The sequence below is a fragment of the Neobacillus sp. GCM10027624 genome (genome assembly GCF_042675345.1).
Lineage (GTDB): Bacteria > Bacillota > Bacilli > Bacillales > Cytobacillaceae > Neobacillus > Neobacillus cucumis_D.
Genome location: NZ_JBHTHD010000032.1, coordinates 1 through 56,147, shown reverse-complemented (window position 1 = coordinate 56,147; position 56,147 = coordinate 1). Strand labels below are relative to the sequence as shown.

The window sequence follows — 56,147 nt, the reverse complement described above, 5'->3', positions numbered from 1 at the left end:
TTTCCAAACGTATCAATCATAAAATGCCTAAGTATATAGTTGACCAGATTAAATTTATTCTGGCCCCTAACCGCCCGATAAAGCAGGCAGATATTTTACTTTATGGGGTAGCTTACAAACCTAATATCGGTGATATAAGAGAATCAAGTGCACTGCAGATTATGAACTTGCTGCTAAAAGAAGGGGCGAATGTTTCCTATCATGATCCGATAGTTCCTGACCTTCATTTTGATAACTTGAAGTTGACTAGCGTCGATCTGACCGATGACAGACTTCAAAGGTCCGATTGTATTATTATCCTTACTGATCATGATATCATCCCATTGCAACGCATTTTGGATCATGCATCTTTGGTTATGGATACCCGTAATGCAACAAAAGGAATTACAGGGAAAGCACGGGTTTATCTTCTTGGTGGAGGACAGTTTTAGCCTTCGAATAATGAGACAAAGGTGAAATAGAGTGAAAAAAAATCTAAAGGTAATGTTAACCGGTGCTGGGTCTCCAGGCGCCCCAGGAGTAATAAAATCATTGAGATCGGCATCGGAAACGAACATCGAAATTATTGGGGTGGATGCATCTGTAAATGCGATAGGGGCCTCATTGTCAGATTACTTCTACACGATTCCAAAGGCTGCAGATGATAATTTTATTAGCGAAATATTAAATATTTGTAAAAGTGAAAAGATCGACGTGATTCTTCCATTAGTAACAAAGGAATTACTGAAACTTTCTATCAAGAAGCAGCGTTTTTTAGACATCGGAACCATTGTGTCCGTATCTGACTATTCTAATTTGGTCGTTGCAAACAATAAAGGGAAATTGCTCCAAATGCTAGAAAAAAAGGGGATCAGCATTCCTAAATATGAAATTGCAGGAACGGCGGAAACATTAAAGAAAGCCATCTATCAACTTGGTTATCCTGAACAGCCAGTATGTTTTAAGCCCACGGTATCAAATGGAAGCAGAGGGTTTAGAATTTTAGATCCAAATATTAATAGGGTGCAAATGCTTTTCAACGAGAAGCCTAACTCAACTTATATAATCATGAATGATTTAATTTCGATTCTCGAACATGCCAATGAAATACCGGAAATCATCGTAATGGAATACTTGCCTGGAAAGGAATACAGTGTTGATGTGCTAGCTGACAACGGAAAAGTCATAACAGCTATACCAAGACTTCGTGAAGCAACAGTTAGCGGAATAACTACACGTGGTGTAGTAGTGAAAGAATCCGACGTCATTGAATATGCTTCTAAAGTCGTTTTTGAGCTTGGATTACATGGTAATATTGGTGTTCAAATTCGTAGAAATATCAATAATGAGCCTAATATTTTAGAAATCAACCCGCGAATTCAAGGAACCATTGTCCATTGTCTGGGGGCGGGAGTAAATTTGCCATATTTGGCTATTAAACTCGGATTGGGTATGCCAATCGAACCACATGAACTCGTTATCAATTGGGGAACTCGTATGAGCAGGTATTGGGAGGAAATATATTATGATCCTAATGGATCTCCATACTCACTCTAATTATTCGGACGGAAAAAATAGCATTGAACAAATGGTCACGACCGCAATTGAACTAGGGTACAAAGCAATCGCTATTACGGATCACGTATGGATCACGAGTGATTGGATTGATGATTTTTCGAGACATATAAATCAGGTAAAAGAAGCATTTAAAAATGAGATTTTAGTATTTAGCGGTTTGGAGGCAAAAGTGATCAATTTACAGGGTGACATTGATGCATCGGCCAATGTTGAATCCAAGGTGAATTTTCTTTTAGGTTCCATTCATCGAATCCCCTTTTCCGGAGGATATTACAGTGTTTCAAAAGGCATTTTGGATTCAAAAGAGGAGATTTTTAAAAAGTGGCTGACTTCCTTTGAAAATTTGTTGTGGAATCCCAGGGTTACAATCATAGCCCACCCACTATCGGAACTTAATCGTTTTAATATACAATTAAGTAAAAAGCAAAAGAAAGAGATAGCCGAATTAATGATTGCGAGCGGAAAAGTTGTGGAAATTAATGTGAAACACAATGCACCGGATCCCGATATTATTGAGCTTCTTGGCCGAAGTAGGACCAAGGTAGTTGTATCCTCCGACAGTCATTCAGTTGCGGACTTGAAAATGTTTTATCCACATTTAAAAACGATGTATAGTTTACCTTTAAATTTTATAACGCTCTCTGAATTACAAAATATTTAATTTGCGGAGGGTTTATATATGGAAAAACTAAAGATTCTCATACTAATTAAACCATTTGGAATCCTATATCCAAAGCATAGAATTAAGTTCGATATCATTGAGGCAATAGCAGAATACGCCGAGGTTACATGGTGGTTTGAAGACGGGGACATCCGCGATATCTTGAAAAGGACAAAGGCAAAGCCCGATTTTATTTTCCACTATGATGTCGCCTATGGCTATAAAACAGCACCGCGAATCACTGGACTGGACCAGGTGGATATTCCAAAAGGATGTTTTATTTCCGATTTGCATTATCATCCTTCTGAAAAGGCACAGATTAAAAATCACGAACAAACAAGAATCGATTATGTAACCAAGAATAATATCGACCTTATATTTGCAGTGTCGAAACATTCATTTTTTCAAGTCTACCCTCAGTTTAAAGATAAACACAGATGGTTTCCATGGTCAATGAATCCAAACGTAATCAAAAATTGGAACCGCAAAAAGGACATAAGATTTCTTTTAATGGGCCAACTGCATATTGACTCTCCAAACCCTCCTAAAAGGAATCCTCCAAAGGGGGATTATAAATTCAGAGAGGTTGTATTGGAAAAAATGCAAAGGGTTGAAGGTTTTGTATTTCACCCACATCCAGGGCATTTAGTAGGTGCATCGGAGAATGCTTTCGTCTACGATAAATATGCAAAGGAACTCAATCGGGCCAATATGTTTTTTACATGCGGAGGGCAATTTAAGTTTGCTGTACTAAAGTATTTTGAAGCACCAGGATGTAAAACCTTATTGCTTGCTGAACCGAATAAAGATGTGTTGGATTTAGGATTTAAAGACGGGGTTAATTTCGTTGCATGTAATGAAGATAATGTGTATGAAAAAGCCATGTACTATGATCAAAAAGTTGAAGAAAGAAACCAAATAACTAACAATGGCTATGAATTTATTCATAAGTATCATGTAAATAGTGTTCGGGCCCAGCAATTTATCAGGTACATTGAGGATTTTCTTAATAAAAGAGAGACCCCGGACAATCTCATCTTCGGCGATTAATTAAAAATTTATTAAGCCCCCTTCCACTATAGGGGGCTTCTGTTTAGTTACTTTGCCTCTTTAATATACTTAATAAACATGGAGAAAAACTGAAATAAAACAAATCCTGCGAAAGCCTATTAACATTGGTTTTGTTTACGAAATAGAAATAGACCTTTTTAAATGTTTCGTGGCAAAAGTAGTTTTCATAAATAAAAAGACCCTTTCCACCGAAGTGAAAAGAGCCTTCCAAACGTTGATAATTAACGTTTTGAGAACTGAGGTGCACGACGAGCGCCTTTAAGACCGTATTTTTTACGTTCTTTCATACGAGCGTCACGAGTTAATAGACCTGCGCGTTTTAATGTTGGACGGTATTCTGGATCAGCTTGAAGTAATGCACGAGCAATACCGTGGCGGATTGCGCCAGCTTGACCAGTGTAGCCACCGCCTTTTACGTTTACAAGAACATCGTAGCTGCCTACAGTTTCAGTCGCTACTAATGGTTGTCTTACAACAACACGTAAAGCTTCAAATGGAATATAGTTTTCGATGTCACGATTGTTAATAACAATTTTACCTGTACCTGGAACTAAGCGCACGCGTGCAACGGAGCTCTTACGACGACCAGTACCAATATATTGAACCTGTGCCAAGTTAATTCCCTCCCTTTAAATTATCCGCGAAGTTCGTAAACTTCTGGTTGTTGTGCTTGGTGCTTGTGCTCAGCCCCAGCATATACGTGTAATTTTTTGAACATTTGACGGCCAAGAGAATTCTTTGGAAGCATGCCTTTAACAGCAAGCTCGATCATTTTCTCAGCATAGTTAGTACGCATTTCAAGAGCAGTTCTTTGTTTTAAACCACCTGGGTGTAAGCTGTGACGGTAGTAGATCTTGTCAGTTAATTTCTTACCAGTTAGTTCAACTTTAGAAGCGTTGATAATGATCACATGGTCACCAGTGTCAACATGTGGAGTAAAAGTTGGTTTGTTTTTACCACGTAGAATTGATGCTACTTCAGAAGCAAGACGACCAAGAGTTTTGCCTTCTGCATCAATTACGTACCATTTACGCTCGATATTGTTGGCATTTGCCATAAATGTTGTACGCATGAGTTTCCCTCCTAATTAAATCCGTAAAAGATTATTCTTTCGCACCTTCAAAGCCTTAACGTCCATTCTGTTCCGGGAATGAACCTTTAAGACAGGCGTGCGGCTATTTTTTAAATCATATATTTTCAATCACGATGAAGACTTTCCGGGGCTTTATCGTGGGATTAAAAACACACACATATAATATAATAAATACTATGGAGCCATATGTCAAGAAAATGTTACACCAGGATGGGTTGTTACTCGAACTTTTATTTGTAAAATACCTTCCATAAGTACAAACCATGCGCTGGAGCTGTTTTTCCGGCAAACTTTCTATCCTTCGCCTGTAAAACTTGGGGTAGATCTGATGGCTTCCTATCTCCAGAGCCGACCTCTAACAATGTTCCAACTAAAATTCTCACCATATTATATAAAAAGCCATTTCCTACAAAACGAAAGATAAGCATATCTTGATCAACTGTTATCTCAATCGATTCAATCGTACGAATCTTATCTTCTACCTCCGTCTTTGCGGAACAGAAGCTTGTAAAATCATGTGTCCCAAGTAAATAGTGAACAGCCTCACTCATCGCATCCACATTTAATTTATAGGGAAACTGGTAGGCATATTTTCGCTGAAATGGGTCTCTCTTAGTGGACAGCCGCAGAACATAGCGATATTCCTTTCCAACAGCATCAAAACGCGCATGAAACGAATCATGCACCTTCTCAACCGATAGCACGGCAAGATCCCCCGGTAATAAGGAATTTAGGGCTGCTACCCACTTCTCCTCTGGAATTTGAAGCGGCGAATCAAAATGAATCACCTGGCCCTTTGCATGAACACCAGCATCTGTTCTACCTGAGGCAGCAACCCTCACAACATTTCCCTTATGGATTTTTGTTAAAACATTTTCCAGTACCAATTGGACTGTGCGTTTATTCAGCTGAATCTGATAACCGGAAAAATCAGAACCATCATATGAAATTATGCATTTATAGCGGTTCATTTCGTTTCGCCCCATTACGAACGTAATAAAATTAAAAGAATACAAAGTATAACAAGTATCACGATTTGGATGGAATCACGATTATTCCAGCTCAATTGCCGGTATTTCGTTCTACCCTCACCGCCACGGTACCCTCTTGCCTCCATCGCGACAGCCAACTCTTCTGCTCGTTTAAAAGAACTAACGAATAACGGAATAAGTAAAGGAATAACAGCTTTCATACGTTCCTTAATGGGCCCGCTTGAAAACTCAACTCCTCTGGCAATTTGCGCTTTCATGATTTTATCCGTTTCCTGCATGAGAGTAGGGATGAATCGTAGTGCGATGGACATCATTAGAGCCATTTCGTGAACTGGAAAGCGGACCTTTTTTAAAGGATGCAACAGTGTTTCAAGTCCATCTGTTATTTCAATTGGTGTCGTCGTTAACGTTAATAAGGATGTCATTAATATTAACAAAAAGAATCTTAATGAAATGAAAATCCCCATCCTAAGTCCTTCATCATAAACCTTCACTGGACCTACATGAAAAAGAAGGTTCCCTTCTTTCGTAAATAAAAGCTGCATGACAAAGGTAAATAAAACAAGCCAAATGATGGGTTTTAAACCGGTATATAAAAAGCGAACGGGAATTTTTGATAAACCAATCATAAAAAAAGTATAAATTCCAATAAGTGCATAGGTCATCCAATTGTTTGCCAGAAAAATAATGCAGACAAATAAAAATATAATGATTAACTTAGAACGTGGATCCATCCTGTGAACAGCGGAGTCTGCAGGTACAAATCGCCCAAAAATCATTTTATCCATCATACCCGTTCACCTCTGCTTATTAGGGCTGTTACAGCAGAAGATAGCTGTTCAATGGTTAAATAAGTTTTCCCAAGCTTTTTACCCATAGCTTTTTCAAGCTTAAGTTGAAAACGGACCACTTCTGGAACATCTAATCCCATTTGGAGTAACTCTTCTGTAGCGGTAAAAATCTCCTCAGGTGTTCCCTTTTTAACAACCTTTCCTTGTTGCATAATCACGATTTGTTCTGCATACTGAGCGGCATCCTCCATACTATGAGTAACCAAAATCGTTGAGAGTCCTCTTTCCTTATGCAAACGATAAAACATATCCATAATTTCCTTGCGGCCCCTTGGATCTAAACCAGCGGTGGGCTCATCCAAGACAATTACGTCAGGTTCCATGGCAAGGACGCCTGCAATGGCTACCCGACGCATTTGGCCTCCTGATAGGTCAAATGGTGACTTTTCTAATATTTCCTCTGATAGTCCAACATGTTTAAGTGCAGTCCTAGCTCTCTCTTTTGCCTCTTGTTCAGAAACCCCAAAATTCATGGGGCCAAAAATAATATCCTTTTCGACGGTTTCTTCGAATAATTGATGTTCCGGGAACTGAAAGACAATTCCCACCTTTTGCCGAATTGGTTTAAGATTTTTATTTTTCTGCTTGGCTTTTATTTCATGGCTTCCTATTACTACCAAACCTGCAGTCGGTTGTAAAAGAGCATTTAAATGCTGTAATACGGTCGACTTTCCAGAGCCGGTATGTCCAATAACAGCCAGGTAGGTTCCCGTTTTAATATCGATTGAAACATCTTCAATGGCCAGCCGCTCGAAAGGGGTATTCACTTGATAACGATATTCTACATTCTGCAGTGAGATGTCCATATCTCTGTCACCAACTCTTCTTCCGTTAAATAATGTTTCGATAATTCAATTCCTTTTTGGCGGAAAGCTTTACTCATTTTCACGGAAAAAGGGATATCTAGACCCAATTGAATTAACTCTTCATCCATCGAAAAAATTTCCTCAGGAGTCCCCTCACGGTATACCTCCCCACGATTCATGACAATCATCCGGTCAGCTTTAGCTGCCTCTTCTAAGTCATGTGTGATGGATATAACAGTCAGCTGTTTTTCGTCCTTCAACGTTCGGACGGTCTCTAACACTTCTTCTCTACCTCTAGGGTCAAGCATGGATGTCGCTTCATCTAAGATAATAATAGAAGGTCTAAGAGCTAGTACACCCGCAATGGCCACACGTTGTTTCTGGCCGCCTGAAAGATGGTGGGGCTCTTGATTAAGAAATTGATCCATTTTGACTTTTCGTAAAGAATCTTCAACCCTCTGGACCATTTCATCCCTAGGTATTCCATGATTTTCTAAACCAAAAGCCACATCATCCTGAACAGTTGTCCCCACAAATTGATTATCTGGGTTCTGAAATACCATTCCTAATTTTTCCCGAATATCCCAAACAGATTCTTCCGTTAATTTCAAACCACAAACAGTAATCTCACCTTGCTGCGGAAATTGGAGACCATTTAAAAGTTTTGCAGTAGTAGACTTCCCAGAGCCATTATGGCCCACAATGGCCAGCCACTCCCCTTCGAAAATATCAAAGCTTACATTTTCGAGAGCATAGCGGTCCTGCGAATCATATTTAAAAGATACATTGTCAAGGGATACAATTGGTTTTTTCATGAGTGATTTCCCCCTACTCAACTAAAACAGAACTAAACTCAACTCATATTTTACTACATACAAAAAAAGCCTGCACCTCTTCCCTGGCAGGAACGAAATTTCATCTGCCGATTTAACAGGAATTCCAAAATGGAAATGGGAGAGGTGCATGAGCTAGACAAGACGTGAAAAGAATAATCTAATAAGGCCAATAGATATTCCTCCAGAGAGGCATTACTGCTTCATATGTGCTCCTAAAAAATATAGGGGTCACGCTCATCGTAACGCTCTTTTTGGCTTGGTTCGTACGTATATAAGATATTGATACAGCAAAAGGGCAAAGAACAAGTTTCATTATAAACTGTCCAGCGCCCTTGTTGTCTGATAAGGAATTAAACTAACTCGATAATTACCATTGGCGCACCGTCACCGCGGCGAGGTCCAAGTTTCATAATGCGAGTGTATCCACCTTGGCGCTCTTGGTAACGAGGAGCGATATCAGTGAAAAGTTTTTGTAATGCGCTTGTATTGTTCTCAACATCAGCAACCTCATTACGAACGTATGAAGCAGCTTGACGGCGAGCATGTAAATCACCACGTTTACCTAAAGTGATCATTTTTTCAACAGTTGAACGAATTTCTTTCGCACGAGTTTCTGTTGTTTCAATACGCTCATTGATAATTAAATCAGTTGTTAAATCACGAAGCATAGCTTTACGCTGTGCACTTGTGCGTCCTAACTTTCTGTATGCCATGAAGGGTTCCCTCCTTTGTTGAAGTCATTAAAAAAATCATCGCAATCAGACGAATGCTTGAATGAACTAGTCGTCTTTACGCAAGCCTAATCCTAGTTCTTCTAGTTTCGCTTTTACCTCTTCTAGAGATTTGCGACCTAGGTTTCGTACTTTCATCATATCTTCTTCAGTCTTATTAGCTAATTCCTGAACAGTATTAATGCCAGCACGCTTTAAGCAGTTATAAGAACGAACGGATAGATCAAGTTCTTCTATTGTCATCTCTAGAACTTTTTCTTTCTGATCTTCTTCTTTTTCAATCATAATTTCAGCATTTTGAGCCTCGTCAGTTAACCCAACGAATATATTCAAATGCTCGGTCAAAATCTTCGAACCAAGAGCAATCGCTTCTTTTGGCCCAGTGCTTCCATCTGTCCAAACATCAAGCGTTAGCTTATCATAATTTGTCATTTGACCTACACGAGTGTTTTCTACCTGATAGGACACTCTTGCTACCGGAGTATAAATAGAATCAATTGGAATCACACCAATCGGTTGATCCTCACGCTTATTTTGTTCTGCCGGTGTATAGCCGCGTCCGCGTCTAGCAGTTAAACGCATGCGAAGATGACCGCTTGAAGCTAATGTTGCGATATGAAGATCAGGATTTAAAATCTCAACATCACTGTCATGCGTAATATGACTACCCTTGACAGGACCTTCACCTTGAACATCGATTTCAAGTGTTTTCTCTTCATCAGAGTAGATTTTAATAGCTAATTTTTTAATGTTTAAAATGATGGATGTTACATCCTCTACGACGCCTTCAATTGTTGAGAACTCATGAAGTACCCCATCGACCTGAATCGATGTAACAGCGGCACCTGGGAGTGAAGATAATAGGATACGACGTAAGGAGTTACCCAAAGTGGTACCATATCCACGCTCAAGTGGCTCTACGACGAACTTCCCGTACTTGGCATCATCGCTGATCTCAACCGTTTCGATTTTTGGTTTTTCTATTTCGATCATCAATTAACCCTCCTTCAAAACGTCGAAAACCTCGATTAGGTAAATGATCTAACCGAAATTCCCCCATGTATACGTTCCCGTTTTGTGCACAACAACTGGAATAAATCTTCTGTATGAACGGAAAAATTAGTATCATATCCCATTATAGACAGGGATACGAAAGTCTATACAGAAAAATTAAACACGACGACGTTTTGGTGGACGGCATCCATTATGAGGAACAGGAGTAACATCTTTAATTGCTGTTACTTCAAGACCAGCAGCTTGAAGAGCACGAATTGCAGCTTCACGTCCTGCACCTGGTCCTTTAACCGTTACTTCTAGCGTTTTCATACCGTGTTCGATAGAAGTTTTTGCTGCTGTTTCAGCTGCCATTTGCGCTGCGAATGGAGTAGATTTACGAGAACCTTTAAATCCAAGCGCACCTGCACTTGACCATGAAATTGCATTACCATGAACATCAGTAATTGTTACAATTGTGTTGTTAAATGTTGAACGGATATGTGCAATACCTGATTCAATATTCTTTTTAACACGACGTTTACGTGTATTCGTCTTACGTGCCATTTAAATAACCTCCTTTGCCGATTACTTCTTCTTGTTCGCAACAGTCTTACGAGGACCTTTGCGTGTACGAGCGTTGTTTTTAGTATTTTGTCCACGAACCGGTAAACCACGACGATGACGTAATCCGCGGTAGCAGCCGATTTCCATTAAACGCTTAATGTTAAGAGAAATTTCACGGCGAAGATCACCTTCAACTTTTAATTTGTCGATGATATCACGGATTTTGTTTAATTCGTCTTCAGTTAGATCACGCACACGTGTATCTTCAGAAACACCAGCTTCTGCTAAGATTTTTTGTGCTGTATTTTTACCAATACCATAAATGTAAGTTAACGAGATAACTACACGCTTTTCACGTGGAATATCTACACCAGCAATACGTGCCATATTTTAGCGCACCTCCTTCAAAAATTAACCTTGTTTTTGTTTATGTTTAGGGTTTTCACAGATAACCATAACTTTTCCGCGTCTACGGATAACTTTGCACTTTTCGCAGATCGGTTTAACAGATGGTCTTACTTTCATTATCCTAACCTCCTTAGTAGTACGGAGTGCAAGCAATTATTTAAAGCGGTAAGTAATTCTTCCGCGTGTCAAGTCATATGGAGAAAGCTCAACAGTCACTTTGTCACCCGGAAGGATTCGAATGAAGTGCATTCGAATTTTACCCGAAACATGAGCTAGCACAGTATGACCATTTTCTAATTCTACCTTAAACATTGCATTTGGCAAAGTTTCAAGGACCTTACCTTCAATTTCAATAACATCATCTTTGGCCATTGGACACGTCTCCCTTCTCTTTTCAGATTGTCATTTATTTAAAAACTAGTGCAAGTGCAAATCAAAGCTCAACTATACGATTATAGCATAATGACCTGTACCACGTCTTCTAGTAACAATTAGAAATTAAAATTTCTATGCCAGGCTTTTGACGCGGTTTCTTTTAACTTCCATCATCATGTAAGTTTTGCCAAACACTGAGTCCGGCATACTCATATAATTGAAAACCGCTTGCATCCACAAAAGTTAGAATCTTTTCGGAGATGTTCGAGAGACATTTAGCCTGGTTATGCATTTGATCATTAGATTAAATTCCCTAGCAATCGCTCAATGTCAGCAAATACTACATTAATATCCTGCTGCCCGTTGATCGTACGTAAATATCCCTTAGTTTCATAGAAATCTAATAATGGCTGGGATTGTTTAATATTTACATCCAAACGATTTTGTACAGTTTCTGCATTATCATCTGCCCGTTGGTACAATTCTCCGCCGCAGCGATCGCATTTCCCTTCATGAGCTGGTGGGTTAAACACAAGATGATAAGTAGCGCCACAATCCTTACAGATACGGCGCCCTGTTAAGCGCTCCATTAGGATATTCTTGTCAACATCAATGTTAATACAATAGTCAATTGACCTGTTTAGTTCAACAAGAAGTGTTTCCAATGCTTCAGCTTGAGGTACTGTTCTAGGAAAGCCGTCGAGTAAGAATCCTTTTTGACAGTCTTCTTTACTTAATCGCTCACGAACAATTCCGATTGTTACTTCGTCCGGAACAAGTTCACCTTTATCCATGAAGGATTTAGCTTTTAAACCTAGATCTGTTCCTTCTTTCATCGCTGCACGGAACATATCTCCAGTAGAGATATGAGGGATGCCGTATTTTTCAACTATTCTTTCGGCCTGTGTGCCTTTACCGGCACCCGGAAGCCCCATTAATACTAAATTCACACGTATTCCCCCTCGTGCTATTGATAGGTTTTAAGGGGACTCGAGCCCCCAAACCTTTATTTTATAAAACCTTTATAATGACGCTTAACCAGTTGAGCCTCAAGCTGTTTCATCGTATCAAGAGCGACCCCGATAACGATTAGCAGGCTTGTTCCTCCAATTTGTGCTGATTGCGGAAGATTCCCTATCTTAATAAAGATAACAGGAAGGACCGAAATCGCAGCTAAGAAAAGCGCACCAACAAAAGTTAAACGATATAATACGCGCGTTAGGTATTCTTGTGTACTTTTTCCAGGACGAATACCAGGAATATAGCCGCTTTGCTTTTGTAAGTTTTCTGCAGCTTGTTCAGGATTCACTTGGATAAAAGCATAGAAGTAAGTAAACGCGATAATTAAAGCAGCATATATGATCATCCCAATTGGATGAGAGTAATCAAATATTTTGTTAATCCAAATTGTTACATCGTTTTGCGGGAAGAAAGAAGCAACCGTCCTTGGTGTTACAATAAAGGAAATCGCAAAGATAACAGGAATAACTCCTGCTGCGTTAACCTTTAAAGGCATATGAGTCGATTGTCCTCCTACAGGATTTCGGCCTGCCACAACACGCTTAGCATATTGGATTGGAATTTTACGATTTGCTTGTTGGATAAAAATAACACCCACAACAATAGCAATAACAGCAATCGCAATGATCACAACAGTTACAATTCGTAAAAATAACGCCTCACCGGCATTTTCAAACTGTTGAACAAAAATTTGTTTCACAGTGGTTGGGATCCCGGCAACAATACCTGCAAAGATGATAATGGAAATTCCATTTCCAACACCTTTTTCAGTAATTTGCTCACCGAGCCACATTAAGAATGATGTACCTGCAGTAAGAACAACTGCAATTAATAAATAGGTACCAATTCCAGGGTTTTCAATCAATTGGCCATTAGCAAGATTATTGAAACCGTAGGACATACCTAATGCTTGGATAAATCCAAGCACGACAGTAGCATAACGGGTAAACTGAGCAGTTTTCCGGCGACCGGCTTCTCCCTGCTTGGACCATTCTGTGAATTTTGGAACAACATCCATTTGTAAAAGCTGGATAATAATTGATGCAGTAATATACGGCATAATACCCATTGCAAAGATGGAGAATTGTTTTAACGCTCCACCACCAAAAGTATTTAAAACACCGAATACACTAAGTTTATCCTGCGCGCTAAGTACATCAGCATTTACATTAGGCACAGGAATAAATGTACCTAGACGAAAGACTACTAACATTAAAAGGGTGAATAGGATCTTTCGTCTTATATCACCCACGCGCATAAAATTGGAGATTGTTCGGAACATTAGATCACCTCAACGTTTCCACCGGCAGCTTCAATTGCTTCTTTGGCGGCAGAGGAGAATTTATGAGCTTTTACAGTCAATTTTTTCTCAACGTTCCCTTTTGCAAGAATTTTAATTCCTGCTCTTTCGTTCTTAACAACGCCTGATTCGATAAGAAGTTCTGGAGTAACTTCTGTACCTTCTTCAAAGCGGTTTAGAGCATCAAGGTTTACAACCGCAAATTCTTTACGGCTGAAATTCGTAAAACCACGTTTTGGTAAACGACGGAATAAAGGTGTTTGACCACCCTCGAATCCTAGGCGAACACCGCCGCCAGAACGAGCGTTTTGTCCTTTATGACCTTTACCAGCAGTTTTACCTTGACCAGAACCGATACCACGTCCTAAACGTTTACGCTCTTTACGTGAACCCTCTGCAGGTTTTAATTCATGAAGTTTCATATTGGCACCTCCTTATGAAAGAAAACAATTAATTATTGTTCTTTTACTGTTACAAGGTGAGCAACTTTATTAATCATACCGCGAATAGCAGCGTTATCTTGATGCTCAACTGTTTGATTTAATTTACGTAATCCAAGCGCAGTAACTGTCGCACGTTGGTCTTCAGGGCGACCAATTAGGCTACGGTTGAGGGTAATTAATAGTTTCGCCATTTGAATTCCCCCCTTATCCTAACAGTTCTTCTACTGATTTACCACGTAACTTTGCTACGTCCTCAGCACGTTTTAATTGTTTTAAACCATCTACAGTTGCACGAACCATATTAATTGGTGTATTTGTTCCTAAAGATTTTGAAAGGATATCAGCAACACCAGCTAATTCAAGAACCGCACGAACTGGTCCACCAGCGATAACTCCAGTACCTTCAGAAGCAGGTTTTAAAAGGATTTCGCCAGCACCGAAACGACCAATTACTTGGTGAGGAACAGTAGTTCCAACCATAGGTACTTCGACTAAGTTTTTCTTCGCATCTTCGATAGCTTTACGAATCGCATCCGGTACCTCTTGTGCTTTACCAGTACCGAATCCGACATGACCGTTTTTATCTCCAACTACTACAAGAGCAGTGAAACGGAAACGACGTCCACCTTTAACAACTTTCGCAACACGGTTAACCGTAACTACGCGTTCTTCTAGTTCAAGTTTGTTTGGATCAATACGACGCATCTTTTTGTGTCCCTCCTTTGTCTATTAAAATTGTAAGCCGTTTTCGCGAGCAGCATCAGCTAATGCTTGAATACGTCCATGATAAAGGTATCCTCCACGGTCAAAGACAACGTTTGAAATACCCTTTTCAGCTGCACGTTTCGCAACTAATTCTCCGACCTTTTGCGCCGCATCAACATTGCTTGAAGACTCAAGATTTAATTCCTTATCTAAAGTTGAAGCACTTGCTAAAGTAACTCCATTCATGTCATCGATAATTTGAGCATAAATATGTTTATTAGAACGAAACACATTTAGACGTGGACGAGCTGAAGTTCCGCTAAGTTTCGCACGTACTCGAGCATGTCTTTTACGGCGAACAGCGTTTTTATCAAGCTTCGTAATCATTTACGTCACTCCTTTCGTTTACCCATAAGGCGATTACTTACCAGTTTTACCTTCTTTACGACGAACGAATTCACCTTCGTAGCGAATACCTTTGCCTTTATATGGCTCTGGCGGGCGAACTTGGCGAATGTTAGCAGCTAACGCACCAACGCGTTCTTTGTCAGTTCCCTTTACAATAACTTTTGTATTGGAAGGAACTTCAATTTCAAGTCCTTTTTCAGGTTCAATTTCTACAGGATGAGAATAACCAACGTTTAAAACAAGCTTAGTACCTTGTTTTTGCGCACGGTATCCAACCCCGATTAATTCTAAACCTCTTTCGAAACCTTTAGAAACACCTTCAACCATGTTGGCAATAACAGCACGAGTTGTACCATGTAATGCGCGGTGTTCTTTTACGTCTGATGGACGAGAAATGTTGATCACATTCTCTTCAACGTTAATTGTAATATCAGGATTAAAAGTACGAGTTAATTCGCCTTTAGGACCTTTTACAGTAACGGTTTGATTATTTAAAGTAATTGTAACTCCAGCTGGAATTTCAATTGGTTTTTTTCCTACGCGAGACATTTAGTGCACCTCCATTCTTTCAGAAACTCTATTACCAAACGTAAGCTAATACTTCTCCGCCAACTTGTTTTGCACGAGCTTCTTTATCAGTAATAACACCTGTTGAAGTTGAGACTAGTGCAATACCAAGACCATTAAGTACACGAGGTACCTCAGTAGATTTAGCGTAAACGCGAAGACCAGGCTTACTAATACGTTTAAGACCAGTAATAACACGTTCGTTATTTGTACCGTACTTAAGGAAGATACGGATAATACCTTGTTTGTTGTCATCGATAAATTCAACGTCACGTACGAAACCTTCGCGCTTTAGAATTTCAGCGATTTCTTTTTTGATATTAGAAGCAGGTACTTCTAACTTTTCGTGACGTACCATATTCGCATTTCGAATGCGAGTAAGCATATCAGCAATTGGATCTGTCATGACCATTATTTTTACCTCCTTCCCAAACCTTTAGTTTTACCAGCTGGCTTTTTTAACACCAGGAATTTGTCCTTTGTATGCTAATTCACGGAAACAAATACGGCAAAGCTTAAATTTACGATATACAGAGTGTGGACGTCCGCAACGTTCGCAACGTGTGTACTCTTGTACTTTGTATTTAGGCGTGCGCTTTTGTTTCGCAATCATTGACTTTTTAGCCACGTTTTCGCCTCCCTTATTTAGCGATTACTTTTGGAATGGCATTCCAACTTGAGTTAACAACTCACGAGCTTCTTCATCGGTGTTAGCAGTGGTAACGATAACGATATCCATACCACGAACCTTAGTTACTTTATCGTAATCAATTTCTGGGAAGATTAATTGTTCCTTAATACCTAAAGTATAGTTACCACGACCATCGAATGCCTTCTTAGAAACACCACGGAAGTCACGTACACGAGGTAATGATACAGAAACTAATTTATCCAAGAATTGGTACATGCGCTCTCCACGAAGAGTAACCTTTGCGCCGATTGGCATACCTTCACGAAGGCGGAAACCAGCGATTGATTTTTTCGCACGAGTTACGACAGGTTTTTGACCAGTAATTGTAGCAAGTTCTTCTACAGCATTATCAAGTGCTTTAGCATTTTGAACTGCGTCACCAACACCCATGTTAATAACGATCTTCTCAATTTTTGGTACTTGCATTACTGATTTATAATTAAATTTGCTCATTAGAGCAGGAGAAATTTCTTTTACAAATTTATCTTTTAGGCGGTTCACTTATTGTACCTCCCTTCTTAATTTAAACTATTTATCTAAAACTTCACCGGATTTTGCTACGCGTACTTTTTTGCCATCAACCGTTTTGTAACCTACACGAGTTGGGTTACCTGATTTAGGATCGATAGGCATAACGTTTGATACATGAATTGGAGCTTCTTGGCTAATGATTCCACCTTGTGGATTCACTTGAGAAGGCTTAGTGTGTTTTTTAACGATGTTTACACCTTCTACAAGCACACGGGCTTCTTTAGGGTAAGCAGCTAGAATAACACCAGTTTTTCCTTTATCCTTACCAGAGAGAACTCTTACTTTGTCACCTTTTTTCACATGCATCATTAAGCACCTCCTTAAAGGCATATTAATTTAAAATTATAATACTTCTGGAGCTAAAGAAACAATTTTCATAAAGTTGTTTTCGCGAAGTTCGCGGGCAACTGGTCCGAAGATACGAGTACCGCGTGGGCTCTTATCATCTTTGATAATTACACATGCGTTTTCGTCAAATTTAATGTAGGTACCATCAGTGCGACGTGCACCGCTTTTTGTACGTACAATAACAGCTTTAACCACATCACCTTTTTTAACAACGCCACCTGGTGTTGCTTGTTTTACTGTACAAACGATAACATCACCGATACCAGCAGTTTTGCGACCAGAACCACCGAGAACTTTAATAGTAAGTACTTCACGAGCACCAGAGTTGTCAGCAACTTTTAAACGTGATTCTTGTTGAATCATGCGTGTAACCTCCCTTCGGAATGAACATAATCCGAACAATTAAATGATAACTGCTTTTTCTACTACTTCTACTAGGCGGAAGCGCTTTGTAGCTGAAAGCGGACGAGTTTCCATGATACGTACGATGTCGCCAACTTTTGCCTGATTTTGCTCATCATGAGCTTTATACTTTTTAGAGTACTTAACGCGTTTACCGTATAATGGATGCTTTTTGTATGTTTCGACTAAAACAGTAATAGTTTTATCCATTTTGTCAGAAACAACGCGTCCAGTGTAAACTTTGCGTTGGTTACGTTCACTCATTATGTGAACCTCCTCTCACTATTACTTGTTTACGCTGATTTCTCTTTCACGAATCACAGTCTTCATGCGAGCAATCGCTTTGCGTACTTCACGGATACGAGCCGTATTTTCAAGTTGTCCTGTCGCCAATTGAAAGCGAAGGTTGAAAAGTTCTTCTTTTAAAGATTTAACTTTTTGTTCAATTTCAGCAGTGGTTAGGTCACGAAGTTCATTAGCTTTCATTTGATTCACCACCAATTTCTTCACGTTTTACAAACTTACATTTTACTGGAAGTTTGTGCATTGCAAGACGAAGTGCTTCACGAGCGATTTCTTCAGAAACGCCAGCGATTTCAAACATAATTTTTCCTGGTTTAACTACGGCTACCCATCCTTCAGGTGCCCCTTTACCAGAACCCATCCGCACCTCTAGAGGCTTAGCAGTATAAGGCTTGTGAGGGAAAATTTTAATCCAAACTTTACCGCCACGTTTCATGTAACGAGTCATTGCAATACGAGCCGCTTCGATTTGACGGTTTGTAATCCAAGATGCTTCTAATGCTTGAAGACCGTATTCACCGAAAGTTACTTCAGTGCCGCCTTTTGCGTTTCCACGCATTTTTCCGCGGTGTTGACGGCGATATTTTACGCGTTTTGGCAATAACATATTATTTGCCTCCTTCCTCAGTTTTCTTCTTAGTAGGAAGGACTTCTCCACGATAGATCCATACTTTTACGCCAAGCTTACCATAGGTAGTATCTGCTTCAGCTGTTGCATAGTCGATGTCGGCGCGAAGTGTATGAAGTGGAACTGTTCCTTCGCTGTAGTGTTCTGAACGAGCAATATCTGCACCGCCTAAACGACCGGATACCATTGTTTTAATACCTTTCGCTCCAGCACGCATTGCACGTTGAATCGCTTGCTTTTGTGCACGACGGAAAGATACACGGTTTTCTAATTGACGAGCAATATTTTCAGCAACTAATTTAGCATCAACATCAGCTTTCTTGATTTCAAGAATGTTGATGTGTACACGTTTGCCAGTTAATGCATTTAATGCTTTACGAAGTGCTTCAACTTCAGTACCGCCTTTACCGATAACCATACCTGGCTTAGCAGTATGAACAGTTACGTTTACACGGTTTGCAGCACGTTCGATTTCTACTTTAGAAACAGAAGCATCTTTTAAACGTTTTGTGATGTACTCACGAACCTTAAGGTCTTCGTGTAAAAGATCAGCAAAGTCTTTACCTGCGTACCACTTAGATTCCCAATCACGGATGATTCCGATACGCAAACCGACTGGATTTACTTTTTGACCCACTGATTATCCCTCCTTCTTTTCTGATAGAACGATTGTAATATGGCTGGTGCGTTTGTTAATTTGGCTTGCACGGCCCATTGCGCGAGGACGGAAACGTTTTAAAGTTGGTCCTTCGTCAACAAATGCTTGTGCAACTACCAAGTTATTTACGTCCATTTCATAGTTATGCTCGGCATTTGCCATAGCAGATTTTAAAACTTTCTCAACGATTGGAGAAGCAGCCTTAGGAGTGAGATTTAAGATCGCCACTGCTTCACCAACTTGCTTACCTCGAATTAAATCGACGACTAAACGTGCTTTACGAGGAGCAATACGAACTGTTCTTGCAACAGCTTTAGCTTGCATTTGGATGCCCTCCTCTCTTAACGTCTGGTTTTCTTATCATCATTACCATGGCCTTTGTAAGCACGAGTTGGAGCGAATTCTCCAAGCTTGTGTCCAACCATGTCTTCAGTTACATATACAGGCACATGTTTACGACCATCATAAACTGCGATAGTGTGTCCGATAAATTGTGGGAAGATCGTAGAACGGCGTGACCAAGTTTTAACAACTTGTTTACCTTCAGTTTCATTTAACTTTTCGATCTTTACCATTAAATGATCATCAACGAATGGTCCTTTTTTTAAGCTGCGACCCATGAATGAACCTCCCTTCGTGACAGTTCTACGGTTCTTCCTTTGAACCGTAGTTCAATCACGTTATTTTTTACGACGACGAACAATAAATTTGTCCGATTTATTTTTCTTCTTACGAGTTTTGTATCCAAGAGTTGGTTTACCCCATGGAGACATTGGTGATTTACGTCCGATAGGAGCGCGGCCTTCACCACCACCGTGTGGGTGATCGTTAGGGTTCATAACAGATCCACGAACAGTTGGACGCTTGCCTAACCAGCGAGAACGACCTGCTTTACCAATGTTAATTAATTCATGTTGTTCGTTTCCTACTTGACCGATTGAAGCACGGCATTCAGAAAGAATCATACGAACTTCACCAGAATTCAAACGTACAAGTACGTATTTGCCTTCTTTACCAAGAACTTGTGCAGATGTACCGGCAGCACGTACCAATTGTCCACCTTTTCCTGGTTTTAATTCGATGTTGTGTACCACAGTACCAACTGGAATATTTGCTAACGGAAGAGCATTACCTACTTTAATATCAGCCTCAGGGCCAGACATTACTTCCATGCCAACCTGTAGGTTTTTAGGAGCTAAGATATAACGCTTTTCTCCATCTGCATAGTTGATTAATGCAATATTTGCAGAACGGTTTGGATCATACTCAATTGTGGCAACGCGTCCAGGAATGCCATCTTTTGTACGTTTAAAGTCAATTAAACGATATTGACGCTTATGGCCGCCACCTTGATGACGAACAGTTAACTTACCTTGGTTATTACGGCCGCCTTTTCTCTTTAACGGAGCTAATAGAGATTTTTCTGGTGTGCTAGTTGTGATTTCTGCGAAATCAGAAGTAGTCATACCGCGACGACCATTGGAGGTAGGTTTGTACTTTTTAATCGCCATTTTGTTTCCCTCCTCTTCTAGATAGATTCTTATGCTTCAAAGAATTCGATTTCTTTGCTGTCAGCTGTTAATTTAACAATTGCCTTACGGCGTTTATTTGTGTAACCACCGAATTTACCCATACGCTTGAATTTACCTTTGTAGTTCATGATGTTTACTTTTTCAACATCAACGCCAAAGATAGTTTCAACAGCATCTTTAACCTGAGTTTTATTCGCTCTAACATCAACTTCAAATGTATATTTCTTTTCAGCCATTAGGTCAGTAGAACGTTCAGTGATAACGGGGCGCTTAATGATATCGCGTGCATCCATTATGCAAGCACCTCCTCTACTTTTTCAACCGCTGCTTTAGTCATGATCAACTTATCATGATTTACAACGTCTAATACGTTGATTCCATCAGCTGTTACAACAGTTACACCAGGGATGTTACGAGCAGATAATGCTACGTTTTCATCTAGGTCAGCAGTAACAATAAGCGCCTTTTTCTCAACAGAAAGACCACCTAATACTGATTTGAATTCTTTAGTTTTTGGTGCGTCGAAAATTAAGTTTTCAAGTACCAAAATGTTTTCTTCTACTACTTTAGATGAAAGTGCTGATTTGATCGCTAAGCGACGCACTTTTTTCGGTAATTTATAGCTATAGCTGCGTGGTGTTGGACCAAATACAGTACCACCTCCGCGCCATTGTGGAGATCGGATAGACCCTTGACGAGCACGACCAGTTCCTTTTTGACGCCATGGTTTACGTCCACCACCGCGTACTTCAGAACGCCCTTTTACTTTATGAGTTCCTTGACGTAATGAAGCGCGTTGCATAACAATTGCTTCAAATAAAACGTGTTGGTTTACCTCAATACCAAATACTGATTCATTAAGTTCGATTTCACCAACTTGTGATCCAGTTTGGTTTAACAATGCTACTTTAGGCATGCTTTTGTTCCTCCTTTCTTATGAAGTAATTATGCTTTTACCGCACTTTTAATTTTTAATAATGATTTTTTAGCTCCTGGAACATTACCTTTGATCAATAATAAGTTGCGTTCAACATCAACTTTTACAATTTCAAGGTTTTGTACAGTTACTTGTTCTCCACCCATACGTCCAGGTAATGCTTTACCTTTAAATACACGGTTTGGAGCAACAGGTCCCATTGAACCAGGACGACGATGATAACGGGAACCGTGAGCCATAGGGCCGCGAGATTGTCCGTGGCGCTTAATTGAGCCTTGGAAACCTTTACCTTTTGAAATTCCTGTTACATCTACAGTTTCACCTGCAGCGAAAATATCAACCTTGACTTCTTGACCAACTTCATACCCTGCAACATCAACTCCGCGAATTTCGCGAACGAAGCGCTTAGGAGCAGTATTAGCTTTTGCAGCATGGCCCTTTTCTGGTTTGTTAGCTAATTTCTCACGTTTGTCATCAAATCCGATTTGGATTGCTTCGTAGCCATCAGTTTCAACTGATTTCTTTTGAAGAACAACGTTTGCAGCAGCTTCAACAACAGTAACTGGGATTAAATTGCCGTTTTCAACAAATACTTGAGTCATACCAATCTTTCTTCCTAAGATTCCTTTGGTCATTTAGTCACACCTCCTATAATTTATGTTCATTTATTTTTATTAAAGTTTAATTTCGATATCAACACCAGATGGTAAATCTAAACGCATTAACGCATCAACTGTTTGTGGAGTTGGATTAACGATGTCGATTAGACGCTTATGTGTCCGCATTTCGAATTGCTCACGAGAATCTTTGTACTTATGAACCGCACGAAGAATTGTGTAAACAGATTTTTCAGTTGGTAGTGGAATTGGACCCGATACTGCCGCACCTGAACGTTTTGCTGTTTCTACGATTTTCTCTGCAGATTGATCAAGAATTCTGTGATCATACGCTTTTAAACGGATACGAATTTTTTGTTTTGCCATTATTTTCCCTCCTTTATCGCCTATTTTCTTAAATAGACATACTCAGTGAAAATTTCCCACACACTCGCCATGGCAAAGCGGCCGGGTGTGTCAGCAACCTTCCACATCATCGCAGTCAAAGACCAACATTGTCTATTATACATAAAACATAAAGTAAACGCAACATTTATTACGAATTTCTTTAATGTTTCTTGTGCTTAGCACACTTTTAATATTATAACTGCACATATCATTAATTTCAATAGTAAAAATGAATCTCCAATAATATCCTATGTGGATTTCACGATTACCTTTGAAGTTGCAAAATTCGTAAAAGTAACTATATCTTATATAATAGAAGAAACTCGTTTTTTGGTATGATTAACGGTTTCAACACCTGGGTCTTTTCCATAAAAAAAGCAGATGGATCGTCACCCATCTGCTTTTTACTATTTACTTATTAAGCTTGGATTGTAGTAATAGAACCAGATCCTACAGTACGTCCGCCTTCACGGATTGAGAATTTAGTTCCTTCTTCGATTGCAACTGGAGCGATTAGCTCAACAGTCATTTCGATGTGGTCGCCAGGCATAACCATTTCAGTACCTTCTGGTAGGTTAACAACACCAGTGATATCAGAAGTACGGAAATAGAATTGTGGACGATAGTTTGAGAAGAATGGAGTATGACGTCCACCTTCTTCTTTTGTTAATACGTATACTTGAGCTAAGAATTTAGTGTGTGGAGTGATGGACTTTGGTTTAGCCAATACTTGTCCACGCTCGATTTCTTCACGTGCAACACCACGAAGAAGAGCACCGATATTGTCTCCAGCTTCTGCGAAATCAAGAAGCTTACGGAACATTTCTACACCTGTTACAGTAGTAGATTTTGGTTCTTCAGTGAAACCTACGATTTCAACTACGTCACCAACTTTAACTACACCACGCTCAACACGACCTGTAGCAACTGTACCACGGCCAGTGATAGAGAATACATCCTCAACTGGCATCATGAATGGCTTATCAGTGTCACGAGTTGGAGTTGGGATAAATTCGTCAACTGCGTTCATAAGTTCAAAGATTTTTTCTTCCCATGCAGCTTCGCCTTCTAATGCTTTAAGAGCAGAACCTTTGATAACTGGAGTGTCATCGCCAGGGAAGTCGTATTCAGAAAGAAGATCACGAATTTCCATTTCTACTAATTCAAGAAGTTCTTCATCGTCAACCATGTCACACTTGTTCATGAATACAACAAGGTAAGGTACACCAACCTGACGAGATAATAGAATGTGCTCACGAGTTTGTGGCATTGGACCATCAGTTGCAGATACAACTAGGATACCGCCGTCCATTTGCGCAGCGCCAGTGATCATGTTTTTAACATAGTCAGCGTGTCCTGGGCAGTCAACGTGTGCGTAGTGACGAGCATCAGTTTCATACTCAACGTGTGCAGTAGAGATAGTGATTCCACGTTCTTTTTCTTCAGGAGCACCATCAATTTGATCATATGCACGTGCTTCTGCTTTACCAGACTTAGCAAGTACAGAAGTGATTGCAGCAGTTAATGTAGTTTTACCATGGTCAACGTGTCCGATTGTACCAATGTTAACGTGTGGCTTTGAACGGTCGAATTTAGCTTTTGCCATTTTGGAAAATCCTCCTTTGGATTATAAAAGTTTAAGTATATTTAAGTGGAAACTGTAAATTGGTTGTCCTGAATTACAGTTTCCATTCTTACATAAGTAGTTATACTTTAAATAAAGGTGAAAATCAATTATTCACCTTTATTTTTTTTGATGATCTCTTCAGAAACAGATTTTGGAACTTCTTCATAGTGGTCAAAGTGCATAGAGAATACTCCACGACCTTGTGTACTTGAACGAAGTGCTGTTGCGTATCCAAACATTTCTGAAAGTGGAACCATTGCACGAACTACTTGTGCGTTACCGCGAGCTTCCATACCTTCAACACGGCCGCGACGAGCAGTGATTTGACCCATGATATCCCCTAAGTATTCTTCAGGGATAACAACTTCTACTCTCATCATCGGTTCAAGGATAACCGGTTGACACTTAGAAGCAGCATTTTTAAGAGCCATTGAAGCGGCAATTTTAAACGCCATTTCAGAGGAGTCAACATCATGGTAGGATCCATCGAACAATCTTGCTTTTATATCCACTAATGGATAACCAGCAAGAACACCGCGATCTAGTGCATCTTCAAGACCAGCTTGAACTGCAGGGATGTATTCACGAGGAACAACACCACCGACAATACCGTTTTCGAATTCGAATCCTTTTCCTTCTTCGTTAGGTGAGAATTCAATCCAAACGTGTCCATATTGTCCGCGACCACCAGATTGACGAGCAAACTTACCTTCTACTTGCGCTGAAGCACGGAAAGTTTCACGGTATGCAACCTGAGGTGCACCTACATTTGCTTCGACCTTAAATTCACGACGCATACGGTCAACGATGATATCAAGGTGAAGTTCACCCATACCAGCGATGATAACTTGTCCAGTTTCCTGGTCAGTATGTGCACGGAACGTTGGATCTTCTTCTTGAAGCTTTTGTAAAGCAGTTGTCATTTTATCTTGGTCTGCTTTAGATTTAGGTTCAACAGAAAGTTGGATTACTGGCTCAGGGAATTGCATAGACTCCAGGATAACAAGGTTTTTATCATCACATAGAGTATCACCAGTTGTTGTATCTTTAAGACCTACAGCAGCAGCAATGTCGCCGGCATAAACCTTAGAGATCTCTTGACGGCTGTTTGCGTGCATTTGCAGGATACGTCCGATACGTTCGCGCTTTCCTTTAGTAGAGTTTTGGACATATGATCCAGACTCTAAAGTACCAGAGTATACACGGAAGAACGTTAATTTACCAACATAAGGGTCAGTCATAACTTTAAATGCAAGAGCAGCAAATGGCTCTTCATCACTTGAATGACGCTCAAGAACCTCATCTTCATCATCCACTGCATGACCTTTGATTGCAGGTACATCTAATGGTGATGGAAGGTAATCGATAACAGCATCAAGCATTAACTGAACACCTTTGTTTTTGAAGGCAGATCCACAGATTACTGGATAGAATTCAACATTAACAGTACCTTTACGAATTGCTGCTTTGAGCTCTTCTTTAGTGATTTCTTCACCGCCAAGGTATTTTTCCATTAATTCTTCATCTAGTTCAGCAACTGCTTCAACTAATTTTTCACGATATTCTTCAGCTTGAGCACGATGTTCTTCTGGAATTTCACGAACTTCGATATCTGTACCTAAGTCGTTTCCGTAGAATACTGCATTCATTTCCACAAGGTCAATGATGGCTTCAAACTGATCTTCAGCGCCAATTGGCAACTGAATTGCATGTGCATTCGCTTGTAAACGGTCATGAAGTGTTCCTAGTGAATAAAGGAAGTCAGCTCCGATTTTGTCCATCTTGTTTACGAATACTACACGTGGTACACCATAGGTTGTTGCTTGACGCCAAACTGTTTCAGTTTGCGGTTCAACACCTGATTGTGCATCAAGGACGGCTACTGCACCATCAAGTACACGAAGAGAACGTTCAACTTCAACAGTGAAGTCTACGTGTCCTGGTGTGTCGATGATGTTTACACGGTGACCGTGCCATTGAGCAGTTGTTGCAGCGGATGTAATGGTAATTCCGCGCTCCTGTTCTTGCTCCATCCAGTCCATCTGTGACGCGCCTTCATGTGTTTCACCGATTTTATGAATCTTACCAGTGTAGTAAAGTACACGCTCAGTGGTGGTTGTTTTACCGGCATCGATGTGAGCCATGATGCCGATATTGCGAGTGTTTTCTAAGGAGAACTCTCTTGCCATTGGGTCTTTCTCCTTCCTAGTATGAAAGTTTTTATATTGAAGGTTAAATTACCAACGATAGTGAGCAAACGCTTTGTTTGCTTCAGCCATTTTGTGTGTATCTTCACGCTTCTTAACAGATGCACCAGTGTTGTTAGCTGCATCCATGATTTCGTTAGCTAAACGCTCTTCCATCGTTTTTTCACCGCGAAGACGTGAATAGTTAACTAACCAACGAAGACCTAAAGTAGTACGGCGGTCAGGGCGCACCTCAACTGGTACTTGGTAGTTGGCACCACCTACACGGCGTGCTCTTACTTCAAGTACAGGCATGATGTTTTTCATTGCTGCATCGAAAATTTCCATTGGTTCCTTACCAGTGCGTTCACGAATTGTATCAAACGCAGAGTAAAGAATTTCTTGGGATTTACCTCTTTTACCGTCAACCATCATTTTGTTGATTAGACGAGTAACTAATTTAGAATTGTAAAGTGGATCTGGTAACACGTCTCTTTTTGCTACAGGACCTTTACGTGGCATTTTATTTCCTCCTTTCGAAAAAGCTGTTATTTAATGTGATTATTTTTTAGCTGCTTTTGGTCTCTTAGTACCATATTTAGAACGACCTTGCATACGGTTGTTAACACCCGCAGTATCAAGCGCTCCACGTACGATGTGATAACGTACCCCTGGTAAGTCCTTTACACGTCCTCCACGGATAAGAACAACACTGTGCTCTTGAAGGTTGTGACCGATACCAGGAATGTATGCTGTCACCTCAATACCGTTTGTCAAGCGTACACGAGCATATTTACGTAACGCTGAGTTCGGTTTCTTTGGAGTCATTGTACCAACACGAGTACATACTCCGCGTTTTTGTGGTGAAGATACATTTGTTTGTGATTTTTTGAAGCTATTGTAACCTTTGTTTAGCGCAGGAGATTTTGACTTCTCAGTAATAGCCTGACGAGGCTTGCGCACTAATTGGTTAATAGTAGGCATGTTATGTTTCCTCCCTTCATTATTTGTAAGCCCACACATCCAGGTGGTTCATTTTTTTGCAAAAACAAAGTTTTTGCAGACTACTCTATCTACAAAAACAAGTTTTAACGGATAATCGCAACAGCTGAGGCTCCCACATCAACCCTGCATGCTTTTCCAAGCTTTTTGTTTGAATCAACATATAGGATTGGTACGTTCATTTGCAAGGCTTGATTTATCACAGAATCTGTTATCCTAGGATCGGCATCCCGTGCTATAACGAGCTCTTGTACTTGACCGTTATTAAGTGCTTTCGCTGTTTGTTTTGTTCCTATAACAATTTTGTTTGCCCGTAATACTTTTTCATAAGACATTTTCATATCCTCCAAAGTACTAGGTGAATAGGAGCACCTTTGATATATTAACATCTTAATAATGGGATGTCAACAAATCTTTAAAAAAAGTATTTTTCTTTAAAATGCGGTACCTGTAATTTGATAACAGGTACCGCTTGTCATGTTAGTCAATCGTAACGATTTCGTCAGATTCAGCTTCTGCAAAAACAGGTTCTGCCTTGCGATATCGCTGCATTCCTGTTCCAGCTGGAACTAGCTTACCAATGATAACATTTTCCTTAAGACCAAGTAATTCATCGCGTTTGCCTTTAATTGCAGCATCCGTAAGAACCCTTGTTGTTTCTTGGAATGATGCAGCGGACAAGAATGAATCCGTTTCAAGGGATGCCTTGGTAATACCAAGTAATACAGGTCGTCCTGTTGCAGGTAATTTACCAGATAACAATGCCTTTTCATTGGCATCCGTAAACTGGTGTATATCGAGTAATGTACCAGGAAGCACTTCTGTTTCACCGGCATCTACAACGCGCACCTTACGAAGCATTTGACGAACCATTACCTCAACGTGTTTATCACCGATTTCTACCCCTTGCATACGGTAAACCTTTTGTACCTCACGCAATAAGTATTCCTGAACGGCATTTACGTCTTTTACTTTGATTAATTCTTTCGGGTCGATTGAACCTTCGGTTAATTCTTCACCACGTTCTACACGATCATCGATTGCTACCTTTAAGCGGGCAGTATACGGTGCATTGTAAGTACGTGATTCCACTTCACCTTGAACAACAATTTCATGTTGACGGTCTCGTCCCTCATTAATGCCGACAACAACACCATCAATTTCCGAAATAACGGCTTGACCTTTAGGGTTACGTGCTTCAAAAATCTCTTGAATACGCGGAAGACCCTGTGTGATATCGTCTCCGGCAACACCGCCTGTATGGAATGTACGCATGGTTAATTGTGTACCCGGCTCACCAATGGATTGGGCTGCGATAATACCAACTGCTTCGCCCACTTCCACTTCCTGACCAGTAGCCAAGTTACGGCCATAACACTTCTTACATACTCCATGGCGGGTATTACATGTAAATACAGAACGAATTTTTACCTCTTCAACTCCGGCACCGACAATGACCTCAGCTAGGTCTTCAGTAATTAGTCCGTTTTCAGGAACAAGAACTTCCTTCGTTTCCGGATGTTTAATTGGGTTGCGGGCATAACGGCCAATTAGACGTTCTTCTAATGACTCAATGGTTTCATTTCCGTCTTTTAATGCACGAATGAGCAATCCACGGTCCGTTCCACAATCATCATCACGAACGATAACATCCTGTGCAACGTCAACAAGACGACGTGTTAAATAACCAGAGTCCGCTGTTTTAAGCGCCGTATCAGCAAGACCTTTACGGGCACCATGAGTGGAAATAAAGTATTCCAACACGGTTAAACCTTCACGGAAACTTGATTTAATCGGTAACTCAATGATCCGTCCAGCCGGGTTGGCCATCAATCCGCGCATACCAGCAAGCTGTGTAAAGTTCGATGCGTTACCACGCGCTCCAGAATCAGACATCATGAAGATTGGATTGGTTTTATTCAAGGATTTCATCAGTTTACCTTGAATCGTATCTTTAGCCGCACTCCAAATCGCAATGACACGATCGTAACGCTCATCTTCCGTAATTAAACCGCGTCTAAATTGTTTCATGACATTATCAACTTTTTCCTGTGCTTCGTGAAGGATTTGCTGTTTCTCACCTAATACGACGATATCAGCAACACCAACCGTAATGCCGGCCTTCGTTGAATGTTTAAATCCTAAATCCTTCATCCGGTCAAGCATTTTTGAGGTTTCAGTAATTTTGAAACGTTTGAATACTTCCGCAATGATATTTCCAAGGATTTTCTTTTTAAATGGATCGACGATTGGCATTTCTTTGATTCTTGCTCGGACATCATCACCCTTTTCAACAAAATACTTCTCAGGGGTTTTAACCTCTAAGTTATCTCTTGTTGGTTCATTTATATAAGGGAATGATTTAGGCAAAATTTCGTTAAAAATTAATTTACCCACTGTTGAAATCAATAGCATATTGTTTTGTTGCTCAGTAAAGGTTTCATTGCGAAGTGAACCTGCATGAACAGCCACACGAGTATGGTAATGAACAAAGCCATTTTGATAAGCAAGCAGCGCCTCATTGGTGTCTTTGAAAATCATTCCTTCTCCGACGGAACCTTCTCTTTCCAGTGTTAAGTAATAGTTACCAAGCACCATGTCCTGAGAAGGTGTAACAACAGGCTTACCATCTTTTGGATTCAAGATGTTTTGGGCTGCGAGCATTAACAATCTTGCTTCTGCTTGTGCTTCTGAAGAAAGCGGAACGTGAACAGCCATTTGGTCCCCGTCAAAGTCAGCGTTATATGCTGTACATACAAGCGGGTGCAATCGAATTGCCCGGCCTTCAACAAGGGTAGGTTCAAATGCCTGAATTCCCAGTCTGTGTAACGTAGGGGCACGGTTTAATAAAACCGGGTGCTCTCTAATTACATCTTCTAAAACATCCCAAACTTCAGGAGAAACTCGTTCAATTTTCCGTTTTGCAGATTTAATGTTATGTGCTAAACCTTTTTCAACAAGCTCTTTCATAACAAATGGCTTGAACAATTCAAGCGCCATTTCTTTAGGAAGACCACATTGATACATTTTCAAATTCGGACCAACGACAATAACGGAACGGCCAGAATAGTCAACACGCTTTCCAAGCAAGTTTTGACGGAAGCGGCCTTGTTTCCCTTTTAACATGTGGGAAAGTGACTTTAATGGACGATTTCCCGGTCCAGTTACCGGACGGCCGCGGCGGCCGTTATCGATTAATGCATCTACTGCCTCTTGAAGCATACGCTTTTCGTTTTGTACGATAATGCTTGGTGCTCCAAGGTCCAATAAACGCTTTAAACGGTTATTACGGTTAATCACACGGCGATATAGATCATTCAAGTCAGAAGTCGCAAATCTTCCTCCATCCAATTGCACCATTGGTCGTAATTCAGGTGGAATAACAGGAAGAACGTCAAGAATCATCCAGGATGGTTCATTACCAGAACCACGGAAGGCTTCTAGCACTTCAAGGCGTTTGATTGCACGTGTACGGCGCTGGCCTTGTGCTGTTTTCAACTCTTCCTTTAAGCTATCTACTTCTTTATTTAAATCAATATCTGAGAGTAACTTTTTAATGGCTTCAGCACCCATGGCAGCTTGAAACTTATTGCCAAACTTTTCACGGTATGCACGGTATTCCTTTTCAGATAAAAGCTGCTTCTTATCAAGCGCAGTGTCACCAGAATCTGTCACAACATAAGAGGCAAAATAAATCACTTCCTCCAATGCACGTGGAGACATATCTAAAACAAGTCCCATTCTGCTTGGAATCCCTTTAAAATACCAAATATGTGAAACAGGTGCCGCAAGCTCAATATGCCCCATTCTTTCACGGCGAACTTTTGCGCGCGTTACTTCAACACCGCATCGGTCACAGACAACACCTTTATAACGGACACGCTTATACTTTCCGCAATGACATTCCCAGTCCTTAGTTGGACCAAAAATCCTTTCACAGAACAAGCCGTCCTTTTCAGGTTTTAATGTACGATAGTTAATGGTTTCTGGCTTCTTCACTTCTCCGAATGACCATGAACGGATCTTATCCGGTGAAGCAAGGCCGATTTTCATATACTCAAAATTATTAACGTCCAGCAAGGGGCCTACCTCCCTTTTGATCTCCAGGTTTTACCCTAATTGCTCAGAAAAACTAAAAGCGCATAGAGGAACAAGTGTGACTTGTTCCTATTTTGCGTTTAAATGCACAGTGCGCTTTAGCAGCTAATTACTCTTTTGAACCAACTTTTTCAGATTCAAGGTTCTGGGCTTCAGGAACTATATTTAATGTATCGACCTGCTGCAAGTCGTCCTCATCTTCCAAATCACGCATTTCAATTTCTTCTTCATCACCGGAAAGGATTTTCACGTCCATACCAAGACTTTGAAGCTCTTTTATTAAAACCTTGAATGATTCTGGAACGCCTGGCTCCGGAACATTTTCACCTTTTACAATCGCTTCGTATGTTTTCACACGACCGACAACGTCGTCTGATTTAACAGTAAGGATTTCTTGAAGCGTATAAGCAGCACCATAGGCTTCAAGAGCCCAAACCTCCATCTCACCAAAACGCTGTCCGCCAAATTGCGCTTTACCGCCAAGTGGCTGCTGAGTAACAAGTGAGTAAGGTCCCGTTGAACGGGCATGCAATTTATCGTCAACCATGTGGGCAAGTTTAATCATATACATGACACCAACTGAAACCCGGTTGTCAAATGGTTCACCTGTACGGCCATCGTAAAGAACGGTTTTCGCATCTCGTGCCATTCCTGCCTCTTCAATCGTTGACCATACATCTTCTTCACGCGCTCCGTCAAATACTGGAGTTGCAACATGAATATCTAAATATCTGGCAGCCATTCCCAGATGGAGCTCAAGCACCTGCCCGATATTCATACGAGAAGGTACCCCTAATGGGTTTAACATGATATCAACCGGTGTGCCATCTGGTAAATAAGGCATGTCTTCTTCAGGTAAAATCCTTGAGATAACCCCTTTATTTCCGTGGCGTCCCGCCATTTTATCACCTTGGTGAATCTTACGCTTCTGTACGATATAAACACGAACAAGCTGGTTTACTCCCGGTGGAAGTTCGTCTCCGTCTTCACGGTTAAAGACTTTAACATCGTGGACGATTCCTCCGCCGCCATGTGGTACTCGTAATGAAGTATCGCGGACTTCACGGGCCTTTTCACCAAAAATAGCATGTAAGAGTCTTTCTTCAGCCGTTAGTTCGGTAACCCCTTTTGGTGTAACTTTACCAACAAGAAGATCACCATCTTTTACCTCTGCACCTGTACGGATAATACCGCGCTCATCCAGATTACGAAGGGCATCTTCCCCAACATTCGGAATATCACGGGTAATTTCCTCTGGTCCAAGCTTTGTATCACGAGATTCAGATTCATACTCTTCAATATGAATAGACGTATAAACATCATCTTTTACAAGACGTTCACTCATGATAATCGCATCTTCATAGTTATAACCATCCCACGTCATAAACGCAACGAGAACGTTACGTCCAAGAGCTAATTCCCCTAATTCCATTGAAGGACCATCAGCAAGAATTTCTCCCTTTTTCACACGGTTGCCTACTGCAACAATTGGACGCTGGTTGTAGCAAGTACCTTGGTTAGAACGTATAAACTTTAATAATCTGTATTTTTTTAGATCGCCTTTTACCTCTTGGCCATCTACTTCTTTAATTTCACGAACCCAAACTTCGCGGGCTTCTACATGTTCGACAATTCCATCCTGCTTACAAATAACCGCTGCACCTGAGTCTTTACCTGATACATATTCCATACCGGTTCCAACACGAGGAGCTTCCGGCTGCATAAGCGGTACTGCTTGACGTTGCATGTTCGCACCCATTAAGGCACGGTTTGAGTCATCATTTTCAAGGAATGGAATACACGCAGTTGCTGCAGATACAACCTGTTTTGGTGATACATCCATATAATCAATACGGTCACGATTTACAACCGTGTTCTCACCACGGAAACGAGCTACGATATCCGTATCAAGGAATGAACCATCGTCGCCTAAACGTGAATTCGCTTGTGCAACTACATAGTTATCTTCTTCATCTGCAGTAAGATAGTCAATTCGGCTTGTTACCTTTCCTGTGTCAGGATCAACACGGCGGTAAGGTGTTTCAATAAATCCGAAACGGTTCACTTTTGCATAAGATGATAATGAGTTAATCAAACCAATGTTCGGACCCTCTGGTGTTTCAATCGGACACATACGGCCATAGTGGGAGTAGTGAACGTCACGCACTTCCATTCCAGCACGTTCACGCGTTAATCCACCAGGTCCTAAGGCTGATAAACGGCGTTTATGTGTTAACTCTGCCAGCGGGTTCGTTTGATCCATGAATTGCGATAATTGCGAACTTCCGAAGAACTCTTTAATCGACGCAATAACAGGACGAATATTAATCAGCTGCTGCGGTGTGATTGTTGCTGTATCTTGAATAGACATTCTTTCGCGAACAACGCGCTCCATCCGGGATAATCCAATTCGGAATTGGTTTTGCAATAATTCACCAACAGAGCGTAAACGTCTGTTTCCTAGATGATCAATATCATCTGTATCTCCCACACCATGTAGCAAATCAAAGAAATAGCTGATGGACGCAATAATATCCGCAGGAGTGATATTCTTAATCGGTTCAGCAACATAGGCATTACCTAATACGTTGATGACTTTTTCATTTTCATCATTAGGGGCATAAATTTTAATTCCCTGAAGAATGATATCATCCTCTACTACGCCGCCCGATGGATTATAGCTGTTAAAGTTAATATTTTTTTCAAGCGCAGGAATAATCCGATCAAGATTTCTGCGGTCAAGTAACGTCCCTTTTTCTGCAATAATTTCACCAGTTTCAGGATCCACAAGGGATTCTGCTAAACGTTGATTGAATAAGCGGTTTTTAATATGAAGCTTTTTATTGATCTTATAACGACCAACATTAGCTAAATCGTATCGCTTAGGGTCAAAGAAACGGGAAACTAATAAACTTTTTGCATTTTCAACTGTCGGTGGTTCACCTGGACGCAGACGTTCATAAATTTCCAAAAGGGCTTTATCTACGCCCTCGGTATTGTCCTTCTCCAGCGTATTGCGAATATACTCGTTGTCCCCAATCAATTCAATGATTTCTTGATCAGAGCCGAAGCCAAGTGCACGCAAAAGAACCGTAACGGGCAGTTTCCGAGTACGATCTATTCTTACATATACGACATCTTTGGCATCTGTTTCATACTCAAGCCAAGCGCCGCGGTTCGGAATTACCGTTGCTGTAAATCCTCTTTTTCCGTTTTTATCAACTTTCCCACTGAAATATACGCTCGGTGAACGTACTAACTGAGAAACAATAACACGTTCAGCACCATTGATGACAAACGTACCTGTTTCTGTCATGAGCGGGAAATCGCCCATAAAAACATCTTGGTCTTTTACTTCGCCTGTTTCTTTGTTCACAAGACGTACTTTTACACGTAATGGCGCTGAATATGTAACGTCCCGTTCTTTTGATTCTTCAACAGAATACTTTGGATCGCCAAGGCTGTAATCAATAAATTCTAGAGATAGGTTACCAGTAAAGTCTTCAATCGGTGAAATATCCTGGAACATTTCACGCAACCCCTCATCAAGAAACCATTGATATGAAGAGGTTTGGATTTCAATAAGATTTGGTAATTCTAAAACTTCACTGATTCGCGCGTAACTCCTCCGCTTCCGGTGTCGTCCATACTGAACTAGTTGACCTGTCAACTGATTCACCCCTCAAATCAAGCGTTATAATAAAAATGTATTAACGTCTTTTAAGAAGAAATAAACTCCTTCTCATCAGACAAAAAGAAAAAGGGTTTTACATAAAAACCACATTTTCACATTTTGACTATTATTTTGTCATCATTTCCGTCTTTATCCATTTTTATACAGTAAAATCAATTGTTTTCAGGAATAATTCGGAAAATATTATGATGGCATTTTATAATGCTAACATAGTGGCATATTAGAGTCAACTACTTTTTAGCCTTAATAACAAAATAACCTTTTGATTTGTCAACCGTCTCTACCTCAGAAAATAGTTCTTTTAATTTTTCTATCGCTGACGGTGCTCCTTGTTTCTTTTGTATCACTACCCAGAGCTCGCCGCCAGATGCGAGGTACTCGTGGCTCTGTTCAAAAATGTCGTGAACAACCTGTTTTCCGGCTCGAATCGGAGGATTCGTTAAAACAACAGCAAAATCACTTGTCTTAACCCCCATCAACCGATCACTTTCAAAAATTACAACATTTTCAATTCGATTAAGCACGGCATTTTCTTTTGCTAATTCAATTGCCCGCTCATTTACATCAACCATATGAACCATTCGCTCAGGGTAAGTTAGTGCCATAGTGAGACCGATCGGCCCATAGCCACAGCCAACATCTAAAATGGAGCCTTCGACATCAGGCATTTCAAACGCCTCAATTAATATACGCGAGCCAAAGTCCACTTCCCGCTTTGAAAAAACACCATTATCCGTTTTAAAGCGAAATCGGTGATTTTTTAATGTAAAATCCCAGTACTTCGGATCACTTTCAACTTTTTGGGTACGAGAATAGTAGTGCTCAGACAAAAGACAATTCCTCCCTGGAGAATGATATTGAAGAAAAACGAGGATTTTAAAAATAAGCCAAAAAAAGCCCGCTATACAGCGAGCTTTTTTATAGAAAAATTACTTAACTTCAACGTTCGCTCCAACTTCATCAAGCTTAGCTTTGATTGCTTCAGCATCTTCTTTAGATACGCCTTCTTTAACTGGCTTTGGAGTGTTATCAACAAGGTCTTTTGCTTCTTTAAGACCAAGACCAGTGATTTCACGAACAACTTTAATAACTTTGATTTTTTGATCGCCAGCGCTAGCTAGGATTACATCAAATTCAGTTTTTTCTTCAACAGCAGCAGCACCAGCTCCGCCAACCATAGCTACAGGAGCAGCAGCAGTTACGCCGAATTCTTCTTCGATTGCTTTTACTAGATCGTTAAGTTCTAAAACAGTCATAGATTTAACTGCTTCAATGATTTGTTCTTTAGTCATTTTAAATTTCCTCCTTAGTTTTCATTCAATTTATTAATTACGCTTTTAGATTAACTTACGCGCCTTGTTCTTCTTTTTGATCTGCAACTGCTTTTGCAGCAAGAGCAAGATTGCGGATTGGAGCTTGTAGTACGGAAAGTAGCATAGAAAGTAAGCCTTCGCGTGAAGGTAGTTCAGCAAGAGCTTTAACCTCTTCAACTGTAGCGATGCTTCCTTCAATTACACCTGCTTTAATTTCAAGAGCCTCATGTTTTTTTGCAAAATCATTAAGGATTTTAGCAGGAGCTACAACATCTTCGGTACTGAACGCAATTGCGTTTGGACCTGTTAGAGCTTCGTTTAAACCTGAAAGTTCAACAGCATCAGCCGCACGGCGAGCCATTGAGTTTTTGTAAACTTTGAAATCGACACCAGCTTCGCGAAGTTGCTTACGAAGTTCAGTTACTTCAGCAACAGTAAGACCACGGTAGTCAACAACAATCGTAGATTTGCTGGCTTTTAATTTATCAGCGATTTCATCAACGATTAATTTCTTTGATTCGATTGCACTGCTCATCTTTACACCTCCTGTAGTTATCTACATTTATACCAGGCAGATAAAAACCTCCATATCAGACAAAGACATGGAGGCAGCATAAAGCTGAAGCGTTTCAGCCAATTTATCGCATTACCTCGGCAGGATTATTAAACGCATATTGCGTCCCTGCTGTCTACAGTACAAATGTTTTTAATTTAAACAACAAAATATATTATATTAAACCTATAATTATTTGTCAACAAAAATTATTTTGCTGCAACTGAAGAAGGATCAACCTTTACGCCAGGTCCCATTGTTGAAGTAACAGTTACGTTCTTCATGTAAGTACCTTTTGCAGCAGCAGGCTTAACTTTCATCATTGTGTCGAAAATAGTTTTGAAGTTTTCAACAAGTTTTCCATCTTCAAAAGAAGCTTTACCGATTGGCACGTGGATATTACCAGCTTTGTCAACACGGTATTCAACTTTACCTGCTTTAATTTCATTAATTGCTTTTGTTACATCAAATGTAACTGTACCAGTTTTAGGGTTTGGCATTAAACCTTTAGGTCCTAATACACGACCAAGTTTACCAACTTCACCCATCATGTCTGGAGTTGCGACGATTACATCAAATTCAAACCAACCTTGTTGGATTTTGTTGATGTATTCTGAATCGCCAACATAATCAGCGCCAGCTGCTTCTGCTTCTTTCACTTTTTCACCCTTCGCGAATACTAAAACGCGTTGAGTTTTACCAGTACCGTTTGGAAGTACAACTGCGCCACGGATTTGTTGGTCAGCTTTCTTAGGATCAACGCCTAAGCGGAATGCAACTTCAAGAGTTGCGTCAAATTTTGCAGTGTTTGTCTTCTTTGCAAGTTCAATTGCTTCTGCAACTGGGTAAGCTTTTGTGCGATCTACAAGCTTCACAGCTTCTAGATACTTTTTACCTTTTTTAGCCATTTTGTTTTTCCTCCTAAATTGTGGTTTTAACGTTGAATAACTCCCACGAAAAAGGTTGCGAATATTTTAGAACTTCGCAACCCCCTCATTACATCATCAACAGTTTACATGGATTAATCTTCGATAACGATTCCCATGCTGCGTGCAGTACCTTCAACCATGCGCATTGCTGCTTCAACGCTAGCTGCGTTAAGGTCAGGCATTTTCTGTTCCGCAATCTCGCGTACTGTGTTACGCTTAACTGTTGCTACTTTATTACGGTTTGGTTCACCAGAACCAGACTGGATTCCAGCTGCTACTTTCAAAAGAACGGCAGCAGGAGGAGTTTTCGTAATAAATGTAAATGAACGGTCTTCAAACACCGTAATTTCAACAGGAATAATTAATCCAGCTTGATCAGCTGTACGAGCGTTAAATTCCTTACAGAATCCCATGATATTAACACCGGCTTGACCTAGTGCAGGACCAACTGGTGGTGCAGGATTCGCTTTACCAGCAGGGATTTGCAATTTAACAACTTTAATTACTTTTTTAGCCACGAGACACACCTCCTTAAAGTCCGTGATGTGGTAATAGGGTATTTACCCTCCCACTCAAGGCATCTGTCTTTATATAAAGATAAAGAACTTGACAAAGTCTTGTCTCAAAAATCGAGACATACTGACCTATGAAATATTAACATTTTTTATAATTGATTTCAAGTTTTTTTACAATATCAATCAATTTTTCTTTTTAGAGCTTATCAATTTGCGTAAAATCTAACTCTACAGGCGTATCACGGCCAAACATATTAACAAGTACTTTAAGCTTAGCTTTATCCTTGTCCATTTCTTCTACAGTACCGGTAAAGTTAGCAAATGGGCCTTCTTTTACGCGTACGGTTTCACCAATTTCAAAATCCACATCCAAACGTTTTTCTTCTACTCCCATGCGTTTCAGTAATACCGTCACCTCTTCCGGAAGAAGCGGTGTCGGTTTTGAACCTGAACCGGCAGAGCCAACGAATCCAGTTACTCCAGGAGTATTCCGTACGACGTACCAAGAATCATCTGTCATAACAATTTCAACTAGTACATATCCAGGGAAAACTTTTCGTTTTACGACTTTCTTTTTACCATTTTTAATTTCGGTTTCTTCTTCCTCAGGTACAACTACTCGGAAAATTTTATCCGCCATCCCCATTGATTCAACGCGTTTTTCCAGATTGGCTTTTACTTTATTTTCATAGCCTGAGTAAGTATGAACAACATACCAATTCTTTTCCATTTAAGAGGACTAGTGTCCGTCCCTCCCTGTATTTTTATCAAAATAAAAAACCCGTTAAACGGGCTTTGCATAAAAATTTCCTGTATTAATCACCATTATACCATGAAATAACATCTATTATTCAAGAATTAAACGAATCAATTTAGAAATTCCTAAATCTATTACTTCAAAGAAAAGCGCAACAAACACAACGGTAGATAAAACAGTAACTGTGTATCTCGTTAATTCACCGCGTTTTGGCCAGCTAACCTTTCTCATCTCGCGGACAACATCACTGAAGAACTTCTTTATGCGCTGCATTCTGTAACCTCCAAAATCGGGATTGCCTACTAACTATATTAAAATTACTTTGTCTCACGGTGTAATGTATGCGAATTACAAGTTTTGCAGAATTTTTTCAATTCTAATCTCTCGGATTTTTCCTGCTTGCCGATTGTCGAATAATTCCTTGAACCACAGTCAACACAGGCTAGGATAACCTTTTTACTCATGTTTGACACCTTCAATTGTCCTACTATTATATCCTTAAAAATGTAACATGGTACATACTATATGTCAATAACAGTTGGGAACGCATTCACATAAATTCCATATTTATACTAGTTATAAATTACAAGGAAAACTCCCGGATTTCAAGGTATCTTTCAAGCTTTCGCTTTACACGCTGCAACGCATTATCGATTGATTTAACATGGCGGTTGAGTTCCTCAGATATCTCCTGATAGGATTGTCCATCAAGGTAGAGCGCCAGAACCTTCCTTTCTAAATCACTCAATAATTCTGTCATTTTTACCTCAATATGATCAAATTCTTCTTGATTAATGATTAACTCCTCCGGATCAAGCACTTTTGCCCCAGATAGAATATCCATTAATGTTCGGTCTGATTCTTCATCATAAATAGGCTTGTCCAATGAGACATATGAATTTAGCGGAATATGCTTTTGTCTTGTCGCTGTTTTTATTGCCGTAATAATTTGCCGGGTAATACAAAGCTCTGCAAACGCTTTAAATGAAGTGAGCTTGTCCTCCCGAAAATCACGTATCGCCTTATACAGCCCGATCATACCCTCCTGGACAATATCTTCCTTATCTGCCCCAATTAAAAAGTAGGATCTTGCTTTTGCCCGTACAAAATTTCGATACTTGTGGATTAAATAATCCAACGCTTCACTTTCACCCTGGTGCACTAGATCCACAATTCCCTCATCTTCCATTGAAAAAAATTGTTCGTTGATTTTTATCCCGAAGTCTGTACTCACTAGATCCCCCTCCACCGAACAAGCATAGATAATTTAAGTATACATGATGGTTTTTTCGACCGTCAATTCTTACTTTTCTCCCCTGCGCCATTTTTCAAAAATTTCTGCCATTTCGTCACTGATTTGAATCTTTGCAGCAGGCCGTTTCTCTTGAATTTTCTTTACCCTCTTTTCTATGCCTTTTTCAATAGAAGACATCTCAATCAATAATTCCCTAGCAGATTTCCTTAGTGCCCCTTGTCCAAAGATCGCCCATTGTTCTGTAAAATCAGATGTGGCCACGTGAATTTGCGTTTTTCGATTATTTAGGCTAATCGCTAATTTCTCAATCCGTTCATCCGCTGTTTCATTTTTCTTTGTAAAAATCACTTCAACTTTATGATTTTTATATTTTTTCTCGGTGCCTTGAACATACTGGGCATCAAAAACCACGACCACACGGTAACCGGAAAAGGCTTGGTATTCTGCCATTTTTTCCACCAAACGATCCCGTGCGGCAGGTAAATCACGTTCCTTTAGATCCCTTAAATCGGGCCAGGCACCGATAATGTTATAGCCATCGACAAGCAGGATATCCATTTCTATCCCTCAAGCGGGTGCCTTTTTCGGAATACCTCATACATGAGCAATGACGCTGCAACGGATGCATTCAAGGATGTAACCTTTCCAGCCATTGGCAAATGAATTAAAAAGTCACATTTATCGCGCACAAGCCTGCCCATACCTTTTCCCTCACTACCAATCACGAGGCCAAGTGGAAGCGTCCCATCAAATTGGCGGTAATCCTCTTTCCCTTTAGCATCTGTTCCGGCAATCCATACGCCCCGTTCCTTTAATTCATCAATGGTACGAGCCATATTTGTCACACGGACAACAGGTATATATTCAATCGCTCCAGTCGAGGCTTTTGCCACTGTCGCGGTTAATCCAACGGCTCTTCGCTTTGGAATAATAATGCCATGAGCCCCTACCGCATCAGCCGTTCTCATAATGGAACCAAGGTTATGCGGGTCTTCAATTTCATCTAATAATAAAAAGAAAGGAGGTTCATTTTTCTTTTCTGCGGCAGCAAATAAATCATCCATTTCTGCATATTGGTAGGCTGCCACATACGCAAGGACCCCCTGATGATTCTGATCTGTAATTTGATCAATTTTTTTCTTTGGGACAAATTGAACAATCACATTTCCCTCTTTAGCAAGCTGGGTAATTTGCTGCATTTGCCCTCGCTGGGAACCCTCGGCAATGAGAATCTTATTGATATCGCGCTCTGACTTTAATGCTTCAATGACTGGATTTTTTCCGATGATATATTCTTGGGTCATCCTGTTGTTCCTCCTTTCTTTTCGTCTACATAGGTAAATGCTTTTTGAATAAGTTCCTCTAACCGGTTTAGTTCTCCGGTTAAATATAGATGTCCCATCAATGCTTCAAACGCCGTGCTGTAACGGTACGTTTGGACATCTGTATTTTTGGGGACGGTTCCTGACTTTGCATTTCGTCCCCGCATGATGACAGTTGTTTCTTCTTCCGTAAGAAGGTGGTCATCCATCATTTGAAACAAAATTTGGCATTGTGCTTTTGCGGAAACATATTTCGTCCCGGCATGATGTAACTGGTTAGGCCTTACTTTCCCGCTTTGCAGCAGGTGACGCCGTACATAAATTTCAAATACTGCATCACCCATGTAAGCAAGTGCCAAACTATTTAATTGTTTTGCATCCACATGATTCTCATAATCAAGCATCAATTATCCTCTTTTCCAGCGTGTACCCTGAGGTGTATCTTCTAAAATAATATTCATTGCTTTTAGCTGATCCCGAATTTGGTCTGCTAATTGGAAATTACGATCCTTGCGGGCTTGAATTCGTTTTTCAAGTAAGGCATCAATTTCTTCGTCCAACATTTCTTCTTTTTCAAGTGTTAAACCTAAAACATGGAACAATTGCTCAAATTCGTTGATAAATTCATCGATTACAATCTTGGCTGTATTTTTTTCGAGTAAATAATAGTTCGCCAATTTTGAAAGCTCGAAAAGAACTGAAATGGCATTGGCCGTGTTAAAATCATCATCCATGTCCTTTATAAATTGGCCGCGTAATTCTTCTATTTTTTCAAGCCATTCCTGATTATTATTGGTTAAGTCTGTACTTGCCTCTTTGCGATGCTTTAAATTTTGGTAGGAGGTGGTCAACCTTTCGAATGCCGCCTTCGTACTTTCTAATAATTCCTCGCTATAATTGATTGGATTGCGGTAATGAACAGACAACATAAAGAATCGTAATACCTGCGGGTTATGCTTTTTAATGATGTCATGGACTAACACAAAATTGCCAAGTGATTTTGACATTTTTTCATTATCAATATTAATATAGCCATTATGCATCCAGTAATTTGCAAATGTTTTTCCGGAAAGTGCTTCCGATTGGGCAATTTCATTTTCATGATGTGGGAAGGTTAAATCCTGTCCGCCGGCATGGATGTCAATGGTTTCTCCCAAATACTTTTTCGCCATTGCCGAGCACTCAATATGCCAGCCTGGTCTGCCGATTCCCCACGGACTTTCCCAGAAGATTTCTCCTTCCTTTGCTGCTTTCCATAGAGCAAAGTCAAGATCATCCTGTTTCTTTTCGCCAACCTCAATTCTTGCTCCTACCCGAAGCTCATCAATTGATTGATGTGATAGTTTACCATATTCATCAAACTTTCTTGTCCGGAAGTAAACATCCCCCTCTGACTCATAGGCATAACCTTTTTCAATTAATTGGCTGATAAAGTCGATAATAATATCCATATTTTCCATTACACGCGGATGAACATCGGCTTTTTGGCAGCCTAATGCAGATACATCCTCAAAATAGGCATGGATGAAGCGATTGGCAATTGTCGGAACATCTTCACCTAATTGATTGGCTGCACGAATCAGCTTATCATCAACATCAGTAAAGTTTGATACGTATTTCACCTCAAAGCCCCGGTATTCCAAATAACGGCGGACGGTATCAAATACAATAGCCGGACGTGCATTGCCTATATGAATATAATTATAGACCGTTGGACCGCAGACATACATTTTTACCTTTCCTTCTTCTAACGGAACGAACATTTCCTTTTTTCGTGTAAGTGTATTATATAACTGAATGGTCATTAAGCTTGCTCCCTTCATCTTCTAGCTCATCTAGATGGTGCTGTAACCGATTGATCTCGTTTTGCATTTCCGATAACCGATCCGCAATTGGATCTGGCAGATCGCAGTGGTTGAAGTCCTTATTAATTCGTTTTCCGTTCTGAATCACTACCCTGCCTGGAACACCTACAACGGTAGAATTGGGCGGCACCTCTTTTAAAACAACAGAGCCGGCGCCAATTTTTGAATTTTCCCCAACTGTAATCGATCCAAGTACCTTAGCCCCTGTAGCGATCAAGGCGTTGTCCTTAATAGTTGGATGACGTTTTCCCTTTTCTTTCCCTGTTCCGCCAAGCGTTACCCCTTGGAAAACTGTTACGTTATCCCCTATTTCACAGGTTTCCCCAATGACGACACCCATGCCATGGTCAATAAAAAATCTTCTGCCTATTTTTGCCCCCGGGTGAATTTCAATTCCGGTAAAAAAACGGCTGACCTGAGAAATCACCCTCGCGATAAAATAAAATTTCCGCTTATAGAAGGCATGAGCAATTCGATGTGCCCAAATGGCATGTAAACCGGAATACGTTAATACCACTTCAAAATAACTTCGTGCCGCAGGATCCTGTTCAAATATAACCTCAACGTCCTCTTTAAATGTTTTAAACATGATGGTTTCCCCCCTTTTTTGAAAACACAGCCCAAAATTCCCCATTAATATAAAAAAGCGTCCCTGTCTATACGACAGAGACGCTTAAGCGCGGTTCCACTCTGATTAGACCAAAACTATATATTGGTCTCACTCTACCTGTTAACGGATAGGTTCCGCCCATATCTACTCTGGAGTCATCCTTTTCGAAATGGGGCTCAGAGGTGCATTTCAAAAAATGAGCGGCCTGAACCACTTTCAGCCGGTGATGGTTCTCTCTTTAAAACATCATTTTTTTACTTATCCTCTTCTTCACTTTAATACATATGGAATTTATTTAATTTTACTATATTATTTTTTTATTTCAATTGTTAACTGATAATTTTATTAATTCTTGCTTGAACTTTTTCTTTTCCTAAAAGTTCAATCGCCTGCGGCAAATCCGGTCCATGTGTTTGACCCGTTACGGCCGCACGAATCGGCATAAAAAGATTTTTCCCTTTTTGCCCTGTTGACTTTTGAACAGCTTTCATTGCAGCTTTAATTCCATTTGCTTCAAAGCTTGGAAGCTGGTCAAGTTCATGGGAAAATGCCTTCAACACTTCCGGAACCGATTCACCGGAAAGAATCTCTTTTGCCTCTTCTTCATATTCTGCCTCATCCTTGAAAAATAACTCGGTTAGCTCGACGATTTCTGCACCAAAGCTCATTTTTTCTTGGAAAAGAGCAACGAGACTTTTAGCCCATTGCTGCTCGGCCTCCGTCATTTTTTCTGGCAAACGTCCTGCTTTGATTAAATGTGGAACCGCAAGTTGATAAACGCGGTCAAGCTCCACCTTTTTCATGTACTGATTGTTCATCCAAGCAAGTTTTTGCTTGTCAAATAATGCAGGTGATTTGGAAAGACGTTCTGCATCAAACAATTCAATAAATTCCGCTTTCGAATAAATTTCTTCTTCCCCTGCAGGTGACCAGCCGAGCAATGTAATAAAATTAAATAATGCCTCCGGCAAATAACCTAAATCCTCATATTGCTCAATAAATTGAATAATCGATTCATCGCGCTTACTTAATTTTCTTCGACTCTCATTGACGATTAAAGTCATATGTCCGAATATTGGCGGCTCCCAGCCTAATGCTTCATACACTACGAGCTGTTTCGGGGTATTTGAAATATGGTCATCCCCACGTAAAACATGAGAGATTTCCATTAAATGATCATCTACCGCAACGGCAAAATTATAGGTTGGAGTTCCGTCCTTTTTCACGATTACATAGTCGCTGATTCCTTCGGATTCGAAAGATACAACCCCTTTTACCATATCATCAAATGTATAGGTTTTTCCTTGGGGAACCGCAATACGGATGCTTGGCTGACGGCCTTCGCCCTCAAGCTGGCTGCGCTGTTCCGCTGTTAAATGGCGGCACTTTCCTGAATATTGAGGATTTTCTCCTCTAGCAATCTGTCCTTCACGTTCAGCCTCTAACTCTTCTTCGGTGCAGTAGCATTTATAAGCTTTACCGCTTTCTAATAATTGCTTGTAATAGACTTCATAAATATCATTTCGTTCCGATTGACGGTATGGACCATATTCACCGCCAATATCAACACTTTCGTCCCAATCCATTCCGAGCCATTTTAAATATTTTAATTGGCTTTCTTCTCCACCAGCAATGTTCCGCTTTTTATCAGTATCCTCAATCCGGATAATAAATTTCCCGCCCTTATTGCGTGCAAACAAATAATTAAATAACGCAGTACGAGCATTTCCAATATGTAAATGTCCGGTTGGACTTGGAGCATACCTTACACGAACTTCATTTGACATGATATATAGTGCCCTCCACTTTTGGAATTGTTTTCACCTGATATTTTACCACTGTAAAGTATAAAGATTAAGCATTTATTTTCTTTAATAACACAACTGCCTGCGCTGCTATTCCCTCTTCTCTTCCGGTAAAGCCGAGTTTTTCTGTAGTGGTAGCTTTTACATTGACCTGGTCCGGTGCTGCTTCAAGTAATTCAGCAATCCGCCCTTTCATCTGCTCAATATAAGGAGCCATTTTTGGCTTTTGCGCAATAATAGTGCAATCGGCATTCACGAGCTCATAGCCTTTTTCTTTCACGAGCTTCCATACGTGCTCCATCAACTTAGCAGAATCAGCATCCTTAAAATTTGGATCGGTATCCGGAAAGTGCCTTCCGATGTCCCCTTCTCCAATTGCGCCAAGACAGGCATCCGAAACGGTATGTAATAATACATCGGCATCAGAATGGCCCAACAGCCCTTTTTCGTAAGGGATTTTTATACCTCCGATAATAAGCGGGCGTCCTTCCGTTAATTGGTGAACATCAAAGCCTTGTCCAATTCGAAACATCTTTAAAAACTCCCTTTTCTTTTTTTCAATATTGCTTCAGCAAAAAATAAATCCTCCGGTGTTGTCAGCTTAATATTATCATAATCTCCTTCCACCACTGTAACGGGGTGGGGGATTCGCTCCACTAAGCTTGCATCATCAGTCCCTAGAAAGTTTTCCCTTTCTGCATTTTCATATGCCTCAAGCAAAATGGACATGCGAAAAGCTTGTGGGGTTTGTACTGCCCACAAGCTAGATCGTTCGACTGTTCCCAGCACCGTTTGATTGCGTACTGTTTTCATCGTGTCTTTTGCCGGTACGCCAATAATCGCCGCACCAGTTTCTTCCGCTGCCTCTATCAGACGGTGAATATGTTCTTTTCTGATAAAGGGGCGGGCGGCATCATGAACAAGAATCATTTCGCCGTCCTTCACTGTTTTCAATGCATGATGGATACTGTGCTGACGCTCTTTTCCACCCGGTACCAGGCCTTTTACTTTCTCAATCTGATATTGTTTAAGCAAGAAATTAAATTCAGCTTCATCATGGGGATGAATCGCTAATATCATGCCATCACATTTTTCGTCCTCTTCGAACACCCTTAATGTATGGATCAACACAGGAATAGCGTTTAACTCAAGCAACAGCTTATTTTTCCCTGCACCCATTCTTTTTCCCTGACCTGCTGCCGGGAGAATGACCTGGTAGCCCATCTTATAACCCCAATTCTCTCTAACTTACTCCGCTTTTTTTAGCGATAATTCAAGCGCCTGACCAAAGTACTTTGGCTTTTCTTGTTACAAAGCCTTTTCTAATAATTTCGGTTTCGCAAAAATCATCCTGCCCGCAGATGTTTGCAGTACACTAGTAACAAGAACCTCAATTCTTTTTCCGATATACTCTCTTCCTTCTTCGACCACAATCATGGTCCCGTCATCAAGGTAGGCAACTCCCTGATGGTATTCTTTTCCGTCCTTAATAACCTGCACCGTTAATTCCTCACCCGGAAGAACAACTGGTTTGACCGCATTCGCCAAATCATTGATATTTAACACCGTTACGTTCTGTAATTCACAAACCTTGTTTAGATTAAAATCATTAGTCACAAGGATGCCGTTAGTCAGCTTGGCAAGCTTGACCAATTTGCTGTCTACCTCTTGAATTTCTTCAAAGTCTCCCTCGTAAATCTCAACCTTTATCGCAAGCTCTTTTTGAATACGATTGAGAATATCCAAGCCTCTCCGGCCGCGATTGCGTTTTAAAACATCGGATGAATCAGCAATATGCTGGAGCTCTTCAAGCACAAATTGGGGAATGACAATTGTTCCTTCCAAAAATCCTGTCTGGCAAATATCAGCAACCCGTCCATCAATAATAACGCTAGTATCGAGAATTTTTAATTGCTGGATCGCTGCCTTTTCGGGTTCTTCTTCACCTGATTTTTTCTTTCCAATTCGGTTTGTAAAAAGATTTAGTAACTCATCTCTTTTCTTAAACCCAACTTGAAAGCCGAGATAACCAAATAATAAGGTAAGTAGAATGGGAGCGACAGCATTCAAAATTGGTACCTTTACTGCATTTAGGGCAAAGCCAATTAAAAAGGCCACCAATAATCCAAAAATTAAACCAATACTGCCGAAAAGTACATCCGTTACCGGGATTTTAATTAAAGAATCCTCAGTCCATTTAATAAATTCATGTACGTAATCAACTGCCCAAAAGGTAATAAGATAAAAAATAATTGCACCTATAATAGCAGTGACATATGAGTTACCGACAATCGGAATGTCATTCATATTAATTAATTTAAGTAATTCAGGGATTAATAAGATTCCAAGCGTACCTCCGGTAATGAGGAAGCAAGCTTGAACAATTCGTTTTAACATTCCTTCACCTCCTCTATTTCATTATAAACATTTTCATCAATTTGAAACCTTCGTTTCATGATTATTTTTCCAAATTGTAACCATTTTGAAATATATTCCTTTTAAAGCTGTCTCTCTGTATACAAACGTTCTTTTAACAATCTCAGACCCTCTTTAATCTTCTTGGCACGTACTTCTCCAATTCCCTCCACATCATCGAGCTCCTCTACTGTTGCAAAAATAATTTTAGGGAGCGTACCAAAACGAGTTACAAGATTTTCTACAATTACTGCCGGCAGCCGCGGAATTTTATTTAGGATCCGGTATCCCCTTGGGTTTTTATTTTCATCAAGGTGTACATATCCTTGATAGCCCATCATTTTTAATAATACCATATCTTCCATGATTTCATGATTCGCCAAGACCTGCAATCGGCCGAGGACCTCCTGCGCTTTCATCTCCCGGTCAAATGCATAATCCTTAAGGATTAACATCATTTCCTCTTCTAGCTCCGTTAAAATTTCATTGATTTGCAGACGGATCAGCCTTCCCTCTGTTCCGAGTTCATTTAAATAAGTCAGTAATTCATTTTTTATTTTTAACACCATCTCAAACCGATGAAGAACCAGTAAAAAGTCAGTATAGGTAACAGATTCCTCAAACTCTAAAATGCTTAAGTTTGTAATACTTTCTTCTAAGACAGCCTTATATTTTTCAAGCGTTTGTACTGCTTGATTGGCCTTCGTTAAAATCACACCGATATCCCTAAGGGCATAGCGGAAATTCCCTTGATAAAGAGTAATGACATTTCTTCTTTGGGAAATTGCAATCACAAGTGCTTTTGTTTGTTTGGCTACCCGTTCAGCAGTCCGGTGGCGCATCCCTGTTTCTGAGGAGGGCACCGTAGAGTCTGGAGTAAGGTGGGCATTCGCAAAGAGTATTTTCGTGCCCAATTCATTTAGAATAATCGCGCCATCCATCTTTGCAAGTTCATATAAAAAGCTTGGTGAAAATGGACAGTTCACTTGAAAACCGCCATCCACAAGACCTTTCACCTTATCATTATAACCAACTACAATCAGTCCCCCGGTGTTAGCCCGAAGCACATTATCGATTCCTTCACGAAGGGGTGTTCCTGGTGCAATAAATGGTAATATTTCACTTACAGATTGCTCACCAAGCCTTTTAATTTCCATCTACTACCCTCCCAACGCTGCTTTAAGGGCTTCACTTACAGATGAAACCCCAATTAATTGAATCTCTTTTGGTCCTGTCCATCCGCTTAAATTATTTGCAGGTAAAATCACTCGTTCAAATCCAAGCTTTGCTGCCTCTTGAACACGCTGCTCAATTCTTGATACCCTTCTGACCTCACCGGTTAACCCTACTTCCCCAATAATACAGTCCGTTGGTCTTGTCGGTTGATCACGAAAACTTGAAGCAATGCTGACCGCAATCGCTAAGTCGATCGCCGGTTCATCCAGCTTCACTCCGCCAGCCACCTTTAAATAGGCATCCTGATTGGCGAGCAGCATGCCGACACGCTTTTCCAATACAGCCATTAAAAGCGGAACCCGGTTATGGTCGATTCCAGTGGCCATTCTTCTTGGATTCCCAAAGCTTGTAGGAGAAATAAGTGCTTGGATTTCCACTAATACTGGCCGTGTCCCCTCCATAGAAGCGACAACCGTTGAACCGGCCGCGCCCCTTGAACGCTCTTCTAGAAAAATTTCCGAAGGGTTCGCTACTTCCTCAAGGCCAGCCTCTTTCATTTCAAAAATTCCCATTTCATTCGTGGAGCCAAACCGGTTTTTTACGGCTCGCAAAATCCGGTACGTATGATGCCGTTCCCCTTCAAAATATAAAACGGTGTCAACCATGTGCTCTAATAATCTTGGACCGGCAATCGAGCCTTCTTTTGTTACATGCCCGACAATAAAAATCGCAATTCCCTTCGTCTTTCCAATCCTCATTAACTCGGCAGTACATTCACGGACCTGTGAAACGCTGCCCGGGGCTGAAGTAACCTCGGGATGGTAGATGGTTTGAATCGAATCAATAATGACAAAGGCCGGATTCGCAGCTTCAATCGTACGGTTAATTTCCTCTAGGCTGGTTTCCGAATACACAAATAAATTTTCAGAGGTTACCCCTAATCGCTCGGCACGAAGCTTGGTCTGCCTTAGCGATTCTTCACCGGATATGTATAAAACTTTATTCCCATTATGGGCAAGCTGCGATGATACCTGCAAAAGAAGTGTGGATTTACCAATACCTGGATCACCGCCAATCAGGACCAGGGAACCCCTGACAATTCCACCGCCGAGTACTCGGTTAAGCTCACTCAAATTGGTTAAAATTCTTGGTTCACTGCCTGTTTCAATGGAAGTAATCGGCGTAGCTTTCGATAGAATCGCAGCACCGCCTTGGGCATGTGCAAAGGCTCCTCTTCGATTTCCACCAGTTACCTCTACCTCTTCGACCATCTTATTCCACTGACCGCATCCCGGGCATTTCCCCATCCATTTGGGAGATTCATATCCACATTCCTGACACATGAACTTAGTTTTTCGCTTTACCATAACTTCTTACCTCTTTTGCCTTTAAGTGATCTACACTTTTATTGTACAACAAATGAACGATTGGATAAATATGTAAAAATAAAGAGGCACACGATCAACGATATTCACGTGTACCTCTACTTGTGTTTTTAGATTGTACTCTTTTATGAATTTATTTTGCCAGACTAGTTTTTTCCGCCGTCCTTACAATAAATTCACCGTCAGCTACATCAATGATAACATTTTGTCCTGTTAACAATGTACCTCTTAGCAACTCTTCAGATAGACGATCTTCAATATGCTTCTGAATGGCACGGCGCAGTGGTCTTGCCCCATATTCCGGATCATACCCTTCCAAGCATATCTTATCCTTTGCTGCCTCTGTTAACTCAAGCTCGATATTTTGCTCTTTTAAACGTTTTGTCAGCTGCTCAGATAATAATGTAACAATTTCCTGCAGATGCTTTCTTTCTAAAGCATGGAAGACAATGATTTCATCAATCCGGTTCAAGAACTCTGGACGGAAGGCCTTTTTCAACTCTTCCATGACTTTCCCTTTCATGTCTTTGTAATCCTGCTCACCATCCTGGATATTAAAGCCGACATATTTATTACGTTTCAATGCCTCGGCACCCACGTTTGAGGTCATGATCAAGACGGTATTACGGAAATCAACCGTTCTTCCTTTTGAGTCGGTTAAGCGTCCATCTTCAAGAACCTGCAAGAGGATATTGAAAACATCAGGATGTGCCTTTTCGATTTCATCCAGCAAAATAACCGAATAAGGTTTTCTTCTTACTTTTTCCGTTAATTGTCCGCCTTCCTCATAGCCGACATATCCTGGAGGGGAACCGACAAGGCGGGAAGTGGAGTGCTTCTCCATGTATTCGGACATATCAATCCGAATCATTGCCTCTTCATCACCAAACATTGCTTCTGCAAGCGCTCGTGCCAACTCCGTTTTCCCGACACCAGTAGGTCCAAGGAAAACAAAGGAGCCGATTGGGCGTTTTGGATCTTTTAATCCTGCCCGTGCACGACGGACTGCTTTCGAAACTGCCTTAACAGCTTCTTCCTGGCCAATTACGCGAGAATGTAAAATTTCCTCTAAATTAAGAAGCTTTTCTGTTTCAGTTTGAGCCAGTCTTGAGACCGGAACTCCCGTCCAGCTGGAAACGACGTTCGCGATATCTTCAACAGTAACCTCATTATTTTCTTTTCCTTGCTTTTCTTTCCATGTTTTTTTCGTTTCCTCGAGCTGTTCACGCAAACGCTGCTCTGTATCCCTTAAAGATGCCGCTTTTTCAAATTCTTGGCTTTGTACTGCAGCATCTTTTTCCTTTCGGACATCCTCAAGCTTTACTTCTAGTTCTTTTAAGTTTGGAGGAGTCGTATAGGAACGTAAGCGTACTTTCGAACCCGCTTCATCAATCAAGTCAATCGCCTTATCCGGCAGGAAGCGATCAGAAATATAACGATCCGATAATTTTACAGCTGCTTCAATTGCTTCATCTGTAATTGATACACGATGATGTGCCTCGTAGCGATCACGCAATCCTTGTAAAATTTGAATCGATTCTTCTGCTGTCGGTTCATCGACACGAATCGGTTGGAAACGTCGCTCTAAGGCTGCATCCTTTTCAATGTATTTACGGTACTCATCAAGAGTCGTTGCACCGATACACTGAAGCTCTCCGCGTGCAAGGGAAGGTTTTAAAATATTGGAGGCGTCAATAGCGCCTTCAGCACCACCGGCTCCAATTAATGTGTGTAGTTCATCAATAAATAGAATGATATTTCCTGCTTGGCGAATTTCATCCATTACCTTTTTCAAACGGTCCTCAAATTCACCGCGATACTTTGTACCGGCAACAACCGTTCCCATATCTAACGTCATGACCCGTTTATCCCGAAGAATCTCAGGAACTTCATTATTAACAATTTGCTGGGCAAGCCCTTCCGCTATTGCGGTTTTACCAACACCAGGTTCCCCGATTAAAACTGGGTTATTTTTTGTCCGGCGGCTTAATACCTCAATAACACGCTGGATTTCTTTACTTCGGCCAATCACTGGGTCAAGGCTTCCTTCCCTTGCGATTGCCGTTAAATCTCTAGCAAGACTGTCTAATGTTGGGGTATTGGCGCTGGCAGAAGCACCACCCTGATGACCGCCTGACTCATTGCTGCCCAGTAATTGCAACACTTGCTGGCGTGCTTTATTTAGGCTGACACCTAAATTATTAAGAACCCGTGCCGCAACTCCTTCACCTTCACGAATGAGACCAAGAAGAATATGTTCCGTTCCAACGTATGAATGGCCAAGCTTTCTCGCCTCATCCATTGATAATTCAATTACTTTTTTTGCTCTTGGTGTATAGTGAATGGTTTGAGGAACTTCCTGCCCTTTGCCAATTAAGTTTTCAACTTCTTTTTGAATTTTATCAGAGCCTAATCCAAGTCCATAAAGAGCTTTTGCTGCAATCCCTTCCCCTTCACGAACCAGACCTAATAAAATATGCTCTGTCCCAATATTATTATGGCCAAGACGGATTGCTTCCTCTTGGGCTAACGCTAATACCTTTTGAGCTCTTTCTGTAAAACGTCCGAACATCATATTCTCTTCCTCCTCACCTTTTATCGGTTTCCATTTTTATTCGTTCCCGAATTAAAGCTGCACGCCTTATATCCCTTTCATGCGGCCTTAGTGGCCCGCCAGCATATTGCTGCAAGAATCCCGGCTGGGTTGAAATCATTAATTCTGTTAACATATTTTTTGGCATATTCGTGATATATCCCATATCAATTCCAAGCTGTACGTCGGATAAACATTTCGCAGCTTCCTTCGATTCGATAATTCGGCTATTGGATAATACGCCGAACGATCTGAATACCCTGTCTTCTAATTGTATGTTTGAAGTTTTGCGTAATGCTTCACGAGCCGACCTTTCTTGTGAAATTAACTGACTAACAACCCCCTTTAAATCACGGCAGATATCTTCTTCTGATTTCCCAAGAGTAATTTGATTGGATATTTGAAAAATATTTCCTAATGCTTCACTGCCCTCTCCATAAATCCCTCTAACGACAAGACCTAATTGATTAATCGCCGGGATAATCCGATTCATTTGCTGCGTTAGGATTAGTCCTGGCAAATGCATCATGACGGAAGCACGGAGACCGGTTCCCACATTTGTGGGACAGCTTGTTAAATAACCATGTTTTTCATCAAATGCATATTGAATCCGGCTTTCAAGCCAGTCATCAATTTCATTCGCTGCTTCAAGCGCTTCTTTTAGCTGCAAACCGGGGAACAGGCATTGAATACGAATATGATCCTCTTCATTAACCATAATACTAACTTCTTCATTTTCGGTTAAAAGAACAGCTCCATAGGGTGAATCTTCCGCAAGAAGAGGACTGATTAAATGTTTTTCAACTAAAACTAATTTTTGAAGTGGCTGAAGGTCATTGATCTTTATTAATTCCATTTGCCCAAACTTTGTGATATCTGCCTTATTTAAAACTTCCTCTATATTGGCAATAATCTCTTTTGCCTCTTCATGCGAAAATAATGTCGGAAATTTATATTCCTCAAAGTTTCGAGCTAACCGAATTCGCGAACTAAGTACTATATCTGAATCAGGCACTTCCTGCCTCATCCATGAACTAAGGGCTTGGTTAATAAATCGTTCAAGCGGCATTTTATTCCCCTCCCCCCTGACTGCCCGTTAACTGTTTTTCAAGTTTACGAATCTCATCACGTACCTCTGCTGCTTTTTCAAACTCTTCATGAGTAATCAAATCTCTTAATTCATTTTTTAATTCGTCGATTTGCTTTCGAAGATGAATGCCACCACCGATTCTTTTTGGGATCTTTCCACTATGGGACCAGTTTCCGCTGTGAAGACGTTTTAAAACAGGCTTTAGCTGGTCCTTAAAGGTTTCATAACAATGCGCACATCCGAAGCGCCCAATTTTTAAGAATTGTGGAAACGTCATAGAGCAATGGCTGCATTGAAGAATTTCCTCCTGATGAAATGGGCTCTTTTCCTGTTTTTGATAGGAAGGATCAATATTCAGCAATCCCGCTAATAAATTATTAAAGGCAAAACTTGAGCCTCCATTTAACATAAACATATTTCCTTTTTCCTGTGCACATTTCTCACAAAGATGAACCTCTGTTTTTTCACCATTAATAATTTTTGTGAAGTGGAGTGCTGCAGGCCTTTGATTACATTCCTGGCAAATCATACTCATCACCCCTCCAGCTAGTATCATTATTTATATTTTAAGGTAGTTAGCATTGCCTTTAACATTCTTGCCCGCAACTCGTCACGGTACGGAAGTTCAATATATAAAACGGAACGATCAATTACACTTAACATGATTTTTGCTTCTCGATTTGTAATAATTTCTTCATGTACAAGTCTGAGAATAACATCTTCAGCACTTGCCTGGCTGATTCGTTCCTCTACAAGTGAGATCAAATGATGGATTAGATCGGCAAATTCGTGGGATTGTACTTTTGTAATTCTTATATACCCACCACCGCCACGTTTACTCTCAACAATATATCCTCTTTCTATTGTAAACCGGGTATTAATTACGTAATTTATTTGTGATGGTACACATTGAAATTTATCTGCAATTTCACTTCGTTTAATTTCAACGAGGTCTTGTTCGCTTTTTTCTAACACTGCTTTTAAATAATTTTCAATAATGTCGGAGATGTTTCTCATCTTCCCAACTGGCTGCAGCTTATTTGATTTTTATTTCAATATTTTGCCGCTGCCAGGATTCACCTCCTTTTGCTTGATTTTATTTAAATTATTGATTAGCTGGTGTTTCTGACTTTGACTATATTTGACATTAATTATACTGAAAAGCGTTTGAAGTTTCAACAATCAGATACTAATGATTTTCTCCAAATCTCGCCATTGTGAAACCTGGTGGTAATAAAATGTTTGGGGATATTTGTCTGTAATTGGGTATAGGAGGAGTTAGGGAGTGGGTGTTGGGTTGAGTTTTTGGCTTGGATCCAGTTTAGACGACATGCCTTCCGGTATAGTCAAATTACTTTCCATTTTTAAATATACCTATCGCCATCCTATACTGCTCACCAGGGATTATCTATATTTCGACAAAAAAAAGAACAACCCTCATCAGGTTGTTCTTCATTTTGCCTGGCAACGTCCTACTCTCACAGGGGGACAGCCCCCAACTACCATCGGCGCTGAGAAGCTTAACTTCCGTGTTCGGTA

Annotated in this window: 70 protein-coding genes, 1 rRNA gene and 2 other annotated features (1 of these 73 running past the window's edge); of the genes, 4 read left to right on the top strand and 67 right to left on the bottom strand. The window is 40.5% G+C overall.

The window, feature by feature from the left end; translation table 11 throughout:
- The 4 genes in view from ACFQZ9_RS29565 to ACFQZ9_RS29550 are tightly spaced (at most 31 nt apart) and all read left to right on the top strand, a layout consistent with a single transcriptional unit that may run on beyond the window.
- Positions 1–431: the 3' portion of a nucleotide sugar dehydrogenase gene (locus ACFQZ9_RS29565; protein ID WP_498946891.1), read on the top strand. The gene continues 886 nt to the left of window position 1, outside the view; only the last 431 of its 1,317 coding nucleotides appear in the window; its start codon lies off the left edge, out of view; it ends in the stop codon at positions 429–431.
- Positions 432–462: 31 nt separating this feature from the next.
- Complete coding sequence (locus ACFQZ9_RS29560) at positions 463–1,536, top strand: ATP-grasp domain-containing protein (RefSeq protein WP_498946890.1); 1,074 nt, start codon at positions 463–465, stop codon at positions 1,534–1,536.
- Positions 1,505–2,218, top strand: coding sequence for a PHP domain-containing protein (locus tag ACFQZ9_RS29555; RefSeq protein WP_498946889.1), 714 nt, complete (start codon positions 1,505–1,507; stop codon positions 2,216–2,218). The genes ACFQZ9_RS29560 and ACFQZ9_RS29555 overlap by 32 nt, the downstream gene beginning before the upstream one ends.
- 18 nt (positions 2,219–2,236) lie before the next feature.
- Positions 2,237–3,268 carry a glycosyltransferase gene (locus ACFQZ9_RS29550; RefSeq protein ID WP_498946888.1) on the top strand — a complete coding sequence of 344 codons (1,032 nt, stop codon included), beginning with the start codon at positions 2,237–2,239 and terminating at the stop codon, positions 3,266–3,268.
- Positions 3,269–3,510: 242 nt separating this feature from the next.
- Here the strand turns inward: ACFQZ9_RS29550 and rpsI are convergent, their stop codons facing one another.
- The 67 genes from rpsI to rrf form a co-directional block, all read right to left on the bottom strand.
- Complete coding sequence (rpsI, locus tag ACFQZ9_RS29545) at positions 3,511–3,903, bottom strand: 30S ribosomal protein S9 (protein ID WP_026574304.1); 393 nt, start codon at positions 3,901–3,903, stop codon at positions 3,511–3,513.
- A 20-nt stretch (positions 3,904–3,923) separates the two neighbouring features.
- Positions 3,924–4,361 carry a 50S ribosomal protein L13 gene (gene rplM, locus ACFQZ9_RS29540; protein ID WP_026574305.1) on the bottom strand — a complete coding sequence of 146 codons (438 nt, stop codon included), beginning with the start codon at positions 4,359–4,361 and terminating at the stop codon, positions 3,924–3,926.
- Positions 4,362–4,612: 251 nt separating this feature from the next.
- Positions 4,613–5,353, bottom strand: a complete 741-nt coding sequence (gene truA / locus ACFQZ9_RS29535; protein WP_498946887.1) for a tRNA pseudouridine(38-40) synthase TruA — start codon at positions 5,351–5,353, stop codon at positions 4,613–4,615.
- 14 nt (positions 5,354–5,367) lie between these two features.
- Positions 5,368–6,165: an energy-coupling factor transporter transmembrane component T family protein gene (locus ACFQZ9_RS29530; RefSeq protein ID WP_198313603.1), complete on the bottom strand. Its 798-nt coding sequence runs from the start codon at positions 6,163–6,165 to the stop codon at positions 5,368–5,370.
- Entirely contained in the window at positions 6,162–7,031 is an 870-nt protein-coding gene (locus tag ACFQZ9_RS29525; protein WP_198313604.1) for an energy-coupling factor ABC transporter ATP-binding protein, read from the bottom strand. Before ACFQZ9_RS29525 ends, ACFQZ9_RS29530 begins: the two co-directional genes overlap by 4 nt.
- Positions 7,007–7,846 carry an energy-coupling factor ABC transporter ATP-binding protein gene (locus ACFQZ9_RS29520; RefSeq protein ID WP_198313605.1) on the bottom strand — a complete coding sequence of 280 codons (840 nt, stop codon included), beginning with the start codon at positions 7,844–7,846 and terminating at the stop codon, positions 7,007–7,009. Before ACFQZ9_RS29520 ends, ACFQZ9_RS29525 begins: the two co-directional genes overlap by 25 nt.
- Positions 7,847–8,217: 371 nt before the next feature.
- Positions 8,218–8,580: a 50S ribosomal protein L17 gene (gene rplQ / locus ACFQZ9_RS29515; RefSeq protein WP_026574310.1), complete on the bottom strand. Its 363-nt coding sequence runs from the start codon at positions 8,578–8,580 to the stop codon at positions 8,218–8,220.
- Positions 8,581–8,646: 66 nt separating this feature from the next.
- Positions 8,647–9,591, bottom strand: a complete 945-nt coding sequence (locus ACFQZ9_RS29510) for a DNA-directed RNA polymerase subunit alpha (RefSeq protein ID WP_198313606.1) — start codon at positions 9,589–9,591, stop codon at positions 8,647–8,649.
- A 177-nt stretch (positions 9,592–9,768) separates the two neighbouring features.
- Positions 9,769–10,158 (bottom strand): 30S ribosomal protein S11, encoded by a 390-nt coding sequence (rpsK, locus tag ACFQZ9_RS29505; RefSeq protein ID WP_026574109.1) that lies wholly within the window; start codon positions 10,156–10,158, stop codon positions 9,769–9,771.
- A 21-nt stretch (positions 10,159–10,179) separates the two neighbouring features.
- Positions 10,180–10,545 carry a 30S ribosomal protein S13 gene (rpsM, locus tag ACFQZ9_RS29500; RefSeq protein WP_026574108.1) on the bottom strand — a complete coding sequence of 122 codons (366 nt, stop codon included), beginning with the start codon at positions 10,543–10,545 and terminating at the stop codon, positions 10,180–10,182.
- A gap of 24 nt (positions 10,546–10,569) precedes the next feature.
- Positions 10,570–10,683 (bottom strand): 50S ribosomal protein L36, encoded by a 114-nt coding sequence (gene rpmJ, locus ACFQZ9_RS29495; protein WP_000868344.1) that lies wholly within the window; start codon positions 10,681–10,683, stop codon positions 10,570–10,572.
- A 36-nt stretch (positions 10,684–10,719) separates the two neighbouring features.
- Complete coding sequence (gene infA / locus ACFQZ9_RS29490; protein WP_034676129.1) at positions 10,720–10,938, bottom strand: translation initiation factor IF-1; 219 nt, start codon at positions 10,936–10,938, stop codon at positions 10,720–10,722.
- Positions 10,939–11,240: 302 nt separating this feature from the next.
- Entirely contained in the window at positions 11,241–11,891 is a 651-nt protein-coding gene (locus ACFQZ9_RS29485; RefSeq protein ID WP_498946884.1) for a nucleoside monophosphate kinase, read from the bottom strand.
- 56 nt (positions 11,892–11,947) lie between these two features.
- Positions 11,948–13,243, bottom strand: coding sequence for a preprotein translocase subunit SecY (secY, locus tag ACFQZ9_RS29480; RefSeq protein ID WP_498946883.1), 1,296 nt, complete (start codon positions 13,241–13,243; stop codon positions 11,948–11,950).
- Positions 13,243–13,683, bottom strand: a complete 441-nt coding sequence (rplO, locus tag ACFQZ9_RS29475; protein WP_498946882.1) for a large ribosomal subunit protein uL15 — start codon at positions 13,681–13,683, stop codon at positions 13,243–13,245. The genes secY and rplO overlap by 1 nt, the downstream gene beginning before the upstream one ends.
- A gap of 32 nt (positions 13,684–13,715) precedes the next feature.
- The gene (gene rpmD / locus ACFQZ9_RS29470; protein WP_026574104.1) at positions 13,716–13,895 is read right to left on the bottom strand and encodes a 50S ribosomal protein L30; all 180 of its coding nucleotides are present in this window, start codon (positions 13,893–13,895) and stop codon (positions 13,716–13,718) included.
- Positions 13,896–13,908: 13 nt separating this feature from the next.
- Positions 13,909–14,409 carry a 30S ribosomal protein S5 gene (gene rpsE / locus ACFQZ9_RS29465; protein WP_026574103.1) on the bottom strand — a complete coding sequence of 167 codons (501 nt, stop codon included), beginning with the start codon at positions 14,407–14,409 and terminating at the stop codon, positions 13,909–13,911.
- Between the two features lie 24 nt (positions 14,410–14,433).
- On the bottom strand, positions 14,434–14,796 hold the full coding sequence (rplR, locus tag ACFQZ9_RS29460) for a 50S ribosomal protein L18 (RefSeq protein ID WP_026574102.1): 363 nt from the start codon (positions 14,794–14,796) through the stop codon (positions 14,434–14,436).
- A 33-nt stretch (positions 14,797–14,829) separates the two neighbouring features.
- The gene (gene rplF / locus ACFQZ9_RS29455; RefSeq protein ID WP_498946880.1) at positions 14,830–15,366 is read right to left on the bottom strand and encodes a 50S ribosomal protein L6; all 537 of its coding nucleotides are present in this window, start codon (positions 15,364–15,366) and stop codon (positions 14,830–14,832) included.
- Between the two features lie 31 nt (positions 15,367–15,397).
- On the bottom strand, positions 15,398–15,796 hold the full coding sequence (rpsH, locus tag ACFQZ9_RS29450; protein ID WP_026574100.1) for a 30S ribosomal protein S8: 399 nt from the start codon (positions 15,794–15,796) through the stop codon (positions 15,398–15,400).
- A gap of 30 nt (positions 15,797–15,826) precedes the next feature.
- On the bottom strand, positions 15,827–16,012 hold the full coding sequence (gene rpsN / locus ACFQZ9_RS29445) for a 30S ribosomal protein S14 (protein WP_009499044.1): 186 nt from the start codon (positions 16,010–16,012) through the stop codon (positions 15,827–15,829).
- 24 nt (positions 16,013–16,036) lie between these two features.
- On the bottom strand, positions 16,037–16,576 hold the full coding sequence (gene rplE / locus ACFQZ9_RS29440; protein WP_026574099.1) for a 50S ribosomal protein L5: 540 nt from the start codon (positions 16,574–16,576) through the stop codon (positions 16,037–16,039).
- A 27-nt stretch (positions 16,577–16,603) separates the two neighbouring features.
- Entirely contained in the window at positions 16,604–16,912 is a 309-nt protein-coding gene (gene rplX, locus ACFQZ9_RS29435; RefSeq protein ID WP_198313633.1) for a 50S ribosomal protein L24, read from the bottom strand.
- Positions 16,913–16,948: 36 nt separating this feature from the next.
- Positions 16,949–17,317 (bottom strand): 50S ribosomal protein L14, encoded by a 369-nt coding sequence (rplN, locus tag ACFQZ9_RS29430; RefSeq protein WP_026574097.1) that lies wholly within the window; start codon positions 17,315–17,317, stop codon positions 16,949–16,951.
- A gap of 39 nt (positions 17,318–17,356) precedes the next feature.
- Positions 17,357–17,620: a 30S ribosomal protein S17 gene (gene rpsQ / locus ACFQZ9_RS29425; protein ID WP_026574096.1), complete on the bottom strand. Its 264-nt coding sequence runs from the start codon at positions 17,618–17,620 to the stop codon at positions 17,357–17,359.
- Between the two features lie 21 nt (positions 17,621–17,641).
- On the bottom strand, positions 17,642–17,842 hold the full coding sequence (rpmC, locus tag ACFQZ9_RS29420; protein WP_026574095.1) for a 50S ribosomal protein L29: 201 nt from the start codon (positions 17,840–17,842) through the stop codon (positions 17,642–17,644).
- Positions 17,832–18,266, bottom strand: coding sequence for a 50S ribosomal protein L16 (gene rplP, locus ACFQZ9_RS29415; RefSeq protein WP_026574094.1), 435 nt, complete (start codon positions 18,264–18,266; stop codon positions 17,832–17,834). The genes rpmC and rplP overlap by 11 nt, the downstream gene beginning before the upstream one ends.
- Position 18,267: 1 nt before the next feature.
- Positions 18,268–18,924, bottom strand: a complete 657-nt coding sequence (rpsC, locus tag ACFQZ9_RS29410) for a 30S ribosomal protein S3 (RefSeq protein WP_026574093.1) — start codon at positions 18,922–18,924, stop codon at positions 18,268–18,270.
- A gap of 3 nt (positions 18,925–18,927) precedes the next feature.
- The gene (gene rplV / locus ACFQZ9_RS29405; protein WP_042453964.1) at positions 18,928–19,269 is read right to left on the bottom strand and encodes a 50S ribosomal protein L22; all 342 of its coding nucleotides are present in this window, start codon (positions 19,267–19,269) and stop codon (positions 18,928–18,930) included.
- 17 nt (positions 19,270–19,286) lie between these two features.
- Positions 19,287–19,565 (bottom strand): 30S ribosomal protein S19, encoded by a 279-nt coding sequence (rpsS, locus tag ACFQZ9_RS29400; protein WP_026574091.1) that lies wholly within the window; start codon positions 19,563–19,565, stop codon positions 19,287–19,289.
- Between the two features lie 60 nt (positions 19,566–19,625).
- Positions 19,626–20,456 carry a 50S ribosomal protein L2 gene (gene rplB / locus ACFQZ9_RS29395; RefSeq protein WP_198313610.1) on the bottom strand — a complete coding sequence of 277 codons (831 nt, stop codon included), beginning with the start codon at positions 20,454–20,456 and terminating at the stop codon, positions 19,626–19,628.
- A 29-nt stretch (positions 20,457–20,485) separates the two neighbouring features.
- A complete protein-coding gene (rplW, locus tag ACFQZ9_RS29390) occupies positions 20,486–20,770 on the bottom strand; it encodes a 50S ribosomal protein L23 (RefSeq protein ID WP_133339218.1) in 285 nt (94 codons plus the stop codon).
- Entirely contained in the window at positions 20,770–21,393 is a 624-nt protein-coding gene (gene rplD, locus ACFQZ9_RS29385) for a 50S ribosomal protein L4 (RefSeq protein ID WP_198313611.1), read from the bottom strand. The genes rplW and rplD overlap by 1 nt, the downstream gene beginning before the upstream one ends.
- 29 nt (positions 21,394–21,422) lie before the next feature.
- The gene (gene rplC, locus ACFQZ9_RS29380; protein WP_026574087.1) at positions 21,423–22,049 is read right to left on the bottom strand and encodes a 50S ribosomal protein L3; all 627 of its coding nucleotides are present in this window, start codon (positions 22,047–22,049) and stop codon (positions 21,423–21,425) included.
- Positions 22,050–22,088: 39 nt separating this feature from the next.
- Positions 22,089–22,397, bottom strand: a complete 309-nt coding sequence (gene rpsJ / locus ACFQZ9_RS29375) for a 30S ribosomal protein S10 (protein ID WP_007085291.1) — start codon at positions 22,395–22,397, stop codon at positions 22,089–22,091.
- Positions 22,398–22,836: 439 nt separating this feature from the next.
- Positions 22,837–24,024: an elongation factor Tu gene (tuf, locus tag ACFQZ9_RS29370; RefSeq protein ID WP_026574086.1), complete on the bottom strand. Its 1,188-nt coding sequence runs from the start codon at positions 24,022–24,024 to the stop codon at positions 22,837–22,839.
- A 128-nt stretch (positions 24,025–24,152) separates the two neighbouring features.
- Positions 24,153–26,234 (bottom strand): elongation factor G, encoded by a 2,082-nt coding sequence (gene fusA / locus ACFQZ9_RS29365; protein WP_198313612.1) that lies wholly within the window; start codon positions 26,232–26,234, stop codon positions 24,153–24,155.
- A 48-nt stretch (positions 26,235–26,282) separates the two neighbouring features.
- Positions 26,283–26,753: a 30S ribosomal protein S7 gene (gene rpsG / locus ACFQZ9_RS29360; RefSeq protein ID WP_026574084.1), complete on the bottom strand. Its 471-nt coding sequence runs from the start codon at positions 26,751–26,753 to the stop codon at positions 26,283–26,285.
- Between the two features lie 39 nt (positions 26,754–26,792).
- Entirely contained in the window at positions 26,793–27,215 is a 423-nt protein-coding gene (rpsL, locus tag ACFQZ9_RS29355; RefSeq protein WP_026574083.1) for a 30S ribosomal protein S12, read from the bottom strand.
- 104 nt (positions 27,216–27,319) lie between these two features.
- On the bottom strand, positions 27,320–27,568 hold the full coding sequence (locus tag ACFQZ9_RS29350; RefSeq protein WP_198313613.1) for a 50S ribosomal protein L7ae-like protein: 249 nt from the start codon (positions 27,566–27,568) through the stop codon (positions 27,320–27,322).
- Between the two features lie 145 nt (positions 27,569–27,713).
- The gene (gene rpoC / locus ACFQZ9_RS29345; protein ID WP_498946871.1) at positions 27,714–31,313 is read right to left on the bottom strand and encodes a DNA-directed RNA polymerase subunit beta'; all 3,600 of its coding nucleotides are present in this window, start codon (positions 31,311–31,313) and stop codon (positions 27,714–27,716) included.
- Between the two features lie 127 nt (positions 31,314–31,440).
- Positions 31,441–35,001, bottom strand: coding sequence for a DNA-directed RNA polymerase subunit beta (gene rpoB / locus ACFQZ9_RS29340; RefSeq protein WP_498946869.1), 3,561 nt, complete (start codon positions 34,999–35,001; stop codon positions 31,441–31,443).
- Positions 35,002–35,255: 254 nt separating this feature from the next.
- Entirely contained in the window at positions 35,256–35,855 is a 600-nt protein-coding gene (locus ACFQZ9_RS29335; protein ID WP_498946867.1) for a class I SAM-dependent methyltransferase, read from the bottom strand.
- A gap of 99 nt (positions 35,856–35,954) precedes the next feature.
- Positions 35,955–36,317, bottom strand: a complete 363-nt coding sequence (gene rplL / locus ACFQZ9_RS29330) for a 50S ribosomal protein L7/L12 (RefSeq protein ID WP_026574078.1) — start codon at positions 36,315–36,317, stop codon at positions 35,955–35,957.
- Positions 36,318–36,372: 55 nt separating this feature from the next.
- On the bottom strand, positions 36,373–36,873 hold the full coding sequence (rplJ, locus tag ACFQZ9_RS29325) for a 50S ribosomal protein L10 (protein ID WP_198313617.1): 501 nt from the start codon (positions 36,871–36,873) through the stop codon (positions 36,373–36,375).
- Between the two features lie 32 nt (positions 36,874–36,905).
- Positions 36,906–37,051: a sequence feature (ribosomal protein L10 leader region), on the bottom strand.
- A gap of 49 nt (positions 37,052–37,100) precedes the next feature.
- Positions 37,101–37,799 carry a 50S ribosomal protein L1 gene (gene rplA, locus ACFQZ9_RS29320; protein ID WP_198313618.1) on the bottom strand — a complete coding sequence of 233 codons (699 nt, stop codon included), beginning with the start codon at positions 37,797–37,799 and terminating at the stop codon, positions 37,101–37,103.
- A gap of 113 nt (positions 37,800–37,912) precedes the next feature.
- A complete protein-coding gene (gene rplK, locus ACFQZ9_RS29315; RefSeq protein WP_026565509.1) occupies positions 37,913–38,338 on the bottom strand; it encodes a 50S ribosomal protein L11 in 426 nt (141 codons plus the stop codon).
- Between the two features lie 193 nt (positions 38,339–38,531).
- Positions 38,532–39,065, bottom strand: coding sequence for a transcription termination/antitermination protein NusG (gene nusG / locus ACFQZ9_RS29310; RefSeq protein WP_026574075.1), 534 nt, complete (start codon positions 39,063–39,065; stop codon positions 38,532–38,534).
- A gap of 117 nt (positions 39,066–39,182) precedes the next feature.
- Positions 39,183–39,365: a preprotein translocase subunit SecE gene (gene secE / locus ACFQZ9_RS29305; RefSeq protein WP_026574074.1), complete on the bottom strand. Its 183-nt coding sequence runs from the start codon at positions 39,363–39,365 to the stop codon at positions 39,183–39,185.
- Between the two features lie 44 nt (positions 39,366–39,409).
- Positions 39,410–39,556: a 50S ribosomal protein L33 gene (rpmG, locus tag ACFQZ9_RS29300; protein ID WP_081810729.1), complete on the bottom strand. Its 147-nt coding sequence runs from the start codon at positions 39,554–39,556 to the stop codon at positions 39,410–39,412.
- Between the two features lie 119 nt (positions 39,557–39,675).
- Positions 39,676–40,326, bottom strand: a complete 651-nt coding sequence (sigH, locus tag ACFQZ9_RS29295; protein WP_198313619.1) for an RNA polymerase sporulation sigma factor SigH — start codon at positions 40,324–40,326, stop codon at positions 39,676–39,678.
- A 69-nt stretch (positions 40,327–40,395) separates the two neighbouring features.
- A complete protein-coding gene (locus ACFQZ9_RS29290; protein ID WP_498946862.1) occupies positions 40,396–40,905 on the bottom strand; it encodes an NYN domain-containing protein in 510 nt (169 codons plus the stop codon).
- A 2-nt stretch (positions 40,906–40,907) separates the two neighbouring features.
- On the bottom strand, positions 40,908–41,651 hold the full coding sequence (gene rlmB, locus ACFQZ9_RS29285) for a 23S rRNA (guanosine(2251)-2'-O)-methyltransferase RlmB (protein ID WP_198313621.1): 744 nt from the start codon (positions 41,649–41,651) through the stop codon (positions 40,908–40,910).
- On the bottom strand, positions 41,648–42,073 hold the full coding sequence (locus ACFQZ9_RS29280) for a Mini-ribonuclease 3 (protein ID WP_498946860.1): 426 nt from the start codon (positions 42,071–42,073) through the stop codon (positions 41,648–41,650). The genes rlmB and ACFQZ9_RS29280 overlap by 4 nt, the downstream gene beginning before the upstream one ends.
- A gap of 3 nt (positions 42,074–42,076) precedes the next feature.
- The gene (cysS, locus tag ACFQZ9_RS29275) at positions 42,077–43,474 is read right to left on the bottom strand and encodes a cysteine--tRNA ligase (RefSeq protein WP_198313623.1); all 1,398 of its coding nucleotides are present in this window, start codon (positions 43,472–43,474) and stop codon (positions 42,077–42,079) included.
- Complete coding sequence (gene cysE / locus ACFQZ9_RS29270; protein WP_026574068.1) at positions 43,455–44,123, bottom strand: serine O-acetyltransferase; 669 nt, start codon at positions 44,121–44,123, stop codon at positions 43,455–43,457. The genes cysS and cysE overlap by 20 nt, the downstream gene beginning before the upstream one ends.
- A 73-nt stretch (positions 44,124–44,196) precedes the next feature.
- Positions 44,197–44,424 (bottom strand) — a binding site (T-box leader).
- A 49-nt stretch (positions 44,425–44,473) separates the two neighbouring features.
- A complete protein-coding gene (gltX, locus tag ACFQZ9_RS29265; protein ID WP_498946857.1) occupies positions 44,474–45,931 on the bottom strand; it encodes a glutamate--tRNA ligase in 1,458 nt (485 codons plus the stop codon).
- A 67-nt stretch (positions 45,932–45,998) separates the two neighbouring features.
- Complete coding sequence (ispF, locus tag ACFQZ9_RS29260; RefSeq protein WP_133339252.1) at positions 45,999–46,481, bottom strand: 2-C-methyl-D-erythritol 2,4-cyclodiphosphate synthase; 483 nt, start codon at positions 46,479–46,481, stop codon at positions 45,999–46,001.
- Between the two features lie 2 nt (positions 46,482–46,483).
- Positions 46,484–47,173: an IspD/TarI family cytidylyltransferase gene (gene ispD, locus ACFQZ9_RS29255; RefSeq protein ID WP_498946856.1), complete on the bottom strand. Its 690-nt coding sequence runs from the start codon at positions 47,171–47,173 to the stop codon at positions 46,484–46,486.
- A gap of 84 nt (positions 47,174–47,257) precedes the next feature.
- Positions 47,258–48,346, bottom strand: coding sequence for a PIN/TRAM domain-containing protein (locus ACFQZ9_RS29250; protein WP_198313627.1), 1,089 nt, complete (start codon positions 48,344–48,346; stop codon positions 47,258–47,260).
- Positions 48,347–48,447: 101 nt separating this feature from the next.
- Complete coding sequence (gene disA / locus ACFQZ9_RS29245) at positions 48,448–49,521, bottom strand: DNA integrity scanning protein DisA (RefSeq protein ID WP_498946855.1); 1,074 nt, start codon at positions 49,519–49,521, stop codon at positions 48,448–48,450.
- 3 nt (positions 49,522–49,524) lie between these two features.
- Complete coding sequence (gene radA / locus ACFQZ9_RS29240; RefSeq protein WP_198313629.1) at positions 49,525–50,907, bottom strand: DNA repair protein RadA; 1,383 nt, start codon at positions 50,905–50,907, stop codon at positions 49,525–49,527.
- 151 nt (positions 50,908–51,058) lie between these two features.
- Positions 51,059–53,500 (bottom strand): ATP-dependent protease ATP-binding subunit ClpC, encoded by a 2,442-nt coding sequence (gene clpC / locus ACFQZ9_RS29235; RefSeq protein ID WP_198313630.1) that lies wholly within the window; start codon positions 53,498–53,500, stop codon positions 51,059–51,061.
- Between the two features lie 13 nt (positions 53,501–53,513).
- Positions 53,514–54,587: a protein-arginine kinase McsB gene (gene mcsB / locus ACFQZ9_RS29230; protein WP_498946854.1), complete on the bottom strand. Its 1,074-nt coding sequence runs from the start codon at positions 54,585–54,587 to the stop codon at positions 53,514–53,516.
- A 1-nt stretch (position 54,588) separates the two neighbouring features.
- Positions 54,589–55,137 (bottom strand): protein-arginine kinase activator protein McsA, encoded by a 549-nt coding sequence (mcsA, locus tag ACFQZ9_RS29225; protein WP_498946906.1) that lies wholly within the window; start codon positions 55,135–55,137, stop codon positions 54,589–54,591.
- Positions 55,138–55,163: 26 nt separating this feature from the next.
- Positions 55,164–55,625 (bottom strand): CtsR family transcriptional regulator, encoded by a 462-nt coding sequence (locus ACFQZ9_RS29220; protein WP_026574058.1) that lies wholly within the window; start codon positions 55,623–55,625, stop codon positions 55,164–55,166.
- A 442-nt stretch (positions 55,626–56,067) separates the two neighbouring features.
- Positions 56,068–56,147, bottom strand: a 5S ribosomal RNA gene (gene rrf / locus ACFQZ9_RS29215); the annotation flags it as partial.

What these genes read in the sequence shown, in the direction of transcription:
- ACFQZ9_RS29555 (WP_498946889.1), top strand. Translation starts at nt 1,505, where the DNA reads ATGATCCTAATGGATCTCCATACTCACTCTAATTATTCGGACGGAAAA.
- ACFQZ9_RS29550 (WP_498946888.1), top strand. Translation starts at nt 2,237, where the DNA reads ATGGAAAAACTAAAGATTCTCATACTAATTAAACCATTTGGAATCCTA.
- rplM (WP_026574305.1), bottom strand. Translation starts at nt 4,361, where the DNA reads ATGCGTACAACATTTATGGCAAATGCCAACAATATCGAGCGTAAATGG.
- truA (WP_498946887.1), bottom strand. Translation starts at nt 5,353, where the DNA reads ATGAACCGCTATAAATGCATAATTTCATATGATGGTTCTGATTTTTCC.
- ACFQZ9_RS29530 (WP_198313603.1), bottom strand. Translation starts at nt 6,165, where the DNA reads ATGATGGATAAAATGATTTTTGGGCGATTTGTACCTGCAGACTCCGCT.
- ACFQZ9_RS29525 (WP_198313604.1), bottom strand. Translation starts at nt 7,031, where the DNA reads ATGGACATCTCACTGCAGAATGTAGAATATCGTTATCAAGTGAATACC.
- ACFQZ9_RS29520 (WP_198313605.1), bottom strand. Translation starts at nt 7,846, where the DNA reads ATGAAAAAACCAATTGTATCCCTTGACAATGTATCTTTTAAATATGAT.
- rplQ (WP_026574310.1), bottom strand. Translation starts at nt 8,580, where the DNA reads ATGGCATACAGAAAGTTAGGACGCACAAGTGCACAGCGTAAAGCTATG.
- ACFQZ9_RS29510 (WP_198313606.1), bottom strand. Translation starts at nt 9,591, where the DNA reads ATGATCGAAATAGAAAAACCAAAAATCGAAACGGTTGAGATCAGCGAT.
- rpsK (WP_026574109.1), bottom strand. Translation starts at nt 10,158, where the DNA reads ATGGCACGTAAGACGAATACACGTAAACGTCGTGTTAAAAAGAATATT.
- rpsM (WP_026574108.1), bottom strand. Translation starts at nt 10,545, where the DNA reads ATGGCACGTATTGCTGGTGTAGATATTCCACGTGAAAAGCGTGTAGTT.
- rpmJ (WP_000868344.1), bottom strand. Translation starts at nt 10,683, where the DNA reads ATGAAAGTAAGACCATCTGTTAAACCGATCTGCGAAAAGTGCAAAGTT.
- infA (WP_034676129.1), bottom strand. Translation starts at nt 10,938, where the DNA reads ATGGCCAAAGATGATGTTATTGAAATTGAAGGTAAGGTCCTTGAAACT.
- secY (WP_498946883.1), bottom strand. Translation starts at nt 13,243, where the DNA reads ATGTTCCGAACAATCTCCAATTTTATGCGCGTGGGTGATATAAGACGA.
- rplO (WP_498946882.1), bottom strand. Translation starts at nt 13,683, where the DNA reads ATGAAACTTCATGAATTAAAACCTGCAGAGGGTTCACGTAAAGAGCGT.
- rpmD (WP_026574104.1), bottom strand. Translation starts at nt 13,895, where the DNA reads ATGGCGAAACTATTAATTACCCTCAACCGTAGCCTAATTGGTCGCCCT.
- rpsE (WP_026574103.1), bottom strand. Translation starts at nt 14,409, where the DNA reads ATGCGTCGTATTGATCCAAACAAACTTGAACTAGAAGAACGCGTAGTT.
- rplR (WP_026574102.1), bottom strand. Translation starts at nt 14,796, where the DNA reads ATGATTACGAAGCTTGATAAAAACGCTGTTCGCCGTAAAAGACATGCT.
- rplF (WP_498946880.1), bottom strand. Translation starts at nt 15,366, where the DNA reads ATGTCTCGCGTAGGAAAAAAACCAATTGAAATTCCAGCTGGAGTTACA.
- rpsH (WP_026574100.1), bottom strand. Translation starts at nt 15,796, where the DNA reads ATGGTCATGACAGATCCAATTGCTGATATGCTTACTCGCATTCGAAAT.
- rplX (WP_198313633.1), bottom strand. Translation starts at nt 16,912, where the DNA reads ATGCATGTGAAAAAAGGTGACAAAGTAAGAGTTCTCTCTGGTAAGGAT.
- rplN (WP_026574097.1), bottom strand. Translation starts at nt 17,317, where the DNA reads ATGATTCAACAAGAATCACGTTTAAAAGTTGCTGACAACTCTGGTGCT.
- rpsQ (WP_026574096.1), bottom strand. Translation starts at nt 17,620, where the DNA reads ATGAGTGAACGTAACCAACGCAAAGTTTACACTGGACGCGTTGTTTCT.
- rpmC (WP_026574095.1), bottom strand. Translation starts at nt 17,842, where the DNA reads ATGAAAGCTAATGAACTTCGTGACCTAACCACTGCTGAAATTGAACAA.
- rplP (WP_026574094.1), bottom strand. Translation starts at nt 18,266, where the DNA reads ATGTTATTGCCAAAACGCGTAAAATATCGCCGTCAACACCGCGGAAAA.
- rplV (WP_042453964.1), bottom strand. Translation starts at nt 19,269, where the DNA reads ATGCAAGCTAAAGCTGTTGCAAGAACAGTTCGTATTGCTCCTCGTAAA.
- rpsS (WP_026574091.1), bottom strand. Translation starts at nt 19,565, where the DNA reads ATGGGTCGCAGCTTAAAAAAAGGACCATTCGTTGATGATCATTTAATG.
- rplB (WP_198313610.1), bottom strand. Translation starts at nt 20,456, where the DNA reads ATGGCGATTAAAAAGTACAAACCTACCTCCAATGGTCGTCGCGGTATG.
- rplW (WP_133339218.1), bottom strand. Translation starts at nt 20,770, where the DNA reads ATGGATGCACGCGATATCATTAAGCGCCCCGTTATCACTGAACGTTCT.
- rplD (WP_198313611.1), bottom strand. Translation starts at nt 21,393, where the DNA reads ATGCCTAAAGTAGCATTGTTAAACCAAACTGGATCACAAGTTGGTGAA.
- rplC (WP_026574087.1), bottom strand. Translation starts at nt 22,049, where the DNA reads ATGACCAAAGGAATCTTAGGAAGAAAGATTGGTATGACTCAAGTATTT.
- rpsJ (WP_007085291.1), bottom strand. Translation starts at nt 22,397, where the DNA reads ATGGCAAAACAAAAAATTCGTATCCGTTTAAAAGCGTATGATCACAGA.
- tuf (WP_026574086.1), bottom strand. Translation starts at nt 24,024, where the DNA reads ATGGCAAAAGCTAAATTCGACCGTTCAAAGCCACACGTTAACATTGGT.
- fusA (WP_198313612.1), bottom strand. Translation starts at nt 26,234, where the DNA reads ATGGCAAGAGAGTTCTCCTTAGAAAACACTCGCAATATCGGCATCATG.
- rpsG (WP_026574084.1), bottom strand. Translation starts at nt 26,753, where the DNA reads ATGCCACGTAAAGGTCCTGTAGCAAAAAGAGACGTGTTACCAGATCCA.
- rpsL (WP_026574083.1), bottom strand. Translation starts at nt 27,215, where the DNA reads ATGCCTACTATTAACCAATTAGTGCGCAAGCCTCGTCAGGCTATTACT.
- ACFQZ9_RS29350 (WP_198313613.1), bottom strand. Translation starts at nt 27,568, where the DNA reads ATGTCTTATGAAAAAGTATTACGGGCAAACAAAATTGTTATAGGAACA.
- rplL (WP_026574078.1), bottom strand. Translation starts at nt 36,317, where the DNA reads ATGACTAAAGAACAAATCATTGAAGCAGTTAAATCTATGACTGTTTTA.
- rplJ (WP_198313617.1), bottom strand. Translation starts at nt 36,873, where the DNA reads ATGAGCAGTGCAATCGAATCAAAGAAATTAATCGTTGATGAAATCGCT.
- rplA (WP_198313618.1), bottom strand. Translation starts at nt 37,799, where the DNA reads ATGGCTAAAAAAGGTAAAAAGTATCTAGAAGCTGTGAAGCTTGTAGAT.
- nusG (WP_026574075.1), bottom strand. Translation starts at nt 39,065, where the DNA reads ATGGAAAAGAATTGGTATGTTGTTCATACTTACTCAGGCTATGAAAAT.
- secE (WP_026574074.1), bottom strand. Translation starts at nt 39,365, where the DNA reads ATGCAGCGCATAAAGAAGTTCTTCAGTGATGTTGTCCGCGAGATGAGA.
- rpmG (WP_081810729.1), bottom strand. Translation starts at nt 39,556, where the DNA reads ATGAGTAAAAAGGTTATCCTAGCCTGTGTTGACTGTGGTTCAAGGAAT.
- ACFQZ9_RS29290 (WP_498946862.1), bottom strand. Translation starts at nt 40,905, where the DNA reads ATGGATATCCTGCTTGTCGATGGCTATAACATTATCGGTGCCTGGCCC.
- rlmB (WP_198313621.1), bottom strand. Translation starts at nt 41,651, where the DNA reads ATGACCCAAGAATATATCATCGGAAAAAATCCAGTCATTGAAGCATTA.
- ACFQZ9_RS29280 (WP_498946860.1), bottom strand. Translation starts at nt 42,073, where the DNA reads ATGCTTGATTATGAGAATCATGTGGATGCAAAACAATTAAATAGTTTG.
- cysS (WP_198313623.1), bottom strand. Translation starts at nt 43,474, where the DNA reads ATGACCATTCAGTTATATAATACACTTACACGAAAAAAGGAAATGTTC.
- cysE (WP_026574068.1), bottom strand. Translation starts at nt 44,123, where the DNA reads ATGTTTAAAACATTTAAAGAGGACGTTGAGGTTATATTTGAACAGGAT.
- gltX (WP_498946857.1), bottom strand. Translation starts at nt 45,931, where the DNA reads ATGTCAAATGAAGTTCGTGTAAGGTATGCTCCAAGTCCAACCGGACAT.
- ispF (WP_133339252.1), bottom strand. Translation starts at nt 46,481, where the DNA reads ATGTTTCGAATTGGACAAGGCTTTGATGTTCACCAATTAACGGAAGGA.
- ispD (WP_498946856.1), bottom strand. Translation starts at nt 47,173, where the DNA reads ATGGGCTACCAGGTCATTCTCCCGGCAGCAGGTCAGGGAAAAAGAATG.
- ACFQZ9_RS29250 (WP_198313627.1), bottom strand. Translation starts at nt 48,346, where the DNA reads ATGTTAAAACGAATTGTTCAAGCTTGCTTCCTCATTACCGGAGGTACG.
- disA (WP_498946855.1), bottom strand. Translation starts at nt 49,521, where the DNA reads ATGGAAATTAAAAGGCTTGGTGAGCAATCTGTAAGTGAAATATTACCA.
- radA (WP_198313629.1), bottom strand. Translation starts at nt 50,907, where the DNA reads ATGGTAAAGCGAAAAACTAAGTTCATGTGTCAGGAATGTGGATATGAA.
- clpC (WP_198313630.1), bottom strand. Translation starts at nt 53,500, where the DNA reads ATGATGTTCGGACGTTTTACAGAAAGAGCTCAAAAGGTATTAGCGTTA.
- mcsB (WP_498946854.1), bottom strand. Translation starts at nt 54,587, where the DNA reads ATGCCGCTTGAACGATTTATTAACCAAGCCCTTAGTTCATGGATGAGG.
- mcsA (WP_498946906.1), bottom strand. Translation starts at nt 55,137, where the DNA reads ATGATTTGCCAGGAATGTAATCAAAGGCCTGCAGCACTCCACTTCACA.
- ACFQZ9_RS29220 (WP_026574058.1), bottom strand. Translation starts at nt 55,625, where the DNA reads ATGAGAAACATCTCCGACATTATTGAAAATTATTTAAAAGCAGTGTTA.